Here is a 43,979-nt window from a genome sequence, read left to right on the forward strand (position 1 = left end):
CAGGAGGGAAGGATCAGATGTTGAAGCCCAGGGCACGCATCTGGTCGCGGCCGTCCTCGGTGATCCGGTCGGGACCCCACGGCGGCATCCAGACCCAGTTGACGCGCCACTCGTCGACCATGGGGTCGAGGTTCGCAGCGCACTGGTCCTCGATGACGTCCTGCAGCGGGCACGCGGCCGTGGTCAGGGTCATGTCGAGGACCAGGGCGCCGTCCTCGGCCCACTTGGAGCCGTAGAGCAGGCCCAGGTCCACGATATTGACGCCGAGCTCGGGGTCGATGACGTTCTTGAGCGCCTCCTCGACCTCCTCGGTGGAGGGCCGGCCCGCGGTCGCGGGGTCGGCGGTGGTCTCAGCAGGGGTGTCGGCCATCGCTGGCCTCCTTTCGGGGCTGATGGGGTCGGGCCGTTTACTTGGCCGCGGCCAGGTAGCGGTCGTAGCCCTCGTTCTCGAGCCGGTCGGCGAGCTCGGGCCCGCCCTCGTCGACCACGCGGCCGTCGTGGAACACGTGCACGAACTGCGGCTTGATGTAGCGCAGGATGCGGGTGTAGTGGGTGATGAGCATGACGCCCATGTCGTTGGTCTCGAGGGCGCGGTTGACGCCCTCGGAGACGACCTTGAGCGCGTCCACGTCGAGACCGGAGTCGGTCTCGTCCAGCAGGGCGATCTTCGGCTTGAGCAGCTCGAGCTGGAGGATCTCGTGGCGCTTCTTCTCGCCGCCGGAGAAGCCCTCGTTGACGTTGCGCTGGATCATGTCGGGGCTGATCTTCAGCTGCTCCATGGCGGCCTTGACGTCCTTCGTCCACGTGCGCAGGGAAGGAGCCTCGCCGTCGATCGCGGTCTTGGCGGTGCGCAGGAAGTTGGAGGTCGTCACGCCGGGGATCTCCACGGGGTACTGCATGGCCAGGAACAGCCCGGCGCGGGCGCGCTCGTCCACGGACATCTCCAGGACGTTCTGGCCGTCCAGGAGGACCTCGCCGGAGTCGACGACGTACTTGGGGTGCCCGGCGATGGTGGAGGCCAGCGTGGACTTGCCGGAGCCGTTGGGGCCCATGATCGCGTGGACCTCACCGGACGTGATGGTCAGGTTCACGCCCTTGAGGATCGGCTTGGTGGTCTCGTCGTCGAGCACGACGGACGCGTGCAGGTCCTTGATCTCGAGAGTTGCCATGGATGGTTCTCCTGTGGTCGAAAAAGTCTGTGGTCGGAAAAGAGTGCGCGCGGGAGCAGGCTCAGTAGTTCGCGGAGGTGAGCTCGTCCTGGACGGCCTCGCGCAGCCGCTCCTCGATGTCCGGGACACCGATCTGCTGGATGATCTCGAAGAGGAACCCGCGGACCACGAGCCGGCGCGCCTCGTCCTCGGGGATGCCCCGGGACATGAGGTAGTACAGGTGCTCGTCGTCCAGCTGGCCCGTGGTGGAGGCGTGGCCGGCGCCGGCGATGAGGCCGGTCTCGATCTCCAGGTTCGGCACGGAGTCCATCCGCGGGCCGTCGTTGAGGATCAGGTTCCGGTTGAGCTCGTAGGTGTCGGTGCCCTCCGCGACGGCGCGGATCAGGACGTCGCCGACCCACACGCCGTGCGCGTTCTCGCCCTGCAGCGCGGACTTGTAGGTCACCCGCGACGTGCACTTCGGCTGGGAGTGGTCCACGAACAGCCGGGACTCCAGGTGCTGGCCGGCGTCCACGAACGTCAGCCCGTACAGCTCCACGGAGCCGCCCGGGGCGTCGAAGCGGGTGGACGGGGTGACGCGCACGAGGTCGCCGCCGAGGGAGACGAGCACGTGCTTGAACGTGGCCGCCCTGCCGAGGCGCGCCTGCTGGGAGGAGGCGTGCACGGCGTCGTCGTCCCACTCCTGGAGGGTCACCACGGTCAGGTTCGCGGAGTCGCCGACCCGGAACTCGACGTTCTGCGAGAGCACGGCGCTGCCGTGGTGGCGCAGGACCACGAGGGCCTTGGAGAAGGGCTGCGCGTCGATCACCAGGTGCTGGGCCGCCGGGGTCGCGTCGGTGCCGTGGATGTCGACGACGACCGGCTGGGTCACCTCGGCCTCCTGCGGCACCGTGATCACGGTGGCCTCGGTGACGCTGCTCCACGCGTTGGCGGAGACCCGGTCCTCGGGGATGCCGGCGCTGCCGATGCGGGCGTCGTCGCGGCCCACGGTCTCCACGCGGACCGCGTCCGAGTCGACGGTCACCGCGGGTGCCGCGCCGGTGAGGGCGTCGGCGTGCAGGCCCTTGAGGCGCTTGAGCGGGGTGAACCGGAAGTCCTCCTCCCGGCCCGTGAGCTTCGGGAAGTCGGCGACGTCGTAGGACGTGCGCCGCCCGGCACGGGAGGAGTCGGGCACGCCCGAGATGTCGCCGTGGGAGGTGTGCCGCACCAGGGTGTCGTTCTCGACCTTGTCGCGGGCCAGCCGCTCCCCCTCCAGGTCCATGCCCGGGATGGCGACGCGCCCGTCCCCGGTGCGGACCCCGTCGACCTTCTCGCCCAGGTTGTCGTAGACGCCCTTGGCCGCACCGGCGGCCTTCTCGGCCACCGCGGTGGCGGCAGAGGCGGCGGCCTCCGTGGCGTTGCGAATCGTTTCGTTCAGCTTGGACATGTCAGCCAACGGATCCTTCCATCTGCAGTTCGATGAGGCGGTTGAGTTCGAGCGCGTACTCCATGGGCAGCTCGCGGGCGATCGGCTCCACGAAGCCGCGCACGATCATCGCCATGGCCTCGTCCTCGGCCATCCCGCGCTGCATGAGGTAGAACAGCTGCTCCTCGGAGACGCGCGAGACGGTCGCCTCGTGGCCCATGGTGACGTCGTCCTCGCGGATGTCGACGTACGGGTACGTGTCGGAGCGGGAGATCGTGTCCACCAGCAGGGCGTCGCAGACCACGTTGGACCGCGAGCCGTGGGCGCCCTCGCGGACCTGCACGAGACCGCGGTAGGCGGCGCGGCCGCCGTTGCGGGCCACGGACTTCGAGACGATCGACGACGACGTGTTCGGGGCGATGTGCACCATCTTGGAACCGGTGTCCTGGTGCTGTCCCTCGCCGGCGAACGCGATCGAGAGGGTCTCGCCGCGGGCGTGCTCCCCGGTCATGTAGACCGCCGGGTACTTCTGGGTGACCTTCGAGCCGATGTTGCCGTCGATCCACTCCATGGTGGCGCCCTCGTGGGCGATCGCGCGCTTGGTCACGAGGTTGTACACGTTGTTCGACCAGTTCTGGATGGTCGTGTAGCGCACGCGGGCGTTCTTCTTGACGATGATCTCCACGACGGCGGAGTGCAGCGAGTCGGTCTTGTAGATCGGCGCGGTGCAGCCCTCGATGTAGTGGACGTAGGAGTCCTCGTCCGCGATGATCAGCGTCCGCTCGAACTGGCCCATGTTCTCCGTGTTGATGCGGAAGTAGGCCTGCAGCGGGATCTCGACGTGCACGCCCTTGGGGACGTAGACGAACGAGCCGCCGGACCACACGGCCGTGTTCAGGGACGCGAACTTGTTGTCGCCCACGGGGATGACGGTGCCGAAGTACTCCGCGAAGAGCTCCGGGTGCTCCTTGAGCGCGGTGTCGGTGTCGAGGAAGATGACGCCCTGCTCCTCCAGGTCCTCGCGGATCTGGTGGTAGACGACCTCGGACTCGTACTGGGCGGCCACGCCGGAGACGAGCCGTCCGCGCTCGGCCTCGGGGATGCCGAGCTTCTCGTAGGTGTTGCGGATGTCCTCGGGCAGGTCCTCCCAGGTGGCGGCCTGCTTCTCCGTGGAGCGCACGAAGTACTTGATGTTGTCGAAGTCGATCCCGGACAGGTCCGCGCCCCACGTGGGCATGGGCTTGCGGTCGAAGAACTTCAGGCCCTTCAGCCGCAGGTCGGTCATCCACTGCGGCTCGCTCTTCTTCGCGGAGATGTCCCGGACGACGTCCTCGTCGACACCGCGGCGCGCGGAGGCGCCGGCGACGTCGGAGTCGGCCCAGCCGTACTCGTAGGTGCCGATGCCCTCGAGCTCGGGGTTCTTCTCCAGGATGTCGGCGATGACAGTGTCGTTGCCGCTGGCGATCTGCTCAGTCATGACGGCCTTCCTCTGTTGTCTGGTCTGTGACGTGGTCCGCGGTGCGGTCCACGGAAGTCGGTGCCGCGGCGGGTCCCGGCCGCGTGAGGGGCACGTGCGTGGTGCACACGTGCGCGCCGGCGGCCTGCGTGGAGAGCCGGCGGACGTCGGTGCCGAGCAGCCGGGCAATGAGCTCGGTCTCCAGCTCGCAGAACTGCGGGTAGCGGGCGGCGAGGTCGCGCACGGGGCAGTGCCCCTGGCACATCTGCGCCGACACGATGGTGCGGGACTCCCCGCGGCCGACGGCCACCTCGTTGGTGGAGGCGGCGAACCCGTCGCGGCTGAGCAGCCGCACCAGGACGGGCAGGCGGTCGGCGACGTCGTCCCCGGCGGCCTCGACCTCGGGGCGGTATGATGCCTCGAGTCGGTCCACGCGCTCCTGGATGAAGGACTGCACGGCGTCCGGGCCGGCGATGCGCCGGATGGACTCGAGCGCGTCGGTCGCGATCTCGAGGTAGTCGTCGCCGAGCTTGGCGTGGCCCTCGGGGGCGACGACGTAGCGCCGCGCCGGCCGGCCGGCGCCTCCGCTGCGGCGGCGGACCATGGTGACCTCGATGAAGTGCTGCTGCTCGAGGGCGTCCAGGTGGCGGCGCACGGCGGCCGGGGTCAGCTCGAGCATCTCGCCGAGGTCGGCGGCCGAGACGGGACCGTGCTCGAGGACGGCGCCGAGCACGCGCGAGCGGGTGTTCTCCTCCTGCTCCGCCCGCGGGCCGGAGCGGGACCTGCTCCTGGCGTCCGTGGTCTGAGTCATGGGTGAACCGATCGCTTCCTGGTCGGGGTGGAGGTTCTCGTGGTGCATCGTGCGACCTGCTGGGGCGCCTTTAATACACAACCGGAGTATGTCGTAATTCATTCCGCCCTGACCAGTAAGTGGAGCCTTACCCGGCCGCCGTCCTCGAATCACGACCTACTCATAATAACCCCCGGGCGCGGTGGGGCCAAGGGGGTCGGCCAGCGGGCGCGCCGCACTACACTGGTCCGGTGCCCGCCCAGAGTCCCCCCGCGTCCTCGCCCGCGCTCTCGATCGAGGGCCTCGTGAAGGAGTTCCCCGTCCGCCGGCGCCGCTCCCGGCGCCCGGCCGGACCGGGCGCCACGCGAGCCGACGTGGTGCACGCCGTCAACGGCCTGTCCCTCACCGCGCGGCACGGCGAGATCACGGCGCTGCTGGGGCCCAACGGTGCCGGCAAGACGACCACCCTGGAGTGCGCCCAGGGTCTGCAGCGGCCCTCGGCGGGCACGGTGCGCCTGCTGGGCCAGGACCCGTGGCGGGCCAGTCCCGCCCTGCGCGCCCGCGTGGGCGTGATGCTCCAGGACGGCGGGCTCCCCCAGGCCGTGCGCCCGCTGGAGCTGCTGCGGCACGTGGCGTCCCTCTACCGCAGCCCCCGGGACATGGACGAGCTCGTGGAGCGGCTCGGCATCAGCAGCTTCGACCGCACCGTGGTCCGCCGGCTCTCCGGCGGCCAGCGCCAGCGCGTGGCCCTGGCGGCGGCCCTGGCCGGCAGTCCGGAGGTGCTCTTCCTCGACGAGCCCTCGGCCGGGATGGACCCGCAGTCCCGCAACATCGTGTTCGACCTCGTCCAGCAGCTGCGCCGCGAGGGCGTGTGCATCATCCTCACCACGCACCTGCTCGACGACGCCCAGCGCCTCGCCGACCAGGTCTACATCGTGGACCACGGCCGGGTGATGGCCCAGGGCTCCGTGGCGGAGCTGGTGGCCCCCGGCGCCGACGCCCCGGCCGTGCTCGTGCTGACGCTGGCCCCCGAGCAGCTGCGCGCGGGGCCGTTCCCCTGGGACGACCCCGGGTTCGAGGACGTCCGCACGCACTGCGCCGACCGCACCGTGACGCTCACCGGCGCCCTCACCCCCGCGATGCTCGAGGCCGTGACCCGGTGGTTCACCGCGACCGGCACGATGCCCGAGTCCCTGTCCCTCCAGCCGCGCACCCTCGAGGACGTCTTCCTCGACATCTCCGGACGGGAGATCCGATGACCGCACCCGCCCAGCCGCACGCCGCGCCCCCGCGCTCGGCCCCCGCTCCTTTGGCCCACCGGGTCGCCGGGCAGGCGCGCTACGAGGCGCTCACCATGCTGCGCAACGGGGAGCAGCTGCTGCTGCTGCTGATCCTGCCGCTCATGGCCCTCGTGGCCCTGACCCTCACCGACCTGCTGGACGCCGCCGTGCCGGCCGGCGCCTCCCGCGTGGACGTCGCCGTGCCGGGCGTGCTGGCGCTGTGCGTGCTCTCCAACGCCTTCTCGGGGCAGGGCATCCAGACCGGCTTCGACCGCCGCTACGGGGTGCTGCGCTTCCTCTCCACGACTCCCCTGGGCCGCGGCGGGCTGATCGCCGGCAAGCTGCTGGCGATCGTCGCGGTGCTCGTGGTGCAGTACGTGCTCGTGGCCGCGCTCGGCGCGGCCCTGGGCTGGCGCCCGGACGCGGTGGCGGTGCTCGTCTCCGTGCCGGTGCTCCTGCTCGGCGCCGCGGCGTTCACCGGGCTGGGGCTGCTGCTCGCCGGGACGGTGCGCGCCGAGGCGACCCTCGCCGTGACCAACCTCGTGTGGGTGCTGCTCGCCGCCGTCGGCGGCACGCTGTTCCCCTCGACCACGCTGCCGGCGGGATTCATCTGGGTGGTGGAGCTGCTGCCCTCCGGCGCGCTGGGCACCGCCCTGCGTGAGACGTTCCTCACCGGGGCGCCCACGCCGCTGCCGGTGCTGGTGCTCGCCGCCTGGGCCGCCGCCGCCTGGGCCGGGGCCGTGCGCTGGTTCCGCTGGAGCTGAACCGCCGGCTCGGGACCCGTGCCGGTGGCCGCGGGGCGGGGGCCGCGGGACCGTCCCGGCCGGCGGGAGGCGGGGGCCGCGGAGCCGGATAAACTGGGGGTGGAGACCCCACCGCACCGACCCCGTCCGGAAGTGAACTCATGAACCGCGCCAGCGACCCCAGCGACGTCGACGTCCGCGAGAACGGCAGCGTCCTGCTGCCGACCCGGATCACCCGGTGGGTGCGGTGGCTCGCCGTCGCGTCGCTGCTGGCGAACTCCGTGCTCATCCTCACCGGCGGGCTCGTCCGGCTGACCGGCTCGGGCCTGGGGTGCCCCACCTGGCCGCGGTGCACGGACGAGTCCTGGACCAACACCCCCGAGATGGGCATGCACGGGCTCATCGAGTTCGGCAACCGGCTGCTGACGTTCCTGCTGGCCGCCGTGGCGGTCCTGACGTTCCTGGCCGTGCTCCGGCTGCGCCGCGAGCACCGCGACCTCTTCCGGATCGCCCTGCTGCTGGGCCTCGGCATCCCGCTGCAGGCCGTGGTCGGCGGGATCACCGTGCTCACCGGGCTCAACCCCTGGATCGTGGGCATCCACTACCTCATCTCCGGGGCGATGATCGCCCTGGCCACCGTGCTGGTGAACCGCACCCGGCGGCGCTCCCTGCCCGCCGTGCGGGACGCGGAGCGTCCCGGCCAGGCCTACGGGCAGCGCCGCACCGTCCGGCTGCTCATGGCGGCCCTGGCGGTGCTCACCGCGCTGATCCTCTACCTGGGCACCCTGGTCACGGGCACGGGCCCGCACGCCGGGGACGACACCACCGCCCGGCACGCCTTCGACGCCTACCTCATCACCCGCGCCCACGCGGTGCCCGTGTACCTGATCGTCGTGACCGTGGTCCTCGGCCTGGTGCTCGCGCGCCGGCACCGGTGGCCCGTGCCGCTCGCCTCGAGCCTCAACGTCATGCTCGCCGTGCTGGTCCTGCAGGCGCTCATCGGCTACTACCAGTACTTCAACGGCGTCCCGATCGTCGCCGTGGCCCTGCACCTGGTGGGCTCCGCGCTGCTGGTCTGGGCCACCGCCCGCACCGTGGAGAAGGGCTTCGCGGTCACCCGCACCCCGCACCCGGTGCTGCGGAGCGCCGACCGTGCGCAGCCTGCCGAGGCGCCTGCCCGCGGCTGAGGCCCTCAGGCCCGCTCGTCGGGCGCCTCGTCGAGCAGCTCCTCCACCGCCTGGGCCAGGCGCTGCCGGCTGGCCGAGGGGATCGGCAGCAGCGGCCGCCGCGGCGGGGCCGTGCTCACGCCGCACACCTCGGCGAGGGCGTACAGGGAGCTCAGGGGCCGCTCCTGGCGCAGGATCTCCATCAGCGGGGTCAGCGCCGCCTGCCACGTGCGCACCGCGCAGTCGTCGCCCGCGACGACCGCGGCGCGGAAGGCGGCGTACTGGCGCGGGAGCACCGCGGCGATCCCGGAGTGCCAGGCCGCCGCGTCCGGCGCCGCCTCGTGGAGCAGCCGCTCACCGCTCACGCCGTGGGCCGTCCCGGGCTCCGCGAGCTCTCCGAACCGGCTCCGCCGTGCGGCGAGGTCCTCCGGGGACTCCGCGGTGTCCTTGAACGCGCTGACGTTCTCCAGCCAGGACAGCTCGGCGGCGAGCTCGACGGGGTACGTGAAGCCCGTCGTCGTCGGGTTGTTGTAGATGCACAGCGGCAGGGACACGGCCGCCGAGACGGTCTCCACCTGGTCCGCGATCTCCTGGGAGACGAGCGGGATGTAGGACAGCGGGTTGAGGACGAGCCCGTCGGCTCCGCCGTTCTCCGCGGCGTAGGCCATCTCGAGGACCTCGCGGGTGGTCATCGCGGAGATCCCCGCGCCCACCGGCACCCCGGAGCCGCGAGCGGCCTGCACGGCGACGCCCACGACCTCGGCCCGCTCCTCCCCGGAGAGGTACGCGAAGCTGCCCGAGCTGCCCAGGACCACCAGGGCGTCCACTCCCGAGCGGGCCAGCCGGCCGACGTAGCGCTCGAAGGACTCCAGGTCCAGGCGGCCGCCCTGCTGGAACGGGGTGATCGGGTAGGCGACGAGCCCGGTGAAGGTCATGCTGAGCATGCGACCATCCTAGGTCCGGCAGATCCCCCGGCCGGACCGGTCACCACGGGGCCCACCGGCCCCGGCGGGCTCAGAGGACGGGACCGCCCACGAACGGGTCCACGGCGAGGGCGAGGAACACGAACGTGATGTAGGCGATGGAGCCGTGGAAGACGTGCATCGCCTGCTTGTCCGTGGGCCGGCCGGCCACGGCGAGGGCGTGCAGCTTGTGGCTGTGACCCACGAACCAGGCGCCCGCCGCCAGCGCGGTCACCGCGTAGACCCAGCCGGCGCCGCCCACGGGGACGAGCAGCAGCGAGCACACCACCGTGGCCCACGCGTAGAGGACCACCTGGCTGCCCACGGTGCGGGCCCCGGCCACGGCGCCCAGCATGGGGACCCCCGCGCGGGAGTAGTCGTCGGCGTACTTCATGGACAGCGGCCAGTAGTGCGGCGGGGTCCACAGGAAGATGAAGAGGAACAGCACGAGCGCGGGCCAGTCGAGGCCGCCCGTCACCGCGGCCCACCCGATCAGCACCGGCATGCACCCGGCGACCCCGCCCCAGACGATGTTCTGGGCGGTGCGGCGCTTGAGCACGATCGAGTAGAAGACGGCGTAGAGGAAGATGGCTGCCGCGCCCAGGACGCCGGCGAGCACGTTGACCCCGATCGTGAGCCAGGCGACCGACACGGCCGTGAGCGCCCACGCGAAGACGAGGGCCTCGCGGTCGGTGACCTCCCCGGTGACGAGCGGACGCTTGGCCGTGCGCTTCATCACCCGGTCCTCGTCCCGGTCGATGTAGCAGTTGAAGGCACCGGCCGCGCCCGCCGCGAGCGTGCCGCCCACGAGGGTGTTGAGGATGAGCCAGAGGTTCGGCATGCCCTGCTGGGCGAAGATCATGGTCGGCACGGTCGCCACGAGCAGCAGCTCGATGATCCGCGGCTTCATCAGGGCGACGTAGGCCCGCAGCTTCCGGGAGGCCGTCATCCGCCCCTCGCGGCGAGGGGCCGCCGCAACACCCGTGTGCCCGGTGCCCAGGACGGCTCGTCCTGCGGGTCCCGACGTCTCGAGTGAGTTCACAGAATCATTGCTCCCGGTTGCGGTGGTGTTCCCCCGGCTCCGTGCGCGAGGACGGCCCGGAGACGGTGCGTCGCCGACCCGCAGGAGCGGTCGGCCCGGTGGTCGCGGGCGCGGAAGAAGGTCCTATACAGCATAGCGCGTGAGGGCGCTCGTCCCGGCTCCGGACATGACGGGAAAGACCTCCGGGGCCCCCCGGGCCGGTGCCGTCGGTCACACGGCCGAAATGCGCGTGACCTAAGCTGGACCCAAACCGCCGGTCGGTGACCGGCGCCCGCTGCGCACGGCAGCGGACCCCAATGGAAAGGGCCCCGAATCTTGGCGACCGAACTCGATCAGAAGCTGACCTGGACCGAGCTGGACCGGCGTGCCGTGGACACGGTGCGGGTGCTGGCCGCGGACGCGGTGGAGAAGGTCGGCAACGGCCACCCCGGCACGGCGATGTCCCTGGCCCCCGCGGCGTACCTGCTCTTCCAGAAGGTGATGCGGCACGACCCCACCGACGACCGGTGGACCGGCCGGGACCGGTTCGTCCTCTCCCCCGGGCACACCTCCCTGACGCTGTACCTGCAGCTGTTCCTCTCGGGCTACGGGATGGAGCTCGAGGACATCGAGTCCCTGCGGACCTGGGGCTCGAAGACGCCGGGCCACCCCGAGTACCGGCACACCACCGGCGTGGAGATCACCACCGGCCCGCTCGGCCAGGGCCTCGCCTCCGCCGTGGGCTTCGCCTACGCCCAGCGCTACACCCGCGGCCTGTTCGACCCCGAGGCCCCGGCGGGCGAGTCCGTCTTCGACCACACCGTCTACGTGATCGCCTCCGACGGGGACCTCCAGGAGGGCGTGACCTCCGAGGCGTCCTCGCTGGCCGGGGTGCAAGAACTGGGCAACCTCGTGGTGATCTACGACCAGAACCACATCTCCATCGAGGACGACACCGACGTGGCGTTCACCGAGGACGTGCTGAAGCGGTACGAGGCCTACGGCTGGGACGTGAACCGGGTCGACTGGACGAAGACCGGCGACTACGTCGAGGACGTCGAGGAGCTCTACGCGGCGATCCGCGCGGCCAAGGCCGAGACCACCAGGCCCTCGCTGATCGCGCTGCGCACGATCATCGGGTACCCGGCGCCCAAGAAGCAGAACACCGGGGGCATCCACGGCTCCAAGCTCGGGGCCGAGGAGGTCGCCGCCACCAAGGAGATCCTCGGCTTCGACCCCGGGAAGTCCTTCCAGGTCGAGGACGAGGTCTTCGCCCACACCCGCTCCATCCAGGACTCGATGGGCCAGGTCCGTGCGCAGTGGGAGCAGGACTTCGCCGCGTGGCGGGAGGCCAACCCCGAGCGCGCGAAGCTCTACGACCGGATCCGCGCCGAGGAGCTCCCGGAGGACTACGCCGAGGCGTTCCCGGTCTTCGAGGCCGGCAAGGACGTCGCCACCCGCTCGGCCTCGGGCAAGGTGATCAACGCGATCGCCGACACCTTCCCGGAGCTGTGGGGCGGCTCCGCGGATCTGGCCGGCTCCAACAACACCACCATCGAGTCCGCGCCCTCCTTCATCCCGGAGGCGCGCTCCACCGCGAAGTGGACCGGCAACCCCTACGGGCGGGTGCTGCACTTCGGCATCCGCGAGCACGCCGCGGCGGCGATCGTCAACGGCATCACCATGTCCTCGCAGACCCGGGCGTTCTCCGGGACGTTCCTCATCTTCTCCGACTACCAGCGCCCCGCCGTGCGCCTGGGTGCGCTGATGAAGGTCCCCTCGATCTACGTGTGGACCCACGACTCCATCGGCCTCGGTGAGGACGGACCCACCCACCAGCCCGTGGAGCAGCTCTCCGCCCTGCGCGCCATTCCCGGGCTCGACGTGGTGCGCCCGGCCGACGCCAACGAGACCGCGATCGCCTGGCGGACGATGCTGGAGAACCGGCACGGCCCGGCCGGGATCGCGCTGACCCGCCAGAACGTGCCCACCTTCGCCCGGGCGGACCTCCACCCCGAGGCCGAGGGCGAGAAGTTCGCCTCCGCCGAGGGGGTCGCCCGCGGCGGCTACGTCCTGGCCGACACCGAGGGCACCCCGGACGTGATCCTGATCGGCACCGGCTCCGAGGTCTCCCTGGCCGTCGAGGCCCGCGAGCAGCTGAAGGAGCAGGGCGTGGCCGCCCGGGTGGTGTCCATGCCGTGCCGGGAGTGGTTCGACGCCCAGGACGCCGACTACCGCGAGTCCGTGCTGCCGGCGGCCGTGAAGGCCCGCGTGTCCGTGGAGGCCGGGGTCGCCATGTCCTGGCGGGACCTGCTCGGCGACGCCGGGCGGGCCGTGTCCCTGGAGCACTTCGGGGAGTCCGCCGACTACGAGACCCTCTACCGCGAGTTCGGCATCACCGCCGAGGCCGTCACCGCCGCCGCCCAGGAGTCCCTGACCGCCGCGCAGGCCACCGCCTCCGTGGGCCGCTGAGCCTCGGCGCGCACCGACCGATCCCTTTCCCCCGAGCACGAGGACTGACACGAACATGACCACCCCCACCCAGAAGCTCTCCGCCGCCGGCGTCTCGATCTGGCTCGACGACCTGTCCCGCGAACGCCTGACCTCCGGCGGGCTGCAGCGGCTGATCGACGAGAAGGACGTCGTGGGCGTGACCACGAACCCAACGATCTTCGCCGCCGCACTGGCCAAGCACGATGCCTACGAGGACCAGGTCAAGGAGCTCGCCGCCGCCGGCACGGACGTGGACGAGGCGGTGCTGGCCATCACCACCGACGACGTGCGCGATGCCTGCGACCTCTTCGCCCCGGTCCACGAGGCCACCCAGGGCGTGGACGGGCGGGTGTCCATCGAGGTGGACCCGCGCCTGGCCCAGGACGCCGAGGCGACCGCGGCCATGGCCCAGCGGCTGTCCCAGACCATCAACCGCCCCAACGCGCTGATCAAGATCCCCGCCACCGAGGCCGGCCTGCCCTCGATCACCGCGACCATCGCCGAGGGGATCTCCGTCAACGTGACGCTGATCTTCTCCCTCGAGCGGTACCGCGCGGTCATCAACGCCTACCAGCTGGGCCTGGAGCAGGCGCTCGAGAACGGCAAGGACCTGGCCGGCATCCACTCCGTGGCGTCCTTCTTCGTCTCCCGGGTGGACTCCGAGGTCGACAAGCGCCTGGACGCGATCGGCACCGACGAGGCGGCCGCGCTCAAGAGCCAGGCCGGTCTGGCCAACGCCCGGCTCGCCTACCAGATCTACGAGGACGCCCTGACCACCGAGCGCTGGGAGCGGCTGGCCTCGGCCGGGGCGAACCCGCAGCGCCCGCTGTGGGCCTCCACCGGGGTCAAGGACCCGTCCCTGCCGGACACCCTGTACGTGACCGGGCTGGTCGCCCCGAACACCGTGAACACCATGCCCGAGAAGACCCTGGAGGCCACGTTCGACCACGCCGAGGTCACCGGGGACACCGTCACCGGCACCTACGCGGAGTCCAACGAGCTCCTGGACCGGATCGCCGGCGTGGGGGTGTCCTACGACGACGTCGTCGCCCAGCTCGAGGCGGAGGGGCTCACCAAGTTCGAGGACTCCTGGACGGAGCTGCTCGACACCGTGCGCGCCGCCCTCGACAACGCCCGCTGAGCCCGCCCCGTCCTGACCCGAGTTCCGTCCGTGCTGCCCCACCCGAAGGAGAACCCATGAGCTCCCTGTCCGTCCAGACCTCCGGCGCGGCCCGCGAGGCCGTCGACCGGCACGTGCCCGCGCTGGTGGGCGACAGGTTCGCCTCGAAGCTCTTCGCCCAGGACCCCACCCTGTGGGGGGCCGCGGCCGAGGACGAGTCCGCCAAGCGGCTGGGCTGGGTGGAGGCCGCCGAGGTCTCCCGCCCGCTCGTCGCCGAGATCACCGCGCTGCGCGAGGAGTTCGCGGCGGAGGGCGTGGACCGGTTCGTTCTCGCGGGCATGGGCGGGTCCTCCCTCGCCCCCGAGGTGATCACCCGGACCGCCGGGGTCGAGCTGTTCGTGCTCGACTCCACGGACCCGGAGATGGTGGGCGCGGCCCTCGCCGACCGCCTCGAGCGCACCGCGATCGTGGTCTCCTCCAAGTCCGGCTCCACCGTGGAGACCGACTCGGCGCGCCGGGTCTTCGCCCGGGCGTTCGAGGACGCCGGCATCGACGCCGCCTCGCGCATCGTGGTGGTCACCGATCCCGGCTCGCCCATGGAGGCGTCCGCGCGGGAGGCCGGCTACCGCCGGGTCTTCACCGCCGACCCGACCGTGGGCGGGCGCTTCTCCGCGCTGACCGCCTTCGGCCTGGTCCCCTCCGGACTGGCCGGCGTGGACGTCGGGGCGCTGCTCGACGACGCCGACGAGGCCGGCGAGGTGCTGCGCGAGGACGCCGAGGACAACCCCGGCCTGCACCTGGGCGCCGCCCTCGGCGGTACCCAGCCGCTGCGGAACAAGCTCGTGTTCCAGGACCTGGGCTCCGGGATCGCGGGGTTCGCCGACTGGGCGGAGCAGCTGATCGCGGAGTCCACCGGCAAGGAGGGCAAGGGCGTGCTGCCCGTCGTCGCCGGCGCCGGTGACGTCCCGGAGGCCTCCTCGGGGGCGGCCGACGTCCTCGTGGTGGAGCTCGTCGGCGTGGACGACGAGCAGGCCCCCGAGGGCGACGTCGTGCGGGTCTCCGGCTCCCTCGGCGCCCAGCTCATGCTGTGGGAGGTCGCCACCGCGGCGGCCGGGCGGCTGCTCGGCATCAACCCGTACGACCAGCCCGACGTGGAGTCCGCCAAGAACGCCACCCGCGCCCTGCTCGAGGACAAGCCGCAGCCGACCGCCGCGGACGTCGTGGACGGTCCCGTGGAGATCCGCGGCGCGCAGGAGCTGCTCGACGGGGCGCAGACGGTCGAGGAGGCGCTGGCCAGGCTGCTCGCGCAGCTGCCGGAGACCGGCTACCTGTCCGTGCAGGCGTACTTCGACCGGCTCGCGTGGGCGGAGCTGGAGAGCGTCCGCCCGGTCCTCGCCCGGGTCACCGGCCGGCCCGTGACCTTCGGCTGGGGCCCGCGGTTCCTGCACTCCACCGGCCAGTACCACAAGGGCGGACCGGCGGAGGGCGTGTACCTGCAGATCACCGCCGCCTCGGAGACGGACCTCGACATCCCCGACAGCCCGTTCAGCTTCGGCGAGCTCATCTCGGCCCAGGCCGACGGGGACGCCCAGGTCCTCGCCGACCACGGGCGGCCCGTGCTCCGGCTGCGGCTCGCGGACCGCGCCGCGGGCGTGGCGCGGCTGCGGCAGGCCGTCGACGCCGTCGGCGGCTGACCCGGTCGGAGCGACCGGACCGCTGACCTAGAATGGGAGCACGCCACGGTCGGCGCGGGAGTCCCCGCGCCGACCGTTGCGTGTGCAGGCCCCGTGGGTGCCACGGCCCCGCGAAGACGTGAAGGAGTTCCGTTGCCAGACAACAACGCCCGCAATCCCCTGCGGGACCCGAGGGACAGGCGGCTCGTGCGGGTCGCCGCCCCGTCGGCGCTCGTGCTCTTCGGCGTGACGGGAGACCTCGCGAAGAAGAAGCTGCTGCCGGCGATGTACGACCTCGTGAACCGGGGGCTGCTGCCGCCGTCCTTCGCGCTCGTCGGCTTCGGCCGCCGCGACTGGTCCCACGAGCAGTTCCGGGAGGTGGTGCGCGAGTCCGTCGAGGCCCACGCCCGCACCCCGTTCCAGGAGGACGTGTGGCGGCAGTTCGCCTCCGGCGTCCGGTTCGTGCGCGGGGAGTTCGACGAGGACAAGGCCTACGAGGCGCTCAAGTCCACCCTCAAGGAGCTCGACGTGCACTCCGGGACGCGCGGCAACCACGCGTTCTACCTCTCGATCCCGCCCAAGGCGTTCGAGACGGTCTGCCAGCAGCTCGCCGACCACGGCCTGGCCCAGCACGAGAACGCCTCCGGGTGGCGCCGTGTGGTCATCGAGAAGCCCTTCGGCCACGACCTCGAGTCCGCGCAGGAGCTCAACGCCATCGTGGAGCGCGTGTTCCCGGCGGACTCGGTGTTCCGCATCGACCACTACCTGGGCAAGGAGACGGTGCAGAACATCCTGGCGCTGCGCTTCGCGAACCAGATGTTCGAGCCCCTGTGGAACGCGCAGTTCGTGGACCACGTGCAGATCACCATGGCCGAGGACATCGGCATCGGCTCCCGCGCCGGCTACTACGACGGCGTGGGCGCGGCCCGCGACGTCATCCAGAACCACCTGCTGCAGCTGCTGGCCCTCACCGCCATGGAGGAGCCGCTGTCCTTCCAGGCCCACCACATGCGCGCGGAGAAGGCGAAGGTGCTGGCCTCCGTCGTCGTCCCCGAGGACCTGGCGGCGCACTCGGCGCTCGGCCAGTACGACTCCGGGCTGCAGGGCGGTGAGCGTGTGCGGGCCTTCCTCGAGGAGCAGGACATCCCCGCCGACTCCCGGACCGAGACCTACGCGGCGCTGCGCCTGGACATCAACAACCGCCGGTGGGCGGGCGTGCCGTTCTACCTGCGGGCCGGCAAGCGCCTGGGCCGTCGGGTGACCGAGATCGCGGTGCAGTTCAAGAACTCCCCCAACCTGCTCTTCGGGGACAACGGGCACGAGGACCTGGGCCAGAACGTCATCGTGGTCCGGATCCAGCCCGACGAGGGCGTGACCATCCGGCTGGGCTCCAAGGTGCCCGGCACCCAGTCGGAGATCCGGGACGTGACCATGGACTTCGGCTACGGCCACTCGTTCACCGAGTCCAGCCCGGAGGCCTACGAGCGTCTGATCCTCGACGTGCTGCTCGGGGAACCGCCGCTGTTCCCCGACCACGAGGAGGTCGAGCTGTCCTGGCGGATCCTCGACCCCTTCGAGGAGTGCTGGGCAGAGCAGCAGATCATGCCGGAGCCGTACGCGCCGGGGTCCTGGGGACCCGCCGCCGCCGACGAGCTGCTGGCCCGCGACGGACGCGTCTGGAGGCGACCGTGATCGTTTCGATGGAGAACACCACCACCTCGGCCATCGACAAGAAGCTGAGCCAGCTGCGGGACCAGCACGGCGTCGTGACGCTCGGCCGGGTCCTCACGCTCGTGATCCTGGCGGAGGCCGGGCACTCCGAGGCCGCGCTGGAGGCCGCGAACTTCGCGAGCCACGAGCACCCGTGCCGGATCCTCGTGCACGTGGCGCACTCCCAGGCCGAGAGCACCCGGCTCGACGCCCAGCTGCGCATGGGCGGTGACGCGGGCGCCTCCGAGGTCATCCTGCTGCACGGCTACGGCGACCTCGCCGAGCCCACGGAGACCCTGTTCTCCGCTCTGCTGCTGCCGGACGCCCCGATCGTCGCCTGGTGGCCGCACCAGGTGCCCCCGCCCTCGCCCCACACGTCGTCGATCGCCGGGATCGCCCACCGCCGGATCACGGACTCGGCGCGCAGCGACGACGCCTACGAGACGCTCGCGGAGCTCAGCAGCCGGTACGTGCCCGGCGACACGGATCTCGCCTGGACGCGGGTGACCAACTGGCGCATCCAGCTGGCGGCGGTCCTGGACCAGGCCGAGCCTGCGCCCGTGCGCGAGGTCGTCGTCGAGGGGTGCGGCCGCTCTCCCAGCGTGGTGCTGCTCGGCGTGTGGCTGGGCACCCGGCTCGACGCCGAGGTGACGCTGGTCAACAACCCCGGTACCCGCCGCCTGGACCGGGTGACCCTCGTCCGGGACGACGGGGAGATAGTGCTCGAGCGCCCGGGACGGTCCGTGGCGATGCTGCGGCAGCCGGGCCAGCCCGACCAGCAGATCGCCATGCCCGTGCGGGACCTCAACGCCTGCATCGCCGAGGAGCTCCGGCGCCTGGACCCCGACGAGGTCTACGGCGAGGTCGTCACCACGGGTCTGCGGGACGTGCGGATCGCGCAGATCGTGGACACGGCCGGCGAGCTGACCCCCGGGGCCGCACGGTTCCTGGCCGAGCACGGCGGAGGCCGCCCGTCGCTGGAGCCCTCCGCGCGGACGACGCCCGTCGACGTCGCGGAGCCGGTCGCCGAAACCGACGCGGAGCCGGTCGCCGAGCCGCCGGAGCCCGATGCGGCCCCGGTCGCCGAGCCGTCCGTCAGCATCCCCGGAGAGGAGCGCGCATGAGCGCCGAGCTGGAGACCGTCGCCCACCCGGACAAGGAGTCGCTCGCCGCGGACACCGCGGAGCGGGTCCTCGACGTGGTCGTGGCGGCGCAGGAGGAGCGCGGGGAGGCGAGCCTCGTGCTCACCGGCGGGAGCATGGGCACCGCGGTCCTCGCGGCGCTCGCCGCCTCCGGCCGCCGGGACGAGGTCGACTGGTCCCGGGTCGACGTGTGGTGGTCGGACGAGCGCTTCGTGGCCGGCGACAGCGCCGACCGCAACTGCGTCCAGGCCGCCGAGGCCGTGGACGGGGCCCTGGCCCTGAACCCGGACCGGGTGCACTTCATGGGCAGCTCGGACGACTTCGACACCGCCGAGGACGCCGCGTTCGACTACCGGCGCGAGCTGGCCGCGGCCGCCGACGCGGAGCACCGGACGGAGTCCTTCCCCCGGTTCGACCTCTCGCTGCTGGGTCTGGGCCCCGACGGCCACGTGGCCTCCCTGTTCCCGGGGCGCCCGCACGTGCACGAGGCGGACGCCACGGTGCTGGGCGTGCAGGACTCCCCCAAGCCCCCGCCGGAGCGGGTGACCATGACGCTGCCGATGATCAACGGCGCGCGGCGGGTCTGGTTCCTGGTGGCCGGGGCGGACAAGGCCGAGGCGGTCGCGGCCGTCCGCGGCGGCGCCCCGCTCGAGCGCACGCCCGGCGCGGGGGTGCGCGGGAGCGAGGAGACGCTGCTGCTCGTCACCCAGGACGCCCTCGACGGCGGAGCCGCCCAGGCGAGACACCGCGCGTGACTGGACGGTAGTCACGCCCGAGTGACGCCCGTGGCGTCATGCTCGGTGACGACGCCACGGCACCCGGGCGACCGGTGAAGAGAACGGGGCCCATGGTCATGGAGATCCTGCGCATCGACCGCGACATCCGCACGATCGCGGACAGGCGGTGAGGCCATGTTCTCATCACGTCCCGTACGCGTGAGCACCGTCCTGGCCGCCGGCGCCCTTGTCGTGATCACGGGGTGCGGCCGGGGAGGACCTGAGGACAACGCCGAGACGGGGAACGGATCCCCTGCGGCCGAGCAGACCACCGAGCCGGGTGCGGACCGTTCCGCGCAGACCTCGGACGGCTCCACCGGCCTGCCCGAACCCGAGGACGCCACCGGGCGTGCGGACGGCGGTCCGGGAGACGGAGGATCCGACGGTGCCGATCCCGGCGGCGGGACCAACGGCGATGGGACGGGTGGCGCCGGCAGCACCTCGGCACCTCCCCGCGTCGCTCCCGTGATCGGCGGACTGCCGATCGGACCCGTCGGTCCCGGGGAACCGGAATGGTACGTGGCACTGCGCGCCGGCACGTGCGACCACGACAGCCTGGCCGGGGCGAGCGCCCAGGACGCCGCCTCCCTGCTGTGCCGGGCCGCCATGACCAACGACGAGGCTCTCTGGTCCCAGGGGGCGGCGGCACTGGCTGCCGCCCCGCCCCCGGAGAGCTGTCACGACGTTGCCGCGGTCGCCATGCTGCAGCGCCTGGTGCAGTTCCACGAGGAATACCCCGAGGTCGTGCCCGTGCTCGTCGACACGCCGGGCACCGCCTGTCCCCTGTCCGTCACGGGTCTCGCATCTGCACCGGACGAAGCCGGCGAATCCTCACTGCTCGTTCCGACGTGCGGAGGCGTGGCCGTCCACCTGCGCGGCAACGTGCAGGACCGGGCTCTGCCCGTGGGCAGCGTGCAGTTCGTCATCGTGGGCTCGGCTTCCGTGCCGATCCAGTGGGATTCGACCGGCCCGTTGTTCGTGGCGCCTCCGGCACCCGACCCGGAGGCGGGCGGTTCGGTACCGGTCGTACTCTCCGGCTCCGGCTACGCTCTCGAGGACCCGGCCCGGAGCACGGTCTCCCTGGACTACGCCCCGGGAGCGACGACATGTCCGGCTCCCGGCCCCTGACGGGCCGCCGCTGCTGCGGTAGCGGGCGGGAACCATGACGGAGGCCGCTGCACGGACCGGCTCTGTGTGGTCGCAGGTCCTGGGTTACGTGTCCGTCATCGGACCGCCGGCCACTGTGGTCACCGCCCTGGTGTTCTACTTCGGCTGGGCCCGCGCGAAGGCGCAGGCCGAGTGGATGGGACTGCACGTCAACCTGTTCGGCTACACCACGCGGGACTTCGCGCTGCTGAGCATCAGTGCCCTTTACCTTCCGCTGCTGCTCCTGGTCGCTCTGGGCATGGTGTGGGTCTGGCTGGACCGGATCCTGCGGAGACGCGTCGACCGGGGAGCGGCCGGCAGACTGTCGACCACGTTGCCACGGGCGGCCCTGGTCGGCGCGGTGGCGCTGATCGGCCTGATGGTCGTCCTGCTGTTCGCCGAACGCGTGTACAGCCCGCTGTACGCTCCGTACCTCATCACCGTCGGCGTGCTCGTGTCCGCGTGGGCTGTCCGCATCCGCCGCTACGCCGCTGCCGGCGACGGTCCTCAGCGGCCCGCCGAGCAGCAGGCCGTCGAGGCGACACTGCTCCTGGTCCTCGTGGCCCTGCTGCTCTTCTGGGGCACCTCCACCTTCGCCGAGGCCCGCGGAAGGGGTCTGGCGGAGGCGCTCGAGGTGAACCTGTCGTGGCTGCCCCGGGCGCAGGTCTACAGCGAGGAGCCACTGGGCCTGGACGTCCCGGGAGTCACGACGCACGAACTGGGCACGGACGGGGCCCCGCTGTACCGCTACGACGGGCTGCGCCTGCTCTCGGTCAGCGGGGAACGGTACTTCTTCCTCCACGAAGGGTGGTCGGTCGAGGAGGGCACCGTGGTGGTGCTGCCCGACGACGCCTCGTTGCGAGTCCAGTACGGGCGCTGATCCCGCATGCGGGGCCGAATCCCCCGGCGCCGCCGTGTCCCCCACGGCGGCGTCCTCGAGACCGGGAGCGTGCAGCAGCCCCACAGCGCGGACGACCCCGGCCTCCCGGCCGACCACGATGGTCCGTGGCCGGCCGGGAGACCGGGGTCGTGCGGAGAGCGGTCGGCTCAGACGGCCGCTTCGGCGAAGCGCATGGTCAGCGCGTAGGCCGCGATCGACAGGGCCCACACCACGGCCGTGGTGGTGGTGAGCCGGACCAGGTTCTTCTGCGCCACGCCGGAGGTGTTGAGGGACTGCGTCATGCCGCCGCCGAACATGTCGGAGAGACCTCCGCCCTTGCCCTTGTTGAGGAGCACGAGCAGGACGGCCAGGAGGCTCGTGAGCACGATGATCGCCAGGAGCACGTTCTGCAGAATATCCACTGGGGCCTTCCCTCGGTGTGTCCGTCGAGCAGCCGCGCCCGGACGGCGCGGACGGTCAGGGGGTCGTGATCAGTCGGTCACGAGGTGCTGCTCGAACCTGGCAATGCTAGCAAACTCCTCGGCGTCGAGGCTGGCGCCGCCGACGAGGACGCCGTCGACGTCCTTGCCCTTGAGGATCGAGCCCGCGTTGGCGGCCTTCGCGGAACCGCCGTAGAGGACGCGGGTCTTCGCGGCCGTCTCGGCGTCGTAGAGCCCGGCGAGCTCGGCACGGATGGCGGCGGCCATCTCCTGGGCGTCCTCGGGGCCGGCGACCTCGCCGGTGCCGATCGCCCAGACGGGCTCGTAGGCCACCACGAGCTCGGCCACCCGGTCCGCCTCGAGACCGGCGATGGAGCCGCGCAGCTGCTCGAGCGTGAAGGCGACGTGCTCGCTGGCCTGCCGGACCTCCAGGCCCTCGCCCACGCACAGCACGGGGACCAGGCCGTGGCGGTGGGCGGCGGCGATCTTGGCGTTGCACAGCTCGTCGGACTCGCCGTGGACGGTGCGGCGCTCGGAGTGGCCCACGAGCACGTAGGTGCAGCCGAGCTTGGCCAGGAACTGCCCGGAGATGTCGCCGGTGTAGGCGCCGGAGTCCTTGTCGGAGAGGTCCTGGGCCCCGTAGACGACGCGGAGGTCGTCACCGTCCACGAGGCTCTGGACGGAGCGGAGGTCGGTGAACGGCGGGAAGACGGCCACCTCCGCGCGGGCGTAGTCGTGCTTGGCGTCGTCCAGGGTCCACGCGAGCTTCTGCAGCAGGGTGATCGCCTGGGCGTGGTCCATGTTCATCTTCCAGTTGCCGGCGATCAGCGGCGTGCGGTCGTACTGTCCGTTGGTCTGGGAGGTCATCGGGGACTCCTGTCCGCGGCGGGTGCGCCGCTCGTCGTGCGGTTCGGCAGTGGTGCGATGGGCGCCGGGGGCACCCCGGGGCGTGCGGCTCCGGGGCGCCCCCGGCGCGGTGGTGGAGCGTGCGGGTCAGGCGCCCAGGGCCACGACCCCGGGCAGCTCCTTGCCCTCGATGAACTCGAGGGAGGCGCCGCCGCCGGTGGAGATGTGCCCGAACTGGTCGTCGGAGAACCCGAGGTTGCGCACGGCCGAGGCGGAGTCGCCGCCGCCGATGACGCTCATCGCGTCCGAGGCGACGACGGCCTCGGCGACCGCCCGGGTGCCCCCGGCAAAGGCCTCCATCTCGAACACGCCCGCCGGGCCGTTCCAGAACACGGTCTTCGCGCCGCGGATCCGCTCGGCGAACAGCTTCGCGGACTCGGGGCCGATGTCCAGGCCGAGGCCGGTGGAGCCGATCTCGCCGTCCTCGATGGCGTCGACCGGGCGCACCTCGTGCGCGGCGTCCGCGGCGAACTCGGCCGCGTAGACGATGTCCACGGGCAGGACGATCTCGGTCCCGGCCGCGGAGGCCTTCTCGAGGTAGTCCTTGACCGTCCCGATCTGGTCCCGCTCCAGCAGGGACCCGCCCACGGAGTGCCCCTGCGCGGCGAGGAACGTGAAGACCATGCCGCCGCCGATGAGCAGGGAGTCGGCCTTGCCGATGAGGTTCTCGATCACCGCGAGCTTGTCGGAGACCTTGGACCCGCCCATGACCACCACGAAGGGCCGCTCGGGGGCGGAGACGACCTTGGTGAGCACGTCGAGCTCGCGCTTGACGAGGTCGCCCAGGTAGGCCGGGAGCCGGTGGGCGATGTCGAACACGGAGGCGTGCTTGCGGTGCACCGCGCCGAAGGCGTCGTCGACGTAGGCCCCGTTCTCGCCCGTGAGCGCGGCGAGCTCGTCCGCGAAGGCGCCGCGCTCGGCGTCGTCCTTCGAGGTCTCGCGGGGGTCGAAGCGCACGTTCTCGATCACGAGCACCTCGCCGTCGGCGAGGGCCTCGGCCTTGGCCCTGGCGTCCTCCCCGACGACGTCGGAGGCGACCGTCACGGGGAAGTCGGCCAGCTCGGCCAGCTTCCGCGCGGCGGGGGCGATCGAGTACTTCGGGTCGACCTGTCCCTTGGGCCGGCCGAGGTGCGCCATCACGATGACGCGGGCCCCGGCGTCGGCCAGCTTTCCCAGGACCGGCAGGGACGCGCGGACGCGCCCGTCGTCGGTCACGGTGGAGCCGTCCAGGGGGACGTTCAGGTCGGAGCGGACCAGGACGCGGCGCCCGGCGACGCCGTCGGCGATGAGTTCGTCAAGTGCATGAGCCATGTCACTCACCCTACCCCGGCGGCGTCGCGCGGCCGCGGTGTCAGAGCTGCCCGCCGACGTGGGAGACGACGTTGACGAGGCGGGAGGTGTAGCCCCACTCGTTGTCGTACCAGGCGATGACCTTGACCTGGTTGCCGATGACCTTCGTCAGCGGGGCGTCGAAGATCGTGGAGATGCTGTCGCCCTGGATGTCCGAGGAGACGATGGGGTCCTCGGTGTACTTGACGATGCCCTTCATGGACCCCTCGGCGGCCTCCTTCATGGCGGCGTTGACCGACTCGACGGTGACCTCCTTCTGGGCGTCGAAGGTGAGGTCCACGACGGAGCCGGTGGGCACGGGGACGCGCACGGCGAAGCCGTCCAGCTTGCCCTTGAGCTCGGGCAGCACGAGGCCCACGGCGGCGGCGGCACCGGTGGTGGTCGGCACCATGTTGAGGGCGGCGGCACGGGCGCGGCGCAGGTCGCTGTGCGGGCCGTCCTGCAGGTTCTGGTCCGCGGTGTAGGCGTGGATGGTGGTCATCAGACCGTGCTCGATGCCGAACGCGTCGTTGAGGACCTTGGCCATGGGGGCGAGGCAGTTCGTGGTGCAGGAGGCCGCGGAGACGATGTTCATCGAGGCGGCGTCGTAGGTGTCGAGGTTGACACCGGGCACGAACGTGCCGTCGATCTCCTTGCCGGGGGCGGACAGGACGACCTTCTTGGCGCCGCCGTCCAGGTGGGCCTTGGCCTTGGAGCCGTTGGTGAAGCGGCCGGTCGACTCGACGACGACGTCCACGCCGAGCTCGCCCCAGGGCAGCTTGGCGGGGTCCGGCTCGGCGAGGAACTTGACCTCGTGGCCGTCGACGCTCATGGTGTCGCCGTTGAGGGTGACCTCGCCCGGGAACCGGCCCATGATGGAGTCGTACTTGAAGAGGTGGACCAGGGCCTCCGGGTCCGTCAGGTCGTTCACGGCCACGACCTCGATGTTCTCGCCCTGCTCGCGCGCCGCGCGGAGGAAGTTGCGTCCGATGCGTCCGAAGCCGTTGATGCCCACTCGAATGGTCACTGGGTTCTCCTGTGTTGGTCGGGTCTGGATCGTTGAACCAGGTCCTATTCTACGTGGTTATCCCTGGGATGTCTTGGGGTCATGAAAGATTCACCCGGTATCCATCGCTAAACCAACACAAACCCACATCCGGGGACGCGGACCCTCGGAAACCCACGCAGAGGCCGTCGACTCCACCGGCGCGGCCCCGAGGAGCCGCGCCGGCGCGTCCCGCTCAGGAGGGCAAAACCTCAGCGGCGACACCGGCCTCGGTGCCGGGGAGGTTCAGCTCCTCCGCCCGGCGGTCCGCCATGGCCAGCAGCCGGCGGATCCGGCCCGCCACGGCGTCCTTGGTGAGCGGGGGGTCCGCGAGCCGGCCGAGCTCGTCGAGGCTGGCCTGCTTGTTGGACAGCCGCAGCTCCCCCGCCTGCCGCAGGTGCTCCGGGACCTCGTCGCCGAGGATCTCCAGGGCGCGCTCGACCCGGGCCCCGGCCGCCACGGCGGCCTGCGCGGAGCGGCGGAGGTTGGCGTCGTCGAAGTTGGCGAGGCGGTTGGCGGTGGCCCGCACCTCCTTGCGCATCCGCCGGTCCTCCCACTGGAGGAGCGTCTGGTGGGCGCCCATCCGGGTGAGCAGCGCGGCGATCGCGTCCCCGTCCCGGACGACCACGCGGTCCACGCCGCGCACCTCGCGGGCCTTGGCGAGGACGCCGAGCCGGCGGGCCGCGCCCACGAGGGCGAGGGCGGCCTCGGGGCCGGGGCAGGTGAACTCCATCGCGGCGGAGCGGCCGGGCTCCGTGAGGGAGCCGTGGGCGAGGAAGGCCCCGCGCAGCACCGCCTCGGCGTCGGCCACCGCCCCGCTGACCACGGCGGGCGGGAGCCCGCGCACGGGGCGCCCGCGCGAGTCGAGCAGTCCCGTCTGGCGGGCGAGGGCCTCGCCGTCCTCGACGACGCGCACCACGTAGGAGCTGCCGCGCCGCAGTCCCCCGCCGGAGACGACCACGATCTCGCTGTCGTGGCCGAAGACCTCGTGGACCGCGCGGCGCACCCGGCGCGCGGTGGCGCCGAGGTCCACCTCCGCCTCGACGACGATGCGCCCCGAGACGATGTGCAGCCCGCCCGCGAAGCGCAGCAGCGCGGAGAGCTCGGCGCGCCGCTCCGAGGACCTCTTGATCTCGAGGCGGGACAGTTCTTCCTTCACCGATGACGTCAGGGCCACGCGGTTCCTTTCCTGGGGATGCTGGGGGTGTGTGGGGGTGGGGCGGACGGAGTGCTCAGCGGTGGCGCTCGAAGATCTCCTGGTAGGCGGCCGCGAGCCGGAGCGTGTTGTGCACGGCGGTGCCCGGGTGCGCCCGGACGTCGGCGTAGAAGACCTCGGCGCCCAGGCCGCGGGCGACCTCCTCGAGGTCGGCGCCGTCCTCGGTGGCCGAGGGGTCGGCCAGGACCACGTCCAGGGTCAGCTCGGGGCAGTAGGCGTGCAGGACCCGCAGGTGGTCGGCGGCCGTCTTGCCGCGCGTCTCGGTGTCCGGCGAGAGGTTCAGGGTGACGCAGCGGCGTGCCCGGGAGCCGCAGATCGCCTCGCGCAGCTCGGGCAGCAGCAGGTGCGGCAGCACGGACGTGTGCCACGAGCCCGGCCCCATGATCACCCAGTCGGCGAGCCCGACCGCCTCGACCGCCTGCGGGCAGGCTGGGGCGTCCGGGGGCACGAGCCGGACGTTGCGGACGTCGGCCTGCTTGGCCAGGACCGCCTGCCCGGTGACGGTGCGCACCGCGGCGTCCTCCCCCGGGCGGTCCGCTGCGCCTGCCCCGGACGGGCCGCCGGGGACGTCGCCGGCGATGACCAGCGGCTGCGTGGACATCGGCAGCACCCGGCCGCGGGCGCCCAGCAGGGCGCCCGCCCACTCGAGTCCCGCGACGGGGTCCCCGAGCAGCTCCCACAGCGTGACGATGAGCAGGTTGCCCAGCGCGTGGTTGTCGAGGGTGGTGGGGCGGCCCTCCGAGGAGCTGAAGCGGTGCTGCATGACGTCGCGCCACGTCCGGCCCCACTCGGAGTCGTCGCACAGGGCGGCGAGCGCCATCCGCAGGTCCCCCGGGGGCAGGACGCCGAGCTCGTCGCGCAGCCGGCCGGAGGAGCCGCCGTCGTCGGCGACCGTCACCACGGCCGTGAGCACGGGGGTGATCCGGCGGAGGGCGGCGAGGTTGGCCGAGAGCCCGTGCCCGCCGCCGAGGGCGACCACGGACGGGCTGACGCCGCCGGGCCGCCGGGCGGAGGGGTCCGGCGAGTGGTGGGGGTCGACATCGGCGCCGCTGCTGAGGGGCAGCCGGGGGAAGGCGCCGGTGGGAGGAAGGGTCATCGGGGGTCCCATCGCGATGAGGGCGAGCCGGTCACTCCCGGCCCATGTCCCGGTGCTGGATGTTGACGGTCACGAGCGGCAGCTTGGCGAGCCTGCGGGCCACCTCCTCGCTCACGGCCACGGAGCGGTGCTTGCCGCCCGTGCAGCCGATCGCGATGGTGGCGTAGTGCTTGTTCTCCGTACGGTATCCCGTGAACACGGGTTCGAGCATGGCGACGAACCGGTCCACGAACTGCCGTGGGCCCTCGTCCTGGAAGACGTAGTCCCGGACCTCGTCGTCCTTGCCGGTGCGGGGGCGCAGCGACGGGACCCAGTGCGGGTTGGGGATGAAGCGGACGTCGGCCACGTAGTTCGCGTCGGCGGGGACCCCGTACTTGAAGCCGAAGCTGAGCACGGTCAGGCGCAGGACCACGGGCCCGTTCGTGGAGAACAGGTCGGCCACGGCCCGGGACAGCGCGTGCACGTTGAACGCGGAGGTGTCCAGGACCACGTCGGCCGACTCCCGCAGGTCCGTCAGGAGGGCGCGCTCGGCGCGGATGCCGTCGAGGATCCGTCCGCCGGCCTGCAGCGGGTGGGGCCGGCGCTGGTGCTCGTAGCGGGAGACCAGGACCTCGTCGGCGGCGTCCAGGAAGAGCACCGAGAAGTCGACGTCGGACGCCTCGAGGGCGGCCAGCGTCTCCTTCATGTCGCTGAACAGGGCCTTGCCGCGCACGTCGATGACCACCGCGAGCTTGGGCAGGGCCTGCGGGGTCCGGGAGACGAGGTCCGCGAGGGTGTGCAGCATCTGCGGCGGCAGGTTGTCGACCACGTACCAGCCGAGGTCCTCGAGGGCGTTCGCGGCCGTGCTGCGCCCGGCCCCGGACATGCCCGTCACGACGAGCAGCTCCGAGCTGGTCGGCCTCGCGTGGTCCGTCCCGTCCGCCGTCCCGACGTCCGCTCCGGCGGTGTGCTCGCTCATGTCCGCTCCGTCTCCCGTCGTGGTGCCCTGCGCCTGGTGCTCCGTGCCCGCCGCTCCGCGCCCGGCGCACCGGTCGTGGCCGGCCTCTCGCGGCGGTCCCGCCCCAGCCTAACGAAGTCGGCGGGGTGCCGCCGCGACCCCGGCGGCGCGCCCTCGCTCAGCCGAGCACCTCGCCGGTGGTCATGTTGACCGCCGGGGCGGCGTCGGCGTCCGAGGCCTGCAGCGCCGCGGCCACCTTCTCGGCGAGGGTCCGCCCGAAGCCGGGGACCTGCTCGAGCTCCTCGACCCGGGCCGCCCGGAGCTTCTTGACGGAGCCGAAGTGCTTCAGCAGCGCCTTCTGCTTGGCGGGGCCCACCCCGGGCAGCTCGTCGAGCACGGAGACCGTCATGGCGGAGGAGCGCTTCTTGCGGTGGAAGGTGATGGCGAAGCGGTGGGCCTCGTCGCGGATCCGCTGGAGCAGGTACAGACCCTGGCTCGCGCGCGGCAGGATCACGGGGAACTCGTCGTCAGGCACCCAGACCTCCTCGAGCCGCTTGGCGAGGCCGACCACGTGGACGTCGTCGATCCCGAGGTCGCTCAGCGCCCGGGCGGCGGCGGCGACCTGCGGGGGCCCGCCGTCGACCACCACGAGGCTGGGCGGATAGGCGAACCGCGCCCGTTCGGGGGCCTCGGCCCCGGCGTCGACCTGACCGGTGCGCGGCCCGGCGGCCTCCCGCTCGGCCTGCTCCTCGAGGTGGCGGCGGAACCGCCGGGAGATGACGTCGTACATGGACGCGGTGTCGTCCCGGGCGGCCTCGCCGGTGACCGAGAACTTCCGGTAGTCCGACTTCTTGGGCAGGCCGTCCTCGAAGACGACCATGGAGGCGACGACGTTGGTCCCCTGCACGTGCGAGATGTCGTAGCACTCGATGCGCATCAGTGGCACGGGGATGTCGAGGGCCTCCTGCAGCTCCTGCAGGGACGCGGAGCGGGTGGTGATGTCGCCCGCCCGCCGGGACTTGTGCAGCTTCAGGGCCTGCCGGGCGTTCTCCTGCACCGTCTCCATGAGGTGCGCCTTCTCCCCGCGCTGCGGGACGGCGATCGAGACGCGGGACCCGCGCAGCCCGGAGAGCCACTCCTCGAGCCGGTCGGTGCTGTCGGCGGGCTCGGAGAGCAGCACGGTGCGCGGGATGGCGTCCTCCCGGTAGGCGAGCTCCGCGGAGGGGCGGTGCTTGGACCCGCCCGGGGACGGGGGCGCGGCGGCGTGGGCGCTCTCGGCGGCGTCGGCGGCGGTGTCGCCGTAGACCTGCTCGAGCAGCTGCTCGAGCAGCCGTCCGCCGTCGGCCTCCTCGACCTTCTCCGTGACCCAGCCGCGCTGGCCGCGGATCCGGCCGCCCCGGACGTGGAAGACCTGGACGGCGGCCTCCAGCTCGTCCTCGGCGAGCGCGAAGAAGTCGGCGTCGGTGCTGTCGGAGAGCACCACGGCGTTGCGCTCGAAGGCCTTCTCCAGGGCGGCGATGTCGTCTCGGCGCGCGGCGGCGGTCTCGAAGTCCATGGCGGCGGCGGCCTCCTGCATCTGCCGCTGCAGCTCCTTAATGAAGGGGGTCGCGTGCCCGGCCATGAAGCGGCACAGGTCCTCCGCGAGGGCGTAGTGGTCCTCCTCGGAGATCCGCCCGACGCACGGGGCGGAGCACTTGTCGATGTAGCCCAGCAGGCACGGGCGCCCGGACTGCTCGGCGCGCCGGTAGACGCCCTTGGAGCAGGTCCGGACGGGGAAGACGCGCAGCAGGGCGTCGAGGGTCTCGCGGATCGCCCAGGCCTGCGAGTAGGGGCCGAAGTAGCGGTTGCCCTTCTTCTTCTCCCCCCGCACCACCTGGGCGCGGGGCACGGACTCGGCCATCGTCAGGGCGAGGTAGGGGTAGGACTTGTCGTCCCGGTAGGCGATGTTGAACCGGGGCTTGAACTCCTTGATCCACGTGTACTCGAGCTGCAGGGACTCCAGCTCGCTGCCCACCACGGTCCACTCGACGCCGGCCGCGGTGGTGACCATGGCGCGGGTCTTGGGGCTCAGGGCGTGCGGGGGCGCGAAGTAGGAGCTCAGGCGGTTGCGCAGGTTCTTGGCCTTGCCCACGTAGACCACGCGCCCGTACTCGTCGCGGAAGCGGTAGACCCCGGGGGCGGTCGGGATGTCCTGGCGGGCGGGGCGGTAGCTCTCCGGATCGGCCACGGTCCGGTCCCCCTCAGCGGCCGGTCGGGGCCGGGGCGGTGTACCGGGCCAGCAGCTCCCCGAGCTCGGCGGCGTCCCGGGCCACGGCGGCGAAGCCGGTCCCCAGCTCGCCCTCGTCGGCGAAGCCCCAGGCGACGCCCAGGCAGTCGATCCCGTGCGCGGCCGCGCCCTCGGCGTCGTAGCGGCGGTCCCCGATCATCACCGTGCGCGCGGGGTCCGGGGCGTCCACGCCGAGCCGGCGCAGGGCCTCGGCGATGATCGCCGGCTTGTCGTGGGCCTGTCCGTCGCGCGGGGCGGTCGCGGCGTCGTCGGCGGCCCCCGAGACGGTCTCGAACCACCGGCCGAGCCCGAACTTCTCGACCGCGAGCTCGGCGGTGGGCTCGGGCTTCTGGGTGGCCACGGCCATCCGCACGCCGGCGCCGTGCAGGCGCGCCAGGAGCTCCTCCACCCCGGGGTAGACGCGGGTCTGCGCGAGCCCCTCAGTGCGGTAGCGGGCCCGGTAGGAGGCCACAACGCGCGGGATCTCCTCCTCCGGGACGTCGGTGAAGGTCCGCAGGGAGAAGCCCACGGGCGGGCCCACGAACCGGCGCAGGTCCTCGGGCACGGCGTGGCCGTGCTCGGCCAGGGCGCGGGCGATGCCGCCGGTGATGGCCCCGGCCGGGTCCAGGAGGGTGCCGTCGAGGTCCCAGAGCACCACGGGGGCGGTCATCGGGCGGCCCCCGCGGGGACGGAGCGCTCGCCGAGCACCTCGGCGAGGAACCGGCCGGTGTGGCTGTCCGTGTTCCGCGCCACCTGCTCCGGGGTGCCCTCGGCCACGACCTGGCCGCCGCCGGAGCCGCCGTCCGGGCCGAGGTCCACGATCCAGTCGGCGGACTTGATGACGTCCAGGTTGTGCTCGATGGTCATCACGGTGTTGCCCTTGTCCACGAGCCCCTGCAGCACCAGCAGCAGCTTGCGGATGTCCTCGAAGTGCAGGCCGGTGGTGGGCTCGTCCAGCACGTAGATGGAGCGGCCGTTGGAGCGCTTCTGCAGCTCCGCGCCCAGCTTCACGCGCTGGGCCTCGCCGCCGGACAGGGTCGTGGCGGGCTGGCCGAGCCGGACGTAGCCCAGGCCGACGTCCACGAGGGTGTTGAGGTGGCGGGCGATCGGGCCGAACGCCTTGAAGAACTCGGCGGCCTCCTCGATGGGCATCGCCAGGACCTCGGCGATCGTCTTCCCCTTGTAGTGCACCTCGAGGGTCTCCCGGTTGTACCGGTCCCCCTTGCACACCTCGCACGGGACGTAGACGTCAGGCAGGAAGTTCATCTCGATCTTGATGGTGCCGTCACCGGAGCACGCCTCGCAGCGCCCGCCCTTGACGTTGAAGGAGAACCGGCCGGCCTGGTAGCCGCGCACCTTGGCCTCCGGGGTCTCGGCGAAGAGCTTGCGGATGTGGTCGAACACGCCCGTGTACGTCGCGGGGTTAGAGCGCGGGGTCCGGCCGATGGGGCTCTGGTCCACGTGCACCACCTTGTCGAGCTGGTCCACGCCGTCGATCCGCTTGTGCCGGCCGGGGACCTGCTTGGCCCCGTTGAGCTTGTTGGCCAGCGCCGTGTAGAGGATGTCGTTGACCAGCGTGGACTTCCCGGACCCGGACACCCCCGTCACGGCGGTCAGCACCCCCAGCGGGAAGGAGACGTCGATGCCGCGCAGGTTGTTCTCCCGCGCGCCGACGACCTTGAGCATCCGCTTGCGGTCGATCGCGCGCCGCTGCGCGGGCACCCGGATGGCCCGGCGGCCGGAGAGGTAGTCCGCCGTGATGGACTCCTCGTTGGTCAGGAGCTCCTCGTAGGTCCCGGAGTGCACCACGCGCCCGCCGCGCTCGCCGGCGCCGGGGCCGACGTCCACGACCCAGTCGGCCTCGCGGATGGTGTCCTCGTCGTGCTCGACCACGATCAGGGTGTTGCCCATGTCCCGCAGCTTGGTGAGGGTGCCGATGAGCCGGCGGTTGTCCCGCTGGTGCAGGCCGATCGAGGGCTCGTCCAGGACGTAGAGCACGCCCACCAGCCCGGCCCCGATCTGGGTGGCCAGGCGGATGCGCTGGGCCTCGCCGCCGGACAGCGTCGCGGCGGCGCGCTCGAGGTTGAGGTAGTCCAGGCCCACGTCCACGAGGAACGTCAGGCGCGCCTGGATCTCCTTGAGCACCTGCTCGCCGATCTTCGTCTCCCGGGTGCTGAGCTCCAGGTCCCGGAAGAACGCGTGGGCGTCCCGCATGGGCATGCGGGTGGTCTCGGCGATGTTCTTCCCGCCCACGGTCACGGCGAGCATGGTCGGGTTCAGCCGGGCGCCGTCGCAGGCCGGGCAGGCCACCTGGCGCATGTACTGCTCGTAGCGGTCCTTGGCGTTGTCCGACTCCGTCTCCGCGTGCTTGCGCTTGATGTAGCCGATCACGCCCTCGAAGCCCTGGGTGTAGCGGCGCTCCCGGCCGAACCGGTTCCGGTAGGCCACGGTGACCTGGTAGTCCTTGCCCTCGAGGATCGCCTTGCGGGCCTTGGCGGGCAGCTTGCCCCACGGGGTGACCAGGTCGAAGCCGAGCTCCTGGCCCAGTCCGGCGAGCAGGCGGTTCCAGTACTCGCTGGTGGCCTTGCCGAGCGACCACGGGGCGATCGCGCCCTCCACGAGGGACAGGTCGGGGTTGGGGACCACGAGCTCCTCGTCGACCTCGAGGCGCGAGCCGATGCCGTCGCACTCCGGGCACGCGCCGAACGGGGCGTTGAAGGAGAAGGACCGGGGCTCGATCTCGTCGGCCTGCAGGGGGTGCTCGTTGGGGCAGGCGAGGTTCTCGGAGAACGGGCGGCGCAGCTCCAGGGGGTGGGCGATCTCCTCGTCCGACCGGGGCACGAGCTCGACGACGACGCGCCCCTCGGCGAGGCCCAGTGCCGTCTCGACGGAGTCGGTCAGGCGCTGGCGGATGCCCTCCTTGACCACGAGCCGGTCCACGACCACCTCGATGGTGTGCTTGAACTGCTTCTTGAGCTTGGGCGGGTCCGAGAGCTGGACCGTCTCGCCGTCCACGGTGGCGCGGGAGAAGCCCTTCGCGGAGAGCTCCTGGAAGAGGTCCATGAACTCGCCCTTGCGCTCGCGCACCACGGGCGCGAGGACCTGGAAGCGGGTCGTCTCCGGCATCTCGAGGAGCTGGTCCACGATCTGCTGCGGGGTCTGCTTCCGGATCGCCTCGCCGCACTCGGGGCAGTGCGGGTGGCCGACGCGCGCCCACAGGAGGCGCATGTAGTCGTAGATCTCGGTGATCGTGCCCACGGTGGAGCGCGGGTTGCGGGAGGTGGACTTCTGGTCGATGGACACCGCCGGGGACAGGCCCTCGATGAAGTCGACGTCCGGCTTGTCCACCCGGCCCAGGAACATCCGGGCGTAGGAGGACAGGGACTCGACGTAGCGGCGCTGGCCCTCGGCGAAGATCGTGTCGAACGCCAGCGACGACTTCCCGGAGCCGGACAGCCCCGTGAACACGACCATGGCGTCCCGCGGCACGCTCAGCGAGACGTTGTCGAGGTTGTGCTCGCGCGCCCCCTGCACCACGATCTCGGTGAGGTCGGACCGGCGGGCGGTCCGGGCCCCGGTGGCGGTCACCGGCCCGTCGAGGGCTTCGGAGGGCTCGGTCGACGGGTTCATGACCAGGGTGGACGTGGGGATCGGCTCAGACACGCCCTCCACTCTAGTACCGGGCTCGGACATCGAGGCCGGGTCCGTGGGCGGGTTCACACCCGGTCCACGGGGCCGGTGGAGGTGTCCTCGCGGACGAGCTCGCGGGCCGCTCTCCCGGTGGAGGAGCCCTCCGGCGCGGGGGTGGCGGCGTCCGCGTGCGGAGCGGCCTTCCCGGAGGCCGGGCCGGCCGCGGCCTGCTGCCGCCGGCGGACCTCGCGGGCGTCGACGGTGCGGGTGACGACCTTGAGCCGGCCGGTGGCGGGGTCCACCTCGACGATGTCCACGGTGCGGCGCAGCGGGACCTCCTTGATGAGGAGCACCGCGAGCAGGGTCACCAGGGACGCGACGGCGGCGACCAGGAAGACGAGTCCGGTGCCCGTGCCGTAGGCCTCGCGCACCACGCCCTCGACGGAGGCGGGCAGCGACTCCAGGTCCATGGTGGAGGAGTCCACGGCGGCGGGGTCCCCGCCCCGGGCCCGGGTGCTCTCGGCGAGCTGCCGGGCGAGGTGGGAGCTCATGAGGGCGCCGAACACGGCGACCGCCACGGCGCCGCCCATGGTGCGGAAGAACGCGACCGAGGAGGACGCCGCGCCCATGTCCTTGAGCCCCACGGTGTTCTGCACCGCCAGGACCAGGTTCTGGTTCAGCGCGCCGATGCCGAGGCCCACGAGGAAGATGAAGACGCTCACGGCCCACAGCGGGGTGTCGTGCGTGAGCGTCGCGGCGAGGAACAGGCCCGTGGACATCAGCACGGCGGCGACCACCAGGATGATCTTCCACCGCCCGTAGCGGGTGATCAGCTGCCCGGCGACCGTGGCGCCCACGAGGGAGCCGAACACCTGCGGGAGCATGAGCATCCCGGCCATGGTGGGGCTGAAGCCCTGACCCAGCTGGAAGTACTGGCCCAGGTAGGTGGTCGAGGCGAACATGGCCCCGCCGGTGGCGATGGCCGCGAGGATGGCCAGCGCGGTGGTGCGCTCGGTGACCACCCGGATGGGCAGGACGGGCTCGGCGGCGCGCTGCTCCACGAGCACGAACAGCACGGTGCCCACGAGCGCGGCGGCGACGAGGGCCGCCGAGGTCGGCGAGACCCACTCGAACATCCCCGGCTGGCCGGCTAGGGACACCCACAGCAGCAGCGCGGAGGCCGAGACGATCAGCAGCGCGATGCCGAGCCAGTCGATGCTGACCTTCCGGGGCGCCTGCGGCGGGATGCGCAGGGTGCGGTGCACGAGCACGGCCGCCAGGACCGCCAGCGGAGCGGGGATGAGGAACACCCAGCGCCAGCCGAAGAGGTCCACGATCAGCCCGCCGAGCAGCGGGCCGGCAGAGGTGGCCACGGCCATGACCGCACCCATGTAGCCGGCGTAGCGGCCGCGCTCGCGGGGCGGGATGATCGTGCCCATGATGGTCATGGCCAGGGCCATGATGCCGCCCATGGCCACGCCCTGGACCACGCGGGCCAGGATGAGGAACTCGATGGTCGGCGCCAGCCCGGCCATGGCCGAGCCGAGGACGAAGATCACGATGGACAGCTGCAGCAGCTTCTTCTTGTCGAAGAGGTCGGCGAGCTTGCCCCACACGGGCGTGGTGGCGGCGTTGGCGAGCAGGGTGCCGGTGACCGTCCAGGACAGCGACGTCTGGTCCCCGCCGAGGTCGGCCATGATCACGGGCAGGGCCGTGCCGATGATCGTGAGGGTGACCATCGCCATGAAGAACACCGAGAGGATCCCCGTGAGGGCCCGCATGACCTCCTTGTGGGAGGCGCCGGTCCCCCCACCCGGTGCGGCGGTCGGTTGCTGTGACGTCATGGTGCGGTCTGCTCCTCGTGCTCTCGGTCTGCGTGGCCCTGGTCTGTGTGCTCCGGGCCGGTGTGCTCCCCGTCGGCGCCGCCCTCCCCGGCGCGGCCCGGTTGCCGCGGGCCCCGACAGGACGTGGTGCGCTCCACGCCGAGGGAGCTCAGGAAGACGGTGGTGATCTCGTTGATGGCCCCACGGCTGGTGCGGGCCTGGTCCTCGTCCCAGCCCTCGAGCCGCGCGGCGAGACGCTGGGCGTCCTGCTCCAGCACGGCCCGGACCTGTTCCCGGCCCCGCTCGGTGATGGCGACGAGCGCGGCGCGCCCGTCGTCGGGGTCGGGGGTGCGCTCCACGTGTCCGTCTTCGTCGAGGACGGCCAGCTGGCGGCTCAGCCCGGAGGGACCGAGCCCGGTCTCGGAGGCCATCACGGTGGCCCGGCGGGGCCCGTTGCTGTCGAGGTAGTAGAGCAGGGCGATCGCCGTGGGGTTGAGCCGGCGCGGGCCGGCGTCGGTCTTGGTCACGCGCTTCATGACGCGCTGCAGCTCCAGCAGGTCGCGCACCAGCTCCACGGCGGTGTCGTGGGAGACGGGCAACAGGGGCTCCTCCGGGATCGGGAATAGGCTGGACAACGACGAAGGGGCACCCGGTCGGCACTCCCCGCTCCTCGCGGGGTCCTGCGTCGACGACGACGCGGGCGTGGTGCCACCGATTGCCCAGATGATTTGTTGCCTCACGCAACTTTATCGGCGTGGGCTGAAGAAACCAAGCCCGGAGCCCGTGCCGTCGGACACACCGCTCGGATCCTCCGAGCCGGCGGCAGCACTCGTGGTGGGCCCGGGGGACGCCGCTCGCCCATGGTCCGGGCCGCCGGTGTGCCGGCGATTGGCGAGTGCCGTGACTCGGGAGTACCTTCGTCCTCATGATCGCAACGAAGACGGAGGTCACCGACCTCACCGAGGTCACGATTCGCCGGATCTCCGTGAGCGAGATGGACAACAACGTCTACCTCCTCACCTCCAAGGACGAGGGCACGCAGGTGCTCATCGACGCGGCCGACGACGCCCGGGCCATCGCCGGCCTCGTGGGCGCCGGCAACGGCGACTGCTCGCAGACCTACGGCAATCTCCAGCTCATCATCACCACGCACTCGCACTGGGACCACGTCCGCGCCCTCGAGGAGGTCAAGTCCCGCTCCGAGGCCATGACGGCCTGCGGCGCCGACGACGAGCCCGACATCGCCGTTTCCATGGACCTGACCTTCGAGGACGGCGACACCGCCGAGTTCGACGGCTTCGACCTCGAGGTCATCGGCCTGCGCGGGCACACCCCCGGTTCGATCGCCCTGGTCTACCGCGACCCGCAGGGACCGGCGCACATCTTCTCCGGCGACTCCCTCTTCCCCGGCGGCGTGGGCAAGACCAACAGCCCCGAGGACTTCCGGCAGCTGATCGACGACGTCACCGAGCGCGTCTTCGACCGCTTCGACGACGACACCGTGGTCCACCCCGGCCACGGCCGGCCCACCACGCTGGGGGCGGAGCGTCCGCACCTCGACGCGTGGCGGGCCCGCGGGTGGTGAGCACCGGCCCCACCACCGCGACCGAGACCGCGGCCCCCGACCGCGGCGCCTACACCGCCGTCCTGCTCTTCCCCGTGCTCGTCCTCGTGGGCGGTCTCGTGGGGTTCCTGGCCCCCGGCGCCGTGAGCGGTCTGTCCGGGTGGATCAACCCGCTGCTCGGGGTGGTCATGTTCGGCATGGGCCTGACCCTGCGCCCCGTGGACTTCGCGCTCGTCGCGAAGCGGCCCCTGCCGGTGCTGCTCGGCGTCACGGCCCAGTACGTGATCATGCCCCTCGTGGCGCTGCTCGTGGTGTTCCTGCTCCGGCTGCCGCCGGAGCTCGCCGCGGGCGTGATCCTGGTGGGCTGCGCTCCCGGCGGCACGGCCTCCAACGTGGTCACCTACCTCGCCCGCGGTGACGTGGCCCTGTCGGTCGCCATGACCTCGATCTCCACCCTGCTCGCGCCGCTGCTCACTCCCCTGCTGACCCTGTGGCTGGCCGGGCAGTACCTGCCGGTGGACGGCGGGGCCATGGCGTGGTCGATCACCAAGATCGTGCTCCTGCCCGTCGTCGCGGGCCTGGCCGTGCGCCTGCTCGTGCCCCGCCTGGTCCAGCGCGCCCTGCCCGTCCTGCCGTGGGTGTCGGTCGCGGCGATCGCCCTGATCGTGGCCATCGTCGTCTCGGGCAGCGCCGACCGGATCGTCGAGGCGGGCCTGCTCGTGCTCGCGGCCGTGGCCCTGCACAACGTCCTCGGCCTGGCCCTGGGCCACCTCGTGGGTGCGGTGACGCGGCAGCCGATCGTCGTGCGCCGCACCACCGCCGTGGAGGTGGGCATGCAGAACTCCGGGCTGGCCGCCGGGCTCGCCGCCCAGTACATGAACCCGCTGGCGGCCCTGCCGGCCGCGGTCTTCTCGGTCTGGCACAACCTCTCGGGCGCCGTGTTCGCCCTGCTCTGCCGCCGCGCCGACGCCCGGGCCGCACGCCGGCTCCCAGGAGCCTGAGAATCCCCGGGACCCGCTGTGCGCGGGATCGGGCCTCGGCTACCGTGAGCCCCATGATCTTCGCCGCGCCCCGCGCCCCGACCACGAGCGCAGGGCGCACGGGTGCGGCGACGCACCAGGCACTCGAGGCCGTCCGGCGCGCCCCCTCGATCCTCGACGGCATCCGCCGCACGGAACGACTGGTCCGGGCGGCCCGGGAAGATCCCGCCGGGGCCCTCCCCGTGCTCGCGGAGGAGATCCGCCGGCGCGACGACCAGGTCGCGGCGATCGCCGCCGTCCACGCCCTCGCCTCCGTGCCCGGGCCCCGCGCGGACACGCTCCTCACCGCGCTCCTCGGCGCCGACGAGCCGTGGCTGCGCGAGCACACCGCGTGGGCCCTCGCCGACCGCGACCCCCTCCCCCGCGCCGCAGCCTCCCTCGCCGACCTCGTCGCCGGCGGCGGCTTCCCCGGCATGCTGGCACAGCGCACCCTGCAGGCCTGGGCCCCGGCCGCGCCGGACGCGGTCGGCGCCGCCCTGGAGCACGCCCTCGCCGGCGCTGTCGCTCCCGGGCCCCGCGCCCGGATCGCCGAGACCCTCGGCCTCGTCCCCGGGAGCGGGCCCGCCGCGCACCTCCGCGCCCTGGCCGGCCGGTCCGACGAGCACCAGGACGTCCGTGGAGCCGCCCTCGAGGCCCTCGTGGACCGGTCGCAGGCCGGCGCCGAGACCGTGGCCGGCCTGGCGGACCTCGCCCGGGCGTGCGCCCGCGCGACCGGGCCGCTGGCCGCCGTGGCTCGGCTCGCCCTGACCGAGCTCCACGACGCCGCCGATCCCGCCCCGGCGACCGGCCGGGGCGGGCTCACCGTCGTGCAGCCGTTCCTGCACGCGGAGATCGACCGGGACCTCACCTTCTCCGGGCGGGGGGACAACGGCGGGATCGCCACGCTGCTCGCCCAGCTGGGCGACGCCCTGATCGCCCGGCACGCCGCCGGCGGCGTCGCGCGCGTGCTCACGGTGTCCCGCGGCACGCACGACGAGGCACGGCAGGCGCTGACGCGGCCGGCGGGGCCGGGGCACGCCTTCGGCGTCGTTTCCTTCGCCGGTCCCCCGCTGCACATGGCGGACGCCTGGCCCCGGCGGGTCGCCGCGGAGCGGGGACTGCGGCGCGTGCTGCGCCGGTCCGGCCCCGTGGACGTCCTGCACCTGCGCATGGCGGACGTCGGCTCGATGGCCGCCGGGGCGGTGGCCGCGGAGCTCGGCATCCCGTGGGTGCTCACGATGGCCCCGGATCCGCACGCGCTCGTCGCCGCCCGGGAGGCCGCCGGCACCCTGGACCGCGCCGGCTTCGGCGCCGCCGACTCCGTGGAGCACCTGTGGTTCCGCGTGCGCCTGCTCGCCGACCTCGCGGCGGGGGCCGAGCACGTGGTGCTCTTCCCCCGGCCGGACCTGGCCCGGGACGCCCGCGCGCTGCTCGATGTCGACCCGGACGAGCCGGGGCGGTGCACGGTCGTGCCGGAGGGCATCGACCTGGGCGCCGTGGACCGTGCCGCCGAGCAGGTGCGGACCGGCGCCGGCCCGCAGCTCGACGAGCTCGATACCGTCCTGGCGGCCCTGCCCGCCGCGCGGCGCGGGCTGCCGCTCGTGGTCACGGTGGGCCGCCTGCACCGGGTGAAGGGCACGGCCGCGCTCGTCGAGGCGTGGGCGCGGGACGCCGCGCTGCGCGCCCGCTGCAACCTCCTCGTCGTGGGCGGGGACCTCGCGTCCCCCTCCGCCGACGAGCGCGAGCAGCTCACCCGCATCGACGCCGCCCTCCCCCGGGACGAGGCCGCGTCCGCCGGCCTGCTGCTCGCCGGCCACCGGCCCCACGCCACGGTGGTCGCCTGGCTCGCCGCCGTGCGACAGGGCCGGCCGGGCCTGTCCTCCCCCGCGGGCGTCTACGTCTGTGCGAGCCTCAAGGAGGAGTTCGGGGTGGCGCTCGTCGAGGCCCTGGCCAGCGGTCTGCCGGTCGTGGCGCCCGGTGCCGGCGGGCCGGCCACCTTCGTGGAGGACGGCGTCACCGGCGTCCTCGTCGACACCCGTGACCCCGCCGCGCTGTCCCGGGCCGTGGCCCGCGCCCTCGACCTGGCGGCGCGCCCCGACGCGGAGCGCGGGGCCGAGTCGGCCCGTGCCATGGTCCGCGAACGCTTCAGCATCGAGGTCATGGCGAGCACCCTCACCTCCGTCTACGACGACGCCGTGGCGCACGCGGCCGACAGGAGCCCCACCCCGTGACCCTGCTCGTGATCAGCCCCGACTACGCGTCCCACCTGTTCCCCCTCGCGACCCTGGCCACCGCGTGGCGGGACGCCGGGGAGCGGGTGGTCGTGGCCACCGGCCCCGCGACGGCGGCCATCGCCCGGGGCTTCGGCTTCGAGGTCGAGATCCTGCCGCTGGGCCGCGGCTCCAACCCCGGGGTCATCCGGGCGGAGGAGCAGCCGCCCGGGGAGGACGACGCGCTGCGCGGCTTCTTCGCCGCCACCCGCCGCGGCCCCGCCGAGACCCTGGCCTTCCAGGCGCGGGCCCGGCGCGACGACCTGCTCTGGGACCCGCTGGGCACGGCCCGGCGCGTCCAGGACGTGGTGGACCGCGTCCGGCCGGACCAGGTGGTCGTGGACCACCTGGCCTTCGCGGCGCGCCTGGCGCTGACGGGTGCCGGGATCCGGCACGCCGACGTGGTGCTGGGCCACCCCTCGGCGCTGACGGTGGCCGACGAGGTCTACGGGCACCCGCCCGCATGGCCCGGCCGGCTGCGCCCGTCCCCGGCCGAGCTCGAGGCGCTGCACCGGCTGTGCTCCTCCGTGCGGGACGAGTTCACCGAGCAGTGGAACGACGCCCTGCAGCAGATCGCCCCGGGGTCCCCGGCGAGCGCCGACGCCTTCGCGGAGACCGGCGACGACCTCCTGCTCAACTATCCGGGCGAGCTCCACGACGAGCACCGGACCCGGGCGCTGCCCGAGCACACGTTCCTCGGCTCCGCCGTCCGGGAGGAGGCCGAGGACCCGGAGGTGGCCGCGTGGCTGGCCGGCTCGGACCGCCCGGTCGTGTACATCAGCCTGGGCAGCTTCCTGTCCGTGCGCGGGGACGTGCTCTCCCGGGTCGCCGAGGCCCTCCGGGGCCTCGACGTGCGGGTCGCCCTCGCGGCCGGGTCGACCCGGCCCTCCGACCTGGGTCCGGTCCCGGGGTCCTGGCTCGTGCGGGGCACCCTGCCGCAGGTCACCCTGCTGCGCCGGGCGGCCGTCGCGGTCTCCCACGGCGGGAACAACAGCGTGACCGAGGCGCTCACCGCCGGGGTGCCCCTGCTCCTGCTGCCGATGTCCACGGACCAGTTCGCCGGGGCGGCGGCCCTCGAGACGGCGGGGCTCGGGACGGTGCACGATCCCAACGCCCTGACGACCGCCGAGGTGCGGGACGCCGTGGCCGAGCTGCTCGACGAGGACCACGAACGGCGGGGGGCCCTCGAGGACCTCCGGCACGACCTGACCCGCCGGCCCGGGCCGGGCCGGGCGTTCGCGGCCCTTGTCGGATGAGCCCCCGGCCCTGCCGCTGACGGTCCTGCCGCCGTCCCGGCGGCTCGCCGAGGCGGCGGCCGGGCAGGCGCCGGCGTTCGGCCGCACGCTCCGGCTCGCCCTCGCCATGCGCGGCGGCGTGAGCCTCGCCGTGTGGATCGGCGGCGCGGTGGCGGAGCTGGACCTCCTGCGCCGGATCCGGCTCCACCGGGACCGCGGCGGGGCGCTCCACGCCTATCTCCTGCACCCCTCGACGATCCCTGATCCCCGGCTCGAGGAGCGCGCGGTGGTGTACGCGCGGCTGCTCGCGGACGCCGGCTACGACCGTGTGGAGCTCGACCTCCTCGCCGGGGCCAGCGCCGGCGGGCTCAACGGCGTGGTGCACGCGGTCGCCCAGCGGGCGGGCTCGGACCTGAATGCCCTCGGCCGGATCTGGGCGGAGCACGGCGCCCTCGGCCGGCTGCTGCGCCCGCTCGGCCGGCACCCCGTGGACTCCCTGCTGCGCGGCGACGACTACCTGTGGCCGCAGCTGCTCCAGGCGCTCCTGGCGCTCCGGGGCAGTGCGGAGCACCACCCGGACCTGGAGGCGGAGCACGTCTCGGTCGAGCTCTCCGCCACGGTCCTGGACAGCGACCCCTCCCCCTACAGCGCGTCGGCGGAGGGGCGGGGCGACTTCCACTTCTCGTCCCCGGAGCCCGGCTCCCCCGCCCCGTCCCTGGACAACGGCATCCCGGGCCGGGACAGCGCCCCCGCGGAGGCCTTGGCAGCGCTGTCCCGGCTGGCCTACGCCGCCCGGGCGACGGCCTCCTTCCCCGGGGCCTTCGAGCCGGCCTCGGTGTGGGCCGCCCCGACCCCGGGCCCGCTGGGCGCTCCGGGCCCGGCGGCCGGGCGCCCGGACCTGAGCCACGCGTTCGGCGCGCACCGCGACGCCGCCGAGCTGCCCTACCACGCGGTCGACGGCGGCGTGTTCGACAACATCCCCATCGACCGGGCCCTCGAGGTCGCTCGCACGCGGACGTCCCTGCGGCACGCCGACCGGGGCCTGCTGTACCTCGACCCGGACCCGCCCCACCGCGAGCGCCGGGTGCCCTTCGAGCGCGACCTCCCTCGCCTCGTGGGCACGCTCGCCGCCACGCTGGCCCGGCTGCCCCGGCGGGAGTCGGACGACGACGAGGTGCTGGCCCTGTCCGACTACCTGGACGCCCAGCTCGTGGCCCGCGGTCGCCTGCACCCCCTCGCGGCCCTGATCGGGTGCTGGGACGAGGCGTCGCTCGTGGAGCGCCGCCGGGCCTATCTGCGCTACCGGGCCCGGACCGACGCCGACCTGCTGTCCCGCCTCCTGACCCGCCCCGCGGAGTGGCAGCTCACCTCGACCCTGGCCCGGCGCGACGCCCTGCGGGCCCGGCCGCCCCGTGCGCTCGAGCCGTTGCGGACGGAGCTGCTCCGGCGCTACGACGCACTCTCCCAGGGCCCGCTCGACGACCCCTCCGCCGCGGCGGTGCTGCGGGGAGCGCAGGCGCTGTTCGACGCGGCGTCCTGCGCGCTGTCCTGGGTGCGCGTCCTGGAGGAGCTGGGCCTGGACGGGCTGACCGGTTCCGCCGGGGGCTTCGACACGGCCCACGCCCGCGAGCGCGCCTACCGGGTGCTGGCGGTCGCCCGCCACGAGCGCGACCGACGGTTCCACGCCGTGCTGGCCGCCGGCGCCGACCCGGCGGCGGAGCTCACGGGTGTCGTCGACCCCTGGCTGGGCGCGGCCGGCGCGGAGCACCCGCCGACGGCTGCCTCCTGGGCCGAGCTGGACGCGGTCGTGGACGGGCTGCGGCGCCTGCACGCCGCGGTGGACGGGCACCTGGACCCCGACGTCCCCGGCGGGTCGGCGCGGCGGGCGGCCTGGGAGGCGTCCCCCTGGTCGAGGATCCCGGCCGGGGACACGGCGCCGGCCGCAGTGGACCTGCCTCCGCTCCTGGCCGCGGCCGGGATCCCCGCCGCGGTGTCCCGGGTGTCCTACGGCGAGATCCGCGGGGACCAGGCCCCCGCGGCCGCGGGCACGTTCCCCGCCCTCCGGACGTCGCTCACCCGTCACCGTCTCCAGGAGGCCCTCGACGCCCCGGGGGCGGGGGCCGCGGAGCTCGCACGGCTGCTCACGGACGGCGAGGGGCGGGTGCCGGCGAGCGCCAAGCTGGCCGGGGCCGGTCTGCTGAACTTCCGGGGGTTCCTGGCCGGGGACTGGCGGGCCAACGACTGGTGGTGGGGGCGCCTCGACGCGGCGGG

At 73.0% G+C, this 43,979-nt stretch carries 35 protein-coding genes; 16 read left to right on the top strand and 19 right to left on the bottom strand.

The features are described 5' to 3' along the window. Window positions 1-13: 13 nt before the first annotated feature. From ACYVM4_RS06615 to ACYVM4_RS06635, 5 genes are all read right to left on the bottom strand, one after another. Window positions 14-370, bottom strand: coding sequence for a metal-sulfur cluster assembly factor (locus ACYVM4_RS06615; RefSeq protein WP_368819843.1), 357 nt, complete (start codon window positions 368-370; stop codon window positions 14-16). Window positions 371-407: 37 nt separating this feature from the next. Beyond that, window positions 408-1,169: a Fe-S cluster assembly ATPase SufC gene (gene sufC / locus ACYVM4_RS06620; protein ID WP_368819844.1), complete on the bottom strand. Its 762-nt coding sequence runs from the start codon at window positions 1,167-1,169 to the stop codon at window positions 408-410. Window positions 1,170-1,230: 61 nt separating this feature from the next. Further along, the gene (gene sufD, locus ACYVM4_RS06625) at window positions 1,231-2,430 is read right to left on the bottom strand and encodes a Fe-S cluster assembly protein SufD (RefSeq protein ID WP_368819913.1); all 1,200 of its coding nucleotides are present in this window, start codon (window positions 2,428-2,430) and stop codon (window positions 1,231-1,233) included. 166 nt (window positions 2,431-2,596) lie between these two features. Continuing rightward, a complete protein-coding gene (gene sufB / locus ACYVM4_RS06630) occupies window positions 2,597-4,051 on the bottom strand; it encodes a Fe-S cluster assembly protein SufB (protein ID WP_368819845.1) in 1,455 nt (484 codons plus the stop codon). Further along, window positions 4,044-4,841, bottom strand: coding sequence for a helix-turn-helix transcriptional regulator (locus tag ACYVM4_RS06635; RefSeq protein WP_368819846.1), 798 nt, complete (start codon window positions 4,839-4,841; stop codon window positions 4,044-4,046). The genes sufB and ACYVM4_RS06635 overlap by 8 nt, the downstream gene beginning before the upstream one ends. A gap of 230 nt (window positions 4,842-5,071) precedes the next feature. Here ACYVM4_RS06635 and ACYVM4_RS06640 point away from each other — a divergent pair, with 230 nt between their 5' ends. From ACYVM4_RS06640 to ACYVM4_RS06650, 3 genes are all read left to right on the top strand, one after another. Continuing rightward, window positions 5,072-6,079, top strand: a complete 1,008-nt coding sequence (locus ACYVM4_RS06640) for an ABC transporter ATP-binding protein (protein WP_368819847.1) — start codon at window positions 5,072-5,074, stop codon at window positions 6,077-6,079. Beyond that, window positions 6,076-6,864: an ABC transporter permease gene (locus ACYVM4_RS06645; RefSeq protein WP_460668023.1), complete on the top strand. Its 789-nt coding sequence runs from the start codon at window positions 6,076-6,078 to the stop codon at window positions 6,862-6,864. Before ACYVM4_RS06640 ends, ACYVM4_RS06645 begins: the two co-directional genes overlap by 4 nt. Window positions 6,865-7,004: 140 nt before the next feature. Further along, window positions 7,005-8,030, top strand: a complete 1,026-nt coding sequence (locus ACYVM4_RS06650; protein ID WP_368819849.1) for a COX15/CtaA family protein — start codon at window positions 7,005-7,007, stop codon at window positions 8,028-8,030. A gap of 5 nt (window positions 8,031-8,035) precedes the next feature. On the opposite strand, the gene ACYVM4_RS06655 is transcribed toward ACYVM4_RS06650, so the two are convergent. Both ACYVM4_RS06655 and ACYVM4_RS06660 read right to left on the bottom strand, forming a co-directional pair. Next, window positions 8,036-8,953, bottom strand: coding sequence for a dihydrodipicolinate synthase family protein (locus ACYVM4_RS06655; protein WP_368819850.1), 918 nt, complete (start codon window positions 8,951-8,953; stop codon window positions 8,036-8,038). A 70-nt stretch (window positions 8,954-9,023) separates the two neighbouring features. Further along, entirely contained in the window at window positions 9,024-9,920 is an 897-nt protein-coding gene (locus ACYVM4_RS06660; protein WP_368819851.1) for a heme o synthase, read from the bottom strand. A 408-nt stretch (window positions 9,921-10,328) separates the two neighbouring features. Here ACYVM4_RS06660 and tkt point away from each other — a divergent pair, with 408 nt between their 5' ends. The 8 genes from tkt to ACYVM4_RS06700 all read left to right on the top strand — a co-directional run bounded on the left by tkt (window position 10,329) and on the right by ACYVM4_RS06700 (window position 20,932). Next, the gene (gene tkt, locus ACYVM4_RS06665) at window positions 10,329-12,464 is read left to right on the top strand and encodes a transketolase (protein ID WP_460668024.1); all 2,136 of its coding nucleotides are present in this window, start codon (window positions 10,329-10,331) and stop codon (window positions 12,462-12,464) included. Window positions 12,465-12,519: 55 nt separating this feature from the next. Next, window positions 12,520-13,626, top strand: a complete 1,107-nt coding sequence (tal, locus tag ACYVM4_RS06670) for a transaldolase (RefSeq protein ID WP_368819853.1) — start codon at window positions 12,520-12,522, stop codon at window positions 13,624-13,626. 56 nt (window positions 13,627-13,682) lie between these two features. Next, on the top strand, window positions 13,683-15,299 hold the full coding sequence (locus tag ACYVM4_RS06675) for a glucose-6-phosphate isomerase (protein ID WP_460668025.1): 1,617 nt from the start codon (window positions 13,683-13,685) through the stop codon (window positions 15,297-15,299). A 159-nt stretch (window positions 15,300-15,458) separates the two neighbouring features. After that, window positions 15,459-16,970 (top strand): glucose-6-phosphate dehydrogenase, encoded by a 1,512-nt coding sequence (gene zwf, locus ACYVM4_RS06680; RefSeq protein ID WP_368819914.1) that lies wholly within the window; start codon window positions 15,459-15,461, stop codon window positions 16,968-16,970. Further along, window positions 16,967-18,112, top strand: a complete 1,146-nt coding sequence (locus tag ACYVM4_RS06685; RefSeq protein ID WP_460668026.1) for a glucose-6-phosphate dehydrogenase assembly protein OpcA — start codon at window positions 16,967-16,969, stop codon at window positions 18,110-18,112. The genes zwf and ACYVM4_RS06685 overlap by 4 nt, the downstream gene beginning before the upstream one ends. Continuing rightward, window positions 18,109-18,885: a 6-phosphogluconolactonase gene (gene pgl / locus ACYVM4_RS06690; RefSeq protein WP_460668027.1), complete on the top strand. Its 777-nt coding sequence runs from the start codon at window positions 18,109-18,111 to the stop codon at window positions 18,883-18,885. The genes ACYVM4_RS06685 and pgl overlap by 4 nt, the downstream gene beginning before the upstream one ends. A 180-nt stretch (window positions 18,886-19,065) precedes the next feature. Continuing rightward, complete coding sequence (locus tag ACYVM4_RS06695) at window positions 19,066-20,034, top strand: hypothetical protein (RefSeq protein ID WP_460668028.1); 969 nt, start codon at window positions 19,066-19,068, stop codon at window positions 20,032-20,034. 88 nt (window positions 20,035-20,122) lie between these two features. Next, window positions 20,123-20,932 carry a hypothetical protein gene (locus ACYVM4_RS06700; RefSeq protein ID WP_368819859.1) on the top strand — a complete coding sequence of 270 codons (810 nt, stop codon included), beginning with the start codon at window positions 20,123-20,125 and terminating at the stop codon, window positions 20,930-20,932. A gap of 167 nt (window positions 20,933-21,099) precedes the next feature. Here ACYVM4_RS06700 and secG read toward each other — a convergent pair whose 3' ends face one another. From secG to ACYVM4_RS06760, 12 genes are all read right to left on the bottom strand, one after another. Continuing rightward, the gene (gene secG, locus ACYVM4_RS06705; RefSeq protein WP_368819860.1) at window positions 21,100-21,354 is read right to left on the bottom strand and encodes a preprotein translocase subunit SecG; all 255 of its coding nucleotides are present in this window, start codon (window positions 21,352-21,354) and stop codon (window positions 21,100-21,102) included. Window positions 21,355-21,423: 69 nt separating this feature from the next. Beyond that, window positions 21,424-22,239 (bottom strand): triose-phosphate isomerase, encoded by an 816-nt coding sequence (gene tpiA / locus ACYVM4_RS06710; RefSeq protein WP_460668029.1) that lies wholly within the window; start codon window positions 22,237-22,239, stop codon window positions 21,424-21,426. Window positions 22,240-22,365: 126 nt separating this feature from the next. After that, window positions 22,366-23,589, bottom strand: a complete 1,224-nt coding sequence (locus ACYVM4_RS06715) for a phosphoglycerate kinase (RefSeq protein WP_368819862.1) — start codon at window positions 23,587-23,589, stop codon at window positions 22,366-22,368. Between the two features lie 40 nt (window positions 23,590-23,629). After that, entirely contained in the window at window positions 23,630-24,634 is a 1,005-nt protein-coding gene (gene gap / locus ACYVM4_RS06720) for a type I glyceraldehyde-3-phosphate dehydrogenase (RefSeq protein ID WP_368819863.1), read from the bottom strand. Window positions 24,635-24,848: 214 nt separating this feature from the next. Then, window positions 24,849-25,829, bottom strand: a complete 981-nt coding sequence (whiA, locus tag ACYVM4_RS06725; protein ID WP_368819864.1) for a DNA-binding protein WhiA — start codon at window positions 25,827-25,829, stop codon at window positions 24,849-24,851. 55 nt (window positions 25,830-25,884) lie between these two features. After that, window positions 25,885-26,964 (bottom strand): gluconeogenesis factor YvcK family protein, encoded by a 1,080-nt coding sequence (locus tag ACYVM4_RS06730; RefSeq protein WP_368819865.1) that lies wholly within the window; start codon window positions 26,962-26,964, stop codon window positions 25,885-25,887. 31 nt (window positions 26,965-26,995) lie between these two features. Continuing rightward, on the bottom strand, window positions 26,996-27,922 hold the full coding sequence (rapZ, locus tag ACYVM4_RS06735; RefSeq protein WP_368819866.1) for an RNase adapter RapZ: 927 nt from the start codon (window positions 27,920-27,922) through the stop codon (window positions 26,996-26,998). A 157-nt stretch (window positions 27,923-28,079) separates the two neighbouring features. Next, window positions 28,080-30,128 (bottom strand): excinuclease ABC subunit UvrC, encoded by a 2,049-nt coding sequence (uvrC, locus tag ACYVM4_RS06740; RefSeq protein WP_368819867.1) that lies wholly within the window; start codon window positions 30,126-30,128, stop codon window positions 28,080-28,082. Between the two features lie 13 nt (window positions 30,129-30,141). Then, window positions 30,142-30,837: an HAD hydrolase-like protein gene (locus tag ACYVM4_RS06745; protein ID WP_460668030.1), complete on the bottom strand. Its 696-nt coding sequence runs from the start codon at window positions 30,835-30,837 to the stop codon at window positions 30,142-30,144. After that, entirely contained in the window at window positions 30,834-33,797 is a 2,964-nt protein-coding gene (uvrA, locus tag ACYVM4_RS06750; protein WP_460668038.1) for an excinuclease ABC subunit UvrA, read from the bottom strand. Before uvrA ends, ACYVM4_RS06745 begins: the two co-directional genes overlap by 4 nt. 86 nt (window positions 33,798-33,883) lie before the next feature. Further along, window positions 33,884-35,641: an MDR family MFS transporter gene (locus tag ACYVM4_RS06755; protein WP_368819869.1), complete on the bottom strand. Its 1,758-nt coding sequence runs from the start codon at window positions 35,639-35,641 to the stop codon at window positions 33,884-33,886. Further along, window positions 35,638-36,219, bottom strand: a complete 582-nt coding sequence (locus tag ACYVM4_RS06760; protein WP_460668031.1) for a MarR family winged helix-turn-helix transcriptional regulator — start codon at window positions 36,217-36,219, stop codon at window positions 35,638-35,640. The genes ACYVM4_RS06755 and ACYVM4_RS06760 overlap by 4 nt, the downstream gene beginning before the upstream one ends. A gap of 326 nt (window positions 36,220-36,545) precedes the next feature. Here ACYVM4_RS06760 and ACYVM4_RS06765 point away from each other — a divergent pair, with 326 nt between their 5' ends. The 5 genes from ACYVM4_RS06765 to ACYVM4_RS06785 form a co-directional block, all read left to right on the top strand. Further along, entirely contained in the window at window positions 36,546-37,205 is a 660-nt protein-coding gene (locus ACYVM4_RS06765; protein WP_368819871.1) for an MBL fold metallo-hydrolase, read from the top strand. After that, on the top strand, window positions 37,199-38,185 hold the full coding sequence (locus tag ACYVM4_RS06770) for a bile acid:sodium symporter family protein (RefSeq protein ID WP_460668039.1): 987 nt from the start codon (window positions 37,199-37,201) through the stop codon (window positions 38,183-38,185). Before ACYVM4_RS06765 ends, ACYVM4_RS06770 begins: the two co-directional genes overlap by 7 nt. Before the next feature lie 53 nt (window positions 38,186-38,238). Continuing rightward, the gene (locus tag ACYVM4_RS06775; RefSeq protein WP_460668032.1) at window positions 38,239-40,434 is read left to right on the top strand and encodes a glycosyltransferase; all 2,196 of its coding nucleotides are present in this window, start codon (window positions 38,239-38,241) and stop codon (window positions 40,432-40,434) included. Continuing rightward, a complete protein-coding gene (locus ACYVM4_RS06780) occupies window positions 40,431-41,729 on the top strand; it encodes a glycosyltransferase (protein WP_460668033.1) in 1,299 nt (432 codons plus the stop codon). Before ACYVM4_RS06775 ends, ACYVM4_RS06780 begins: the two co-directional genes overlap by 4 nt. Further along, window positions 41,719-43,979, top strand: a 2,261-nt coding sequence (locus ACYVM4_RS06785; protein ID WP_460668034.1) for a DUF3376 domain-containing protein, incomplete at its 3' end; no start/stop codon positions are given. The genes ACYVM4_RS06780 and ACYVM4_RS06785, both read left to right, overlap by 11 nt.

This window comes from Kocuria himachalensis, from assembly GCF_054784195.1.

What these genes read in the sequence shown, in the direction of transcription:
- ACYVM4_RS06615 (WP_368819843.1), bottom strand. Translation starts at nt 370, where the DNA reads ATGGCCGACACCCCTGCTGAGACCACCGCCGACCCCGCGACCGCGGGC.
- sufC (WP_368819844.1), bottom strand. Translation starts at nt 1,169, where the DNA reads ATGGCAACTCTCGAGATCAAGGACCTGCACGCGTCCGTCGTGCTCGAC.
- sufD (WP_368819913.1), bottom strand. Translation starts at nt 2,430, where the DNA reads ATGGACCTGGAGGGGGAGCGGCTGGCCCGCGACAAGGTCGAGAACGAC.
- sufB (WP_368819845.1), bottom strand. Translation starts at nt 4,051, where the DNA reads ATGACTGAGCAGATCGCCAGCGGCAACGACACTGTCATCGCCGACATC.
- ACYVM4_RS06635 (WP_368819846.1), bottom strand. Translation starts at nt 4,841, where the DNA reads ATGACTCAGACCACGGACGCCAGGAGCAGGTCCCGCTCCGGCCCGCGG.
- ACYVM4_RS06645 (WP_460668023.1), top strand. Translation starts at nt 6,076, where the DNA reads ATGACCGCACCCGCCCAGCCGCACGCCGCGCCCCCGCGCTCGGCCCCC.
- ACYVM4_RS06650 (WP_368819849.1), top strand. Translation starts at nt 7,005, where the DNA reads ATGAACCGCGCCAGCGACCCCAGCGACGTCGACGTCCGCGAGAACGGC.
- ACYVM4_RS06655 (WP_368819850.1), bottom strand. Translation starts at nt 8,953, where the DNA reads ATGCTCAGCATGACCTTCACCGGGCTCGTCGCCTACCCGATCACCCCG.
- ACYVM4_RS06660 (WP_368819851.1), bottom strand. Translation starts at nt 9,920, where the DNA reads ATGACGGCCTCCCGGAAGCTGCGGGCCTACGTCGCCCTGATGAAGCCG.
- tal (WP_368819853.1), top strand. Translation starts at nt 12,520, where the DNA reads ATGACCACCCCCACCCAGAAGCTCTCCGCCGCCGGCGTCTCGATCTGG.
- ACYVM4_RS06675 (WP_460668025.1), top strand. Translation starts at nt 13,683, where the DNA reads ATGAGCTCCCTGTCCGTCCAGACCTCCGGCGCGGCCCGCGAGGCCGTC.
- pgl (WP_460668027.1), top strand. Translation starts at nt 18,109, where the DNA reads ATGAGCGCCGAGCTGGAGACCGTCGCCCACCCGGACAAGGAGTCGCTC.
- tpiA (WP_460668029.1), bottom strand. Translation starts at nt 22,239, where the DNA reads ATGACCTCCCAGACCAACGGACAGTACGACCGCACGCCGCTGATCGCC.
- ACYVM4_RS06715 (WP_368819862.1), bottom strand. Translation starts at nt 23,589, where the DNA reads ATGGCTCATGCACTTGACGAACTCATCGCCGACGGCGTCGCCGGGCGC.
- ACYVM4_RS06730 (WP_368819865.1), bottom strand. Translation starts at nt 26,964, where the DNA reads ATGACCCTTCCTCCCACCGGCGCCTTCCCCCGGCTGCCCCTCAGCAGC.
- rapZ (WP_368819866.1), bottom strand. Translation starts at nt 27,922, where the DNA reads ATGAGCGAGCACACCGCCGGAGCGGACGTCGGGACGGCGGACGGGACG.
- ACYVM4_RS06745 (WP_460668030.1), bottom strand. Translation starts at nt 30,837, where the DNA reads ATGACCGCCCCCGTGGTGCTCTGGGACCTCGACGGCACCCTCCTGGAC.
- uvrA (WP_460668038.1), bottom strand. Translation starts at nt 33,797, where the DNA reads ATGAACCCGTCGACCGAGCCCTCCGAAGCCCTCGACGGGCCGGTGACC.
- ACYVM4_RS06755 (WP_368819869.1), bottom strand. Translation starts at nt 35,641, where the DNA reads ATGACGTCACAGCAACCGACCGCCGCACCGGGTGGGGGGACCGGCGCC.
- ACYVM4_RS06765 (WP_368819871.1), top strand. Translation starts at nt 36,546, where the DNA reads ATGATCGCAACGAAGACGGAGGTCACCGACCTCACCGAGGTCACGATT.
- ACYVM4_RS06775 (WP_460668032.1), top strand. Translation starts at nt 38,239, where the DNA reads ATGATCTTCGCCGCGCCCCGCGCCCCGACCACGAGCGCAGGGCGCACG.